The following is a 45,034-nucleotide window of genomic DNA, read 5'->3' as shown; positions in this document are numbered from 1 at the left end:
TTTTTTAGGTAGTCAACCTGAGCCTTATAATAATCCCGTTCTTGTTCTATATTTTCGAACTTTGTTTTTGGTCGTCCTATAAGGGGGTTATCAATAGAAGAAAGTTTTCCCCTTTGATCGGTAAGCTGATTGCCTTCCTCATACTTTTTTACCCAGGTTTTTAATGGGGTAGGGCTTGGCAATCCTAACTCCTTAGAGAGAGTCAGATAGCTGCCATCACCATTTATATATCTTTCAACTGCTAAACGCCTGAATTCCTCTGTATAGGATTGAAATTTTGTCCCCTTTTTAGCCATAAAAATCCCCTCCAAGTAGTAGTGTATCATTCCCGCCAAATTAGCGGGCTTTTTTACACTGTCTACTTAAAGGGGATAATATCAATTAGCAGGGCTTTTTATTGACTAACCTTCCATTAATTGGATTTTACCAATAGATATCATCCATTTGGGGAATTGGCCGGCTTTCTATTTCTTTTACTACCTGAGTGATATCTTCTGACCCGTTAACAATCACCTTTTTAATGACCATTTTGCGACATCCGCTTTCCCTTTTTTTGTCTTGTATGAATTGATAGGCTACCTTTGGAATTTCACTTTTTTTCCTTGCAAAAAAATATCCACCTGTAGAAACACCTGAACCTTCGATAATTAAGTTAACATCCATTAGGAACTCCATAATATCACCTCTCCCTTATTATAGAACATACGTTCGCTTTATAACATAAAAAAATGGCCCTCAAGACTGTTCGAAACAATCCTTGAGGGCGTCCAATAAAAAATATATAAGGGGGTCTTGAAAAAGCTTGTCTTAAAGATAGCCCATTATTCTTAATAAAGTCTTAACATCCTGCAATAGTTGAAAAAAGTTTACTTTATTAAATGTTTCCCGTAGTCGTACACGACTCCTAAGATATCAGATAAAACGACAATATTCCCCAGGGAATGATATGATTCGTTTCAACCTACTTGATTCTACAATTTATCTTCTTTTCCTACACTACACAAACGTTTAATTAAAAGATACTTAAAGCCTATCTCCTATGGGCTTCTTCCATGAAATACGGTGAAAAAATGGTCGATTTCTCCATCACATTTTTTGTCGAGGGTGTATCGCTGCCCGATATACGTTTCCTCTAGATAGTTCCCAATAAACTTCCGTAAAAAACTAAGGTTTTGGAATGGGAATTTCTAACGTGTCCACTTTTGAACCATCTTTCGCTGAATACACAAATAATTCCAATTTGGTGTCATTCGTTGTTACTAACTTTTTTGCAAAGGTGATTTCAAATTTTCCCCAGGCAGGTGCACCCTCTGTTTGGTATTTATCTTCGAGCAGCACTTTTTCTCCGTCATAAAGAGCATATTGAAACACGCCTTCAAAGACTTGAGCCTTCCCTGTTACAATGATTTTATCTCCTGATTCAGCTAAGGCCACATCTTTAAATACTTTGTTTGCATAAACCTTATCCTCTAGTGCATGTGATTTCGGATCACTTTGATTTGTCTTATCCTCTGGTGCATGTGATTTCGGGTCATTTTGATTTGTCTTATCCTCTGGTGCATGTGATTTCGGGTCATTTTGATTTGTCTTATCCTCTGGTGCATGCGATTTCGGATCATTTTGATTTGTTTTTTCATCCTGATGTTGATTACACCCAGCTAACCCAATTATGGCTGTTACTATAGCAAGCATATACGCGATTTTTTTCACTATTTGCCCCCCTTTTATTAAATTTTATTCACTTTATCAGGTGTATTATAATGTTCCCCAATTACTCGCCACAAAAAAACACACGATATTTTCTTATCTGAAATGCCGTGTGTTTCTCCAGGTGATATTAATGGTTCACACCATTAGTATTTTTCCTCCATATCCAGTTGCAGGTTACTGTAATAGATAAATAATTCATTCAAGATAAATTCAGCGGTATATCGTTTTGGATCTTGTACGTGTAAATCAAATAGTTTCTTGGTAACGGTTCCTAATGACAATCGTTTCAATTCCTTTTCGCTCAGTGGATAGGATAGATCATTTTTCATTGGTCGTTTCCCCCTAATTATTAGATTCCCCCCCAAGGTCCAAAGTCATTAAGTTATTTTCTATTTGTTCACCGCACAAAGGAAAACGCTTACATATTTAAATATATATCGAATGGAGTAAAAAAAGTTTCATATATGATTGAGGATAAATGATCTCCTTTCGCTTCATGCACAATCAATAACCTTGTAATTTTTGTGTGATACAACGGTTCTATCTCCTCCAAACTCCAAGTCCGTCCTATTTTCGGTTATATTTACAATGACTGAATTTTCATTGACCTTCTCAACGATCCCTTTGATTCCATTTTTAAAAAAGATTTGATCTCCTATTTCTGCGATCTTCTTTGCCTTGAATATCATTTTATTCCCTCCAATTTTATCATTCTAACTTCAAAGCCTGTTGTTGGTTTATTTTTTTATGACCTTCGTAATAGAGAATCTCTTCAAATACCGAATCATTTCATGATTTGTATTCGTCTTGAATGCCTTTATGCCATAGCCACTTTTTATCATTTGTAATGACTTATTAAAAGCCTTATATATAGATACCATTAAATCCTTCTTGAGGTTCCTGCTTAAAAAATTTTGAGAACCATCTGATTGGAGTTTTTTCATAAAAGAAGGAATAATGTCTATCATTCTTTTCTTCATTTTCAGTTGCTTCCCATTGTTCGTTTGGTTTAAATAGTGCTTCAAAATAGAAGGGCCTGCCTCCTCCAGTATGATCAATAGGGAGAAAATTAGAGAAATAACAATGATCCAAGTAGACATTTAAACACCTCCTTTTATGGATTTTGAAACCAATGTGAATGAAGTCAAACACATAAAAATATAAATTAATATTTTAGTTGCTCCCATTAAGCTAGGTTCTATAATTATAGTAAGAAAACTATAATATTAGAATATGTAAAATGTAGTGTTTATTGTGAAAAATACAAAATTTTAGGATAAAATACCTAGAAATAGCAGGGGGACGGTTCTCATAGCTGTTATTTCCAGCGGAAGCGTCCCTGTGGTTCTTTCTGCATAAAAAACCAGTGGAATCATCCATCTGGTCACAAGTTACTTATTTCCTTTTTTATTTCCTTCCCAATGGTATTTTTCAAAATTTCGTTACTTCCTCCTGCGATTTCATACGCTTTGGCATCTCTTAAAAATCTACCCAAAGGTGAATTAGTGGAAGTACCTTGGGCACCACAAACCTGAATGGCATCAGAGCATACTTTCGTGGCCATTTTACCAGCAAATAATTTGGCCTGACTAGATTCAGAAATGGGGTTTAAATGGTTGTCATGCATCCATGCTGCCTTATGGGTAAGCAATCTGGCGGCATTGATGTTAGTTAACATGTCTGAAAACATCCACTGAATCCCTTGAAAATCATACACAATCTGATCAAAGGCTTTTCTTTTGGTCACCCATTTAAGGCTTTCATCATAAGCAGCCTTGGCAATTCCGACACTAATCGCAGCCGCAAGGGTGCGACTGTTGTTTAATGTGATAACGGCTTGTTTTAATCCCTTACCTTCTTCACCGATCAAACAATAATCTGGCACAACAACATCTTCCAGATAAACATCTAAATGAGGCCCGTTCCTTAAACCAAAGGTTTCGCAAAGCTCCCCGACTTCTGTACGAACACCAGGAATACCTTTCTCCACGGCAAAAACAGAAACACCAACATCCGTTTCAGCCAGAATAATAAAGAATTCGGCAGCTGACCCGCTCGTGATGAAGGTCTTTTTCCCATTTAATATCCACTTATCTCCAACTTTTTTAGCTTTTGTGTCAAGACTCCTGATATCAGAACCCCTTGAAGATTCCGTTAAGGCGTAAGACGCAATCAGCCCTTCGCGGAATTGGGGCAGATACTTGTTTTTTAATTTCTCGTTTCCAAATAAGAGCATCATCGTTTCTGCTTGGAAAATCGTAATTAACGATACAGCCGTAGAAGCACAGCCATAGGCGATTTCCTCCATCAGGATACAACTCTCCAGCTTGGTTCTGCCCAGTCCATTATATTCCTTCGGCACCGTAAAAGAGGTATACCCGCGTTTCGCCATTTCACGTATTTCGTCAAGCGGATAAAGATCTTCCTTATCTCTCATATGAGCAGTCGGCGCAATAAATTCTGCAGTAAAGGCTCTGATTTCCTCTTGAAATTCAACATCAACCGCAAACAACTTAGAATCCAATTCCTCTCCTCCTTTAACGTCCCTGAAATTTCGGTTTTCTCTTTTCTAATAACGCATTGACGCCTTCCTGAAAGTCCTGGGTTTCTGTTACAATCGCCATTTGCGAAGAAATAAAATCCAATGAAGTTCTTAGATCCGTCCGCAAGCCTGAATAGACGGCACGTTTAATCATGCGGATGGCAATAGCAGGAGAATTGGCCAGCCTCTCTGCAAAACGCATTGTTTCCTCTATTAAAGATTCTGGTTCTACTACTCTATTGATTAAACCAATCCTCTCCGCTTCTTCTGCATGAATCATATCTCCGAGCCATAACATTTCTAACGCTTTCGAAACGCCGACAATCCTCGGCAAATAATACGCGCCGCCATCCCCTGGAACGACCCCCAGTTTGATGTATCCTTCACAGAAACGGGCATTTTTGGAGGCAATTCGATAATCACACATCAGCGCCATATCCAGCCCGGCCCCAATGGCGTCACCATTAATCGCTGCAATGATTGGTTTATCGATTTCCTCTAATAATAAAGGGATTCGTTGAATTAACTTCCATAAACTATTTTTTCTACCCAAAGCCTTGTCCGCATGAAATAAATCGCCTTCGCTGTTTGTCTCCATAAAAAAGCCTTTTTTGTCTTTTAATGCCTTTAAATCCCCTCCCGCGCAAAAAGCTTTGCCTCGGCCTGTTACAACGGCTACGTTAATTTGGTCATCATCCCGAATCGTTTCCAGCGCTTTAATCCAATTCTTAATCATGTCTACACTAAAAGCGTTATAGTTCTCAGGCCGGTCTAATATGATCGTTGCAATTCCATTTTCCACTTTAAATACTAGATCTTTTTCCATAAGCCCCTCCCATTATAAAAAGTACCCAAGCTTGATTAAATGCTTTTGCAAAAAACGCTGACTGTTAGCATTCCAAGCCTTCATTAAGCTTTTCGCCTCACCCTTGTCTTTATTGACAATCGCTCGATAAATATTGGTATGATTCTCATAAATACTCTCCAGGTCTTTTCTCTTCACTTCCGATACCATCAGAGAACGGTACCTGGCAATGTGTCCATTGATGACATTCAGTGTCGATAGCAAGATATCATTTTTTAAAAAAAGGGCCAGGTATTCGTGAAATTGATCCATATAGAAAAATGTCTTGGGAATATTGTTCATTTCAACAGAAACCTCTAAGTAATTGATGATGTTCCCAAGATCGGAAATGGCATCGTTGGTTAGATTGGAGATTAATTCTTCAATAATGTTTTTTTCTAAAAATTGCCTAACCGTATAGACTTCATTTAGCTGTTTCGCCGTCACACTGGCCACCCGGATCCGATTGTTCGGCAGCTTTTCCAAATAGTTATCATATAGAAGGCGAAGACATGCCTCTCTTACTGGTGTCCTGCTTATTTCTAATGCCTCCGTAATGGTCGTTTCTACGATCGGAGTTCCAGGCGCCCATTCACCAGAGGTGATTTGGTTCAGCACAAACTCATAGGCTGCGTCTTGAGCACTCCTTTTTACGGTTCGATTGATCATATCTTTTTCTCCATTAGTTTTTTTATATCAATCACGTTTTCTGACAGATACGCTAGCTTATGTCTTTCAATTTTTTCAGTCGCTGTTTTTGGCAGTTTTTCGAGGATTTCAATATATCTTGGCACCATAAACCTCGGCAGATTCTCCTCTAAGTAATCAACGAAAACTTCTAATGAAAAATTGGCACCTTCATTTAAGATGAGCGCAACTTTTATTTCTTCCTCCGCCAGCTCGTCGGCGATTCCTACAGCGGCACTTTCTTGAATATCACTATATTTTCCAATCGTCGACTCGATTTCAAATGGAGTGATGTTTTCCCCTTTATGACGGATTATTTCTTTTAAACGCCCGCAATAATGTAAAAACCCTTCATCATCAAAATAACCGAGATCACCGGTGTGAAACCAGAGATTGGCCAGCGATTCCACCGTTTTCTCCGGCTGTTTATAGTACCCATCAAAGATGACAAATGGCTTTATAGGACGGACGACAATTTCCCCTTTTTCGCCAGCTTTACACTCTTCATCGCCAGGTTTAAAGATTCTGACATCCATCGATTCCCTTGGCTTACCTGCACTATTAAACTTCCAATCCTTTTCGTTATTGCCTGTTGTAAAGCCGCCAACTTCTGTCATTCCATACAATTCCATGACTTTTATTCCTAAGCGATTCGTCACTTCTTCCCAAACCTGACGCGGAGCTCCTCCGCCCACACAGCGCACCATCGTTTTGAAAAATTGTGCCGAGGTCGATTTTTTGCATAAAATAGACAACACCGTACCCACATAGGTAAAAACAGAAAAACTGTGCTTATCTGCAAAATCCCAAAATTCCGAAACCGAAAATTTCCTGCCAACCAGAATCGAATTGCCATTGTATAACGAGCTCATTACTCCATAAAATTGGGGATTCACATGAAAAAGCGGTAAAAAGATATACATTAAATCATCGTGCTTTAAGCCTAAAAATTCTGCCATATCTTTTCCGGCTTCAACATAAGCATTCTGACTATTCACGACACCTTTTGGTAAACTGGTTGTGCCTGAGGTATAGACTATACTCATAGGATCAGAGATTTGCAGGGATTCAGGTATTCTATATTCATCCGAAAACTCTTTTGTTAACTCGATGAGTTCGCCATCACTAACTTCAATTCGGAAAAATCCCTCATCTTTAATAGAAGGATCGAGATCTTTATGAAGAAACAAGTATTCACTATCGGACTGTTTGAGAATATAGCCCAAGCCATCCTTTTTTAAGGATGTATTGATGGGCACCATGACGGCTCCCATTTTGGCAAGGGCAAACCATAAAAGAAGAAAATCGATATGGTTTGGCAGGATCATCGCAACATGAGTCCCCTTTTTGATTCCCAGCCCTTTTAAAAAATTCGCGGTCTTATTGACCATCCTATTAAAATCTGAAAAAGAGTAATTCACGTCGTCTAGTATGATAAAGGTTTTATTTTTTAGTACAGCTGCTTGCTCTTCTAATAATCTACCTACTAACATCTTTAATTCCCCTCGTAATTAGAGTAAGCCAATGGCAACAAATGCTGTGTAGGATGAACTTTGTAAATTTACCACTGGCTTTTAATCGTTATTTATTCAATGGCACCAATTTCTCTTCCCTTACGGTCATTCATCCAGATGGAAGCTATTAACAAGACGATAATTGCTATAAAACCGGTTGATATTCCCCCGCCTAGTCCATATTTAACAGATAGGAACCCGGCTATGGCAGGTGCAATACTCGCAATACCGCGGCCGACCGAATAACAGAAGCTGGAACCGCTTGCTCGAACACGCGTTGGAAATAATTCTCCGAACCAAATACCAAAGATACCAAAAAAGCCTATTCCAAAAGAGATTGCCATATACACGACCACAATTGGTCCGAGCGGCATGCCCAAATAGTTTAATAGGGCAAATAAGCCATACGCGATTAAACCGGTGTAGGCAAAAATACGGAATGCTTTTTTCCTTCCCCATTTATCACTGGCCCATCCGGCCAATATATAAGAAATAAACGATACAGCTGACCCGGCATATAAGATATTCGCTTTAGCAGCAGGCGAAAGCTGGAAGGTTTCTGTGAATAGGGTCGGCATCCATGAGCTAAATACATAGTAGGCATACTGCCCGCCAAATACGATTATGGTGCCAAGGATGGTATGCTTAATCATGTCCTTTAAAAATAACTGTGTCATAGGTGATCGCTTGCTTTGTTCCTTTATTTCTTTTGGCAGATTCCCACTTTTCTTTAATTCATTGTATTCAAGCCATGCTTTTGATTCGGGACATTTAATACGTACCCATAATGCTGCCAGTGCCGGCAATACTCCCAATAGGAAGCCCACTCTCCAGTCCACAACGACAGAGCTGACAAAAATAGCAATCGCATAAGCCGGCCAAATGGAAGCCTGAACAATTCCTCCCATTAAACCTCTTCTTTTAGGTGTCCACACTTCATTTAACAAGGAAAAACCAATCGCCCATTCTCCGCCGGTCCCTAATCCGGTAATAAATCTAAGAATAAATATCGCCGTCAGGAAAGGAAAAACAGCTACTAAAGCGGTCGAAATCGAAAATACTAAAATCGTCCATGTTAATACGCGCTTACGTCCGTATTTATCGGCTAACCAGCCAAATAGAAGTCCACCGAGAGCTGTCCCTATTAATTGAACCGTTACTAACATACCGAAATTAGCTTTATCAATTCCGAAATACGCCATGATTTGAGGACCATAAAGGGCTAATAACTGCAAGTCGAAAAATTCCAGTCCCCAGCCAAGGCAGGCTGCTAGAATGATGTTTCTCTTTTCAGCTTCTGTGTAAAGTGAATTACCAACCAAAGATGGATTTTGCGCCATAATTCCCATTAGAAAAGCCTCCCTTTCCTTTGTATGTAAGCCTTTTCAACGTTTTGTTCATTCGAACAGGCACCCCCTTTAGTATAAAAATATATAAATATATTTGTATTTTATTCCTATGTATTTTTGTTAAATTTCCAAAAAAGACCCACAGGGACGGTTCTCATGGTATTCATAAACCATTAAGAACCGTCTCCATGGGCCTGGTCTCAATTCAATTTCGTGCTAATCGATAATCGGTAGGGCTGAACTGCATGTACTTTTTGAACATACGGCTGAAATAATTGGCATCAGGGAATCCTGTTCTGGCAGCGATCTCGCTGATGGGTAGGTCCGTCATTTCTAAATACGACAAAGACTTGTCAATTCTCAAGCGATTCAAATAGTCAATCAAACTTAACCCTACTTCCTTTTTAAACAAATGACTAAAATGATACCGACTTAAGCAGCAATATTGTGCTATCTCATTCAGGGTCATATTCCTCTGATGGTTTTCTTTAATATAATCGATCGCTTGTTGAATTAAAGGAGTTACTTCCATTTGATTCGTGTTCAAGGCTTGCTCTGTAAGCCAAACTGCATATTCACAAACCTGATGAACAAATTTATCGTAACGAATGATATGATACAAGTTTTGAATAAAATTTGTATTGTTTGTCAGGATGGTTGTGGCATTGGCGCCTGATTCCATCACCCTTTTAGACAGTAATAAAACAATGGACACGACTTCTGTTTTGAAAATATCCTCATTAAAATGACAAGCCTCGGCTATTTTTTCCATGAGGTGTTTCAAACGATTAATGCTCCCTTCCACATCCCCAATTTTAACAAGGGCTAGCAGTTCTGCCTTTTCTTCACTAAACGGATTGATGAATGACGCCTCTTGAATCCGTTCCATTTCGCAATGAAAGATTAATTGATTTCCTTGAAAAAAACGTCCTGACATGGATTTCCTTGCTTCTATAAAGGATTGGTAAAGGAGGTATGGATTTTCATAATATTTTCCGATTCCGATTGATACAGAAAGGTCACTCGAATGAATAGAAAGCTGAATTTCCTTTGCCATATTAAGCATTTTACTATTAAACTCATCTTCTGAGTCCTTTTCATCCAACTCCAAAAGCAGGGCAAGAACCCCTTCCTCAATCCAATTCCAGAGAAATGGAATACGGACTGTCTCTTCCATTTTTCCCACCAGCTGTTGACCAATCATTTTTCTCCACTCTAAAGAATTCCGGCTTGCTATATCGGGATAACGATCAATTGAAATAACCATCACTAAATGGGGGTGAATAAATATTCCGAACCTTTGTTGTACTTCTTCAAATGTCCCTTCATGAACAAGCGTTCCAGAGAGCAGAAGATGGGAAAAAGCAGCGCTGTTTGAATCTTGCTTCATGTTCATTCCCCCTCGTTCATCCTATATTCTAATTGAAAGAAAAAGAAGCCGCTTCTCTCTATAGATAAAGTGGCTTCCTCCTTAAATGTTTACTATTCTATTTCTCCAATTAACTGTTCGACTAGTATAACGATTTCTCCTTCTTGGATGTGTTGGTAAATAATCTCTATATCAGGATGGAAAAATCTGTCCTCTTGTACAGTGGGAACTTTCTCCCGAATAAACTGATGAACCTTCCCTGTTACGGGTGATGGATTCAATGATTCATAGAAATCTAAAGCCTGCGTGCCCAACATCAATTCAATCGCTAAAATATATTGAAGTTTCTTAGAAATTTGATAAGCTTTCTTAGCCGCAAAATAAGCAAAACTCACCACATCCTCTTGATTGGCAGAAGTGGTGACATTATCAATGGTAGCTGGATGAGAAAGAACTCTGATTTCATTTAATAAACCGGCAGCTGTATATTGCGGAATCATATATCCATTATTTAAACCAGGATTGACCACTAAGAAGTTAGGCAGTTCACTTACATGATAATTCACCAATCGATCAATCCGGCGTTCCGCAATCTTGGCTAAGTTCGCCATCGCGATACACATGGCATCAGCATCCATTCCGACATAGGAACTGTCGAAGTTACCTCCACTGAGGGCGATTCCATCATCACCTTCAGGCCAGATGATGGGATTATCACTAACGGACTGCATTTCATTCATTAGGTTTTCCAATGCATTTTTCAATACTTTCTTTACGGCGCCATGGACCTGCGGAATACAGCGAAGACTTAGCGCATCCTGCAGCCGATAATCTTTGTACTGTTCGGCAATTTGACTTCCATGAAGAATTCTGACTAAATTCAGGGCCGTATTGCTCTGTTCCTCGTGTTTTTTTACCGCATGCAGGCGAAGATCAAAAGCTTTAATCGTTCCTTTTAACGCTTCGAACGACATGGCTCCCGAAATATCTGCCGTTTTGACAGCTTGAATCGCATTAAATAAGGCGAGCGCGGCAAACGCTGTTACGGAAGTAGTACCGTTTAGAAGTGCCAGTCCTTCTTTACAACCTAAAGTAACGGGCTTTAATCCGGCCTTCTCTAAAGCCTCGCACCCTGAAAGGAGTTCGCCCTTATACCAGGCGCTGCCCTCCCCCATTAAAACTAAAGCAATGTGTGCTTCAGGAGAAAGATAGGCCACTGAACCATCACCGGGTACAACCGGCAAAATATCATGATTCAATAATCCGACCATAAGCTCTAAAACCTCTAAACTGACTCCCGAAAACCCATGCCCTAAATGGTTGAGAATCGTGAATTGAATCGCTCTAACCACTTCTTTTTCCAGTGGCTCCCCTACTGAAACAGCATGGGATCGAACAATATTCCGCTGTAGGATTTCTGCATCGTCCTTCGAAATCACTTTTGTGACATTACTGCCAAATCCAGTTGTCACTCCATATATCGCGCGTTCTTCCTGTAAAAACTTTTCGATTAACCCGCGTGATGTTTTCACCCTGCTGCGGTATGTTTCTGAAAAGGAAACTTTTGCAGAATACCTTGCTACAGCAACCACCTCATCAATTGAAAGCTCATGATCTCCAAGAATAACTTCTTTTATATCTCTTGGGTGTAAGGATTCATTATTGGTCATCTAACACACCTCTACCTCTTTATCTAAAAATAAAACTTATGATAAATTTCTTTTTCCTGAAAGCGCAGAATCGATGGTTGGAGAGGTCCCCGTTTCAAGTTCTGGCTTATTGACATCACTCATCGACAGATACTTTGTTTCTGGAGCCCATGCGATCGAAACAATGGTTCCAATCAATAGAACCACACTCATCGCGATTAACGATGGTCCCATTCCCCATGAACTAACGCTAACGGGCAGCAGGAAGGTTCCAATGGCTGACCCAATTCGGCTGACAGCAGTGGTGACACCTACACCTGACCCGCGAACTTCTGTTGGAAAAAGTTCGGCAGGATAAATTAACGTTAGATTGGAGGCAGCAGACATCACAAATGTAAAGGTGGCAAAAATAATGATCGCAATGGTATGTGAATCCTTAGGCAATACACTTAGTAGAAATAAAGAAACGGTAAGAATGATAAACGTATAAATGGTGAAACCTCTGCGCGTAAGCTTTTCTGTACACCAAACCCCAACGATGGCTCCCGCTAAAAGGAAAAGGTTAAGCTGCATATCCACACTGAAGGTCTCTTCAAATCCCATTTTACTTAAGATTGTAGGAAGAAAGGTATAAATCGCGAAATACGGTACAACCTGACATACATAAAATAATGATCCAAATGTGGTACGTTTCCAAAGCTGTTTGCTGAAAAGGTCGACCATACGGAAGGCTTTTTCAGAATGAGACTTAATGGTTTCATCCATGATGGCATTCGGTCCAATATATTTTCTTACAATGGCACGAGCCTCTTCCACACGCCCCATTTTAATTAACCAAAGTGGCGATTCTGGAGTACCGATGCGTAATATTAATAAAATAAAAGCCGGAATAGCAGCACTCATCAGCATCCATCGCCAAGATTCCGGGCCTGATTTTTGTAAATAATAACCGACAATATTCGAAACAACATAACCGACTGTCCAGAGGACATTTAAAGAAGAAAGCAATAATCCTCGATACTTTCTAGGGGCAAACTCAGCGAGTAAAGTCGATCCAACCGCGTAGTCTCCTCCTAAGGCAATCCCTATCAATAAGCGTAAAATGAACAGCGTCCATGGATCATTCACAAAGAACTGTAAAGCAGAGGCAACCCCGATAATTAGAAAATTAGCTAAGTAGATTTTCTGTCTGCCAATCCGGTCGGATAACCCTCCCAGGAACAGACTCCCGAAAAAGAGGCCAATTAAAGCGGAGCTTCCAATTAATCCTTCCCATATAGCGCCTAGTTTCATTTGCGGCCCTATTAAGGAAAGCGCCATTCCAATAATCCCTAAAGCATAACCATCTGAAAAATTAGAACCGAAAGTAAGGGCGGTAATCCGAAGATGAAATTTATTAAGCGGGGCATCATCGATTAAATATTTTTGATTGCTCATAAAAGTCTCCTTTTCTGTTTTGTTTGATTTTTCAGACTTATTACAACAAAAAAATAACTGCCTTTCCACTCCCTTTTCTGTATCCGTTTTCACTTTAGTATACTAAATTATAATATTTTAAAAGAAAGAAGGCTCTAGAGGATAATTCGATTTATTAGCACAATATTGCTATATTTTGTGATGATCGGCCAAACAAAAAAAGAGGGAAACCAGGTAGGTTTTCCCTCTTTTTCAGCTGCACATTACTATTAATCTATTTATTTTTACATTCATTTGAAAAACGATCAAGTGAAAACATGGAAATATCATAGGATGTTTCACCTTCTGCAACGAGATCACAAATAATTTTTCCTATGACACTTGCAAATTTAAAGCCATGTCCGGAAAAACCAGCCGCGATCATGACATTTGAAAATGCCGGGTGCCGGTCAATAATAAAATGCTCATCAGGAGTAAGAGTATAAAGGCATGTTTTGCCTTTAATCAAGCCCCCATTGGCTTTTGGCAGGTACTTTTGAATAAAATTCCGAGACTCACGCTCATCTGCCAAACCATATTCCCGGTTGAAACAATCCGGGTCTACCTTTTCACCTCCATCATGTCTTCCAATCTTTACCCCGCTTCCATGTAAACTTGGAAAACCATAATAATGTTCATTTCCTACATCAAAAGAGAAAGCCGGAAAACAGTTGGAATCATAGAGTTGCTCATCACATTCAAACCATGAGACTGTCTTACGTGTCGGTCGAAGAGGAAGATCTACTCCTGTTCCCTCAAGGATTTTCCCTGTCCAGGCTCCTGAACAAACAACCACATACTCAGCCGAATATTGTTCATTTTGTGTATGTACAATGGCACCTTCAGCAAACTTTTCTATTTTCTCCACCTTTGTATAAGATATTAAGGTCATCCCATTCGCTAAGCCCAGCCTGCGATAAGCACGAATACATTCTTCACTATAGAGGACTCCAGAGTTCGTTTCTAGACAGCCCACTAATCCTGGTGGTAAAGTGATGCCTGACCAACGGCCATTGATTTCTTCACTTGATAGGGTTTCAAGTGGTAAAGAAAATTCCTTAGCACTATTGATGACTTCTTCGATAAATGAGGAACCCTCTTCACCGACACACAATACTCCCGTACGAGAAAACAATTTCATTCCTGATTCTTGTTCCAATTCACTCCATAATTCCTGAGCTCCGAGTGCAAGAGGAACATAATTCCTTCCTTCTCCATAGGCATGACGAATAATTCTAGTATCCCCATGATGGCTGCCTAAGCTATGAGGGGGATCATACGAATCTAGTAATAATGTTCTTTTCCCAAGTTTTGATAAGTAATACCCTGCAGCCATGCCCATTGACCCGGCGCCAACAATGACAACATCATAGTGGTCCTTCAATCTCATACACATCCTTCCAAATATGAAATTATAATATCAGAAATTTCTTTCAAAATGGTGAGTTTATCTTCACATTTGTAGGAAATGCATGCTGATTTTGTTTTATTTAACAAAAAACGCCCACGAAGGGCGTTTCTCCTAATGCAGTGTCCTCTATAGACTGTCCTCTCTCGCTTTTAAAATGGCTATATTTCCTTTTTCTATTTCATTTAAAGAGCCATCGTAGGAAGGGTCTTGATGATACCATGATTTAGTTGAAAAAAATTCTTGCAAATCCTGTGATTTAAAGACATAACCATGACGTGCGTAAATCTCATTTCTGGCTAAACGCAGCTGCTGTTTTGTAAGATTAGCAATATCTTCTTCACCCATTGCCTGTTTATCACTTAAAGACAAAATATAATCGGGAGAGGAAAGATTTGCACCTTTTTCTTCTGTTGACTGCTGTTTCTGACTAGAATGATCTTTATCTTCTACAGCCTTATCTTTTGATTGATCAATCGTTTTTGAGGCTGCTAGATTAGATTTAGTTACAGGTTTATTGAAACCTGTAACTATTATGGAAGTAACACTTATGATCAGCAGTAAACCTGTTATCAATCCTACTCCAACTAATAGTCTCTTTTTTTTCAAACGATTGTTCTTTATTTCCATGCGGGTTCTTAGAGTTGAGGGTATGTTATCGTTATCTGTTGCAACCCTTGTGCCGCAGTTTATACAGAATTTATTAGATTCATATAATTTTCCACCACAATTTGTGCACAAATCCATTTAAACAATCCCCTTTATTCTAAAGTTTCAATCATACATTATTATAGAACAAAAAAAGGGAATAATTATTTCAAACAGATTATTCTGATGTAACATCAGCATTTCAACTTAAGAAACGTATATCTGCATGGTATGTATTTTAATCATGAAAGAACATGGTTGCATTAAATCGATCTTTTCGGTAAGGATCATAAAATCCATCCGTAATGGTCCAACCCGAAAAGTCTTCTTTTTTATATAATTTATGTTCTGACCGATGTGAACGCATTGGGAGTTCACCAATCAAAAGAGCATTTTTTGCTACGCGTTTTAATTCGCTAATAGCTTGCTGGGCGTATTCCTCGGAATCAAAATACAGAAATACACCATAACAAATGACTTTATCAAAGCTTTTATCCTTAAAAATAATATCATTGGCTTCTCCCACTATGACAGAATTCCCTAGGATTTCAATATGCTTTTTAACAAGGGTAGGAGAGTAGTCAATTCCTACATAATCACAATTTAAATATTGAGCTAAAGCACCCGCGCCACAGCCAACTTCAAGAACCTTATCGGTTGGTTTGATATCTAATGCCTTTACGATCTGGGCTGCTACCTCTGGCATATTAACCTGTGTAGCTTCATATCCGTTATAGGCAAGCAAATCTTCTTGTGAGCCAGATACTTTACCTTTTCTGGTCCAGATTTCTCTCCATGTTTCTTTTGGTTGTTCCAATTTTGAGTTTTGTGTTTCTACCTTTGGAGTTTGATTCATGATCTTATCCTCCTTATATTGAGTGTGCCTTCCTTTTGGTTATATTCAAATTTTGAACATAATTATAGTATAAATAAATATATGTGTGGAAAGAAGAACTTAGTTCAAAAATTAACAAAAATGGAAGGAATAAAAAAACACAAAAAACCTTTTGGATGGATACATAGAGAAGGTTTTTCCCATATTTTTCATCAGACTAAAAGAAGTAACTTAATTCTGCTGTAACAGTAAATTTACAATTAAACCTTATAATCAAGGAAAATATATTTATGGGGTGATTCGATGCTTACACTTTGGCATAAATGTAGAAAAAACTATTTTCGAACGCTTGCAAACAATTGTTTGTGCGAGAATTTAAGAAATAGGTTTTTAATGAAAGCATCTTATCATAGGCATAAATTAATTAAAGAGTACTAAGCATGTAATTCATACTTTGATTCTATGACACACATATTCAGTTCAAAAATAGATAAAAAAAGCCGGGCATTGGTCGATTAGACAGGTTCATAACGACAGTTTTGTTAAAAAAATCCGGGCTTTGGTCGATAAGACGGGTTCATAACGACCGATCCGTTAAGAAAATCCGGGCTTAAGTCGATAAGACGGGTTCATAACGACCGATCCGTTAAGAAAATACAAGCTTCGGTCAATAAGACGGGTTCATAACGACCAATCCGTTAAGAAAATACAGGCTTCGGTCAATAAGACGGGTTCATAACGACCGATCCGTTAAAAAAATTAGGGGCTTCGGTCGTTTAGAGCACGTGTAAAGGCTAGGGTACGCTAATTTAAACGCGTTCAAGCTTTTTAAATGGTTTAGGAGGTAATTCAACACGGATGGTATCACCTGGTTTCACTTCTCCACTCTGCAAAATTACTCCCATTATTCCTGCTTTTCTTATAAGGTTTCCATCTGAATCCTTATCCAAAACAGCCTTTAAAAGACCAGGTTTAAAATGATCAATCTGAGCACAAGGATTCCGTAAGCCTGTTACTTTAATAATTGCGGACTCTCCTATAGATAATATCGTGTCAGTTGGTAATTTAAGAAGATTTATTCCGAGAGTAGTAATGTTTTCACCCATTTGTCCAGGTTTAATAGTAAAATGGTCTGCTAACTCTTCAAATAATTCATTTTGAATTAAATGCACTTGTCTTAGGTTCCGTTGATTTGGATTTTGTGCCACTCTAGAGCGATGTTTAACCGTTGAGCCAAAGTGTGCATCGCCTTCAACCCCTAATCCCTTCACTAATCTTATAATCTCTTGATTTTCTTTACTAAAAGTATGTTTCTTACATAAACTAACCGCTATGACTGTTCCTAAAATTGAACTCTCTTCATTTTCATCATACATTCAATTCTCATAGCCCCCTTTATTAATCTCACTGTTGTTCATATTCAATAAAGATTTAATTATTCCCACTTCAACCTGATCCTTTAGTACAAAAAGAAAAAGCCGCCAAAATGACAGCCCTAATCTTCAACTCTTGCACTTGTTTGACAACGGTTGCGGCAGCACGCCCCCTTGTTCTTAGTTGTACTAAGAATCTTATATAATTATTGATTCATTACATTTCCGCGGCATATAATTTTATAAACGCCTCTGTAGCTCTAGAAGGGAAGAGCGCCGGAAAACAATTGTAGCCACCGGGTCGCAAGGCAAAGGTTTCAGAAGCACCGAAAAGCAAATTAGCTGAAGCAGGTGAAATTCCGTAGGGAAGCGTGTTGCCCTTAGCCTATGCTTACGAAAGGAGTGCGGGTTCGAATCCCGTCAGAGGCATTACTCTAAATATATTAATAATATGAGATTCCTTGCTGTATTTAAATAAAAATCAATCGTGTTTCCTTCTGAATCAACGGACATGATTATTACATCACTGACTCTTTACTTATATTGAAGTTTTTTGACTAGAACCAACATTTTTGTTGCATCATGACCAGAACTAGCGGAAAGGTCAGGGATTTAGAGAATACTCTAACACCAAAATCCTTGCTTTTTTATCCTCACCTCGCCCATCCAGCAATAGTCGTTATATTCTCCGGTTTTGTTCTGCAGCAGCCGCCAATCAATCGGGCACCACATTCATACCAGTGATGCGTACTGTCGCCATAGGTTTCTTCGGATGAAGCCCCATGCCAAGTTTTAGTGACTGCATCGTACTGCTCGCCTAAATTTGGATATACGATGATGGGTTTGTCTGTGTGACTATGCACTTTTTTTATCAGCGAAGAAATGTACTGGGGCCGCGTGCAGTTTATGCCGACGGCAGCCACTTGATCATGTTTATCCAGCCATTCAGCACATTCAGCAATCGGGGTTCCATTACTAATATGCAGCCCGTCTTTTGCACTGAAGCTAATCCATGCATAGGTTCTGGGAAACTCTTCTAACAACCTGACGATTGCTCTGGCCTCCATCAGACATGGAATGGTTTCGCAGGCCAGGATATCGGCACCGGCATCAATCAGGGCTTTCATACGGGGCCTATGGAAATTCATTAGTTCTTCTTCGGTCAACGTATAATCTCCTCGATATTCAGATCCGTCAGCAAGAAATGCGCCATATGGCCCTACTGAACCGGCTACTAAAGGCTTCGGCCGGTTTGACCGGTTCTCGAATTTTCCCCAGAATTCATCGCGTGCTTCTAAGGCTATCTGGACGGATTTCTTGATGAGAAGTAGCGCTTCAGCCTCGCTTAAACCGCGTCGGGCAAATCCTTCGACGGTTGCCTGGTAACTGGCCGTAATAGCACAGTCAGCTCCCGCTGTAAAATAATCCGTATGTACCTGTTTGATAAGCTCCGGATTTTCCATAAGTATGGCTGCCGACCAAAGGCTGTCGTTCAAATCACAGCTATGACGCTCAAGCTCAGTTGCCATAGCACCGTCTAATATAACTAGCGGGAATTTCTGTAATATGTTTTCAATAGGATTCATTGTAGTACCTCCGCTACAGTCAATTTTCTGTGATCCCGTAGAAATGATGAAAGGACAAGACTTTCAATTTCTTAAATCATCAGTGTTCATTGAGTTCATCAATATAAACCAAAGTTGGAAAAATGTCTTGGCCGTTACTTAAGTTAAACAGATTATAGGTAGAGTCGAAACGATGAATTTGGTTAAAAAGGACAGATTCTCCTGCGGAGAAGTCTGTCCAAAGTCAGGTGAAATTCATTCAGCAATGGATTGGATTATTAGCTTAACAGTCTGACAACCGAAGATTTTGTACATTTTTTTATTTCATTTACAGTTTTTTATACCAATCCCGATAGTATCATTAGTATATTCTAACACCAGACCCTCTCTACTTAATATTCTCTATATACTGATCGAGTTCATCATGAGAATCTACTAGATTCTTCTTTCCACGATTTTTAATATAGTAGTAAAAATAGCATAAAGCAATGAAGGGTACTCCGCTATACAGAGCAATTCGTTGGCTTGGATCGAATGCAAGTCCTACACAAGAAGCGAAACATAGAACAAAAGCAGTGATGGGCACAAAGGGATAAAGAGGTGTACGAAATTTCAAATCTGAAATATTTCCCCCCTCTTTAATAAAATGCTTACGAAACATATACTGCGATAACACAATTCCCATCCACACAATAACCACGGCAAATCCTGAAATAGCTACAAGCACTAAATAAACCGTATCTGGTGCAACTACACTAGAGAATAACGACAAACAGGCTACTGCCATACTTACAATTAACGCATTAAGCGGCACTCCTTTTGAGGTTACCTTTCCTAAGAGGGGGCTTATTGTTTTTTCATTGGAAAGAGACCATATCATACGAGTAGATGCATAGAGACCGGAATTTGCTACGGATAATAAAGCCGTAAGTATAACGAAGTTCATGATATCAGCTGCATAAGGAATTCCAATATTATCAAAGACCATAACGAATGGACTTTCAATGACTCCTGCTTCTTTCCAAGAGATTAATCCAGATAATACAAATATAGCTCCGATAAAGAAGAAAACGGTTCTCCAAATGACATTTCTAACGGATCGGGGAATGTCTTTTTCCGGATTTTCGCTCTCTCCCGCTGTAATTCCAATGAGCTCTGTTCCTGAAAAGGCAAAGTTTACAGAAATCATAGCCATTAAAACTGGAAGCAGCCCATTAGGAAAAAGACCTCCTTCACTAGTAAAATGTGAGAGCATCGGGGCAGATGCATGGCCTTTCATGGGTATGAAACCAAACATCGCGGCTCCCCCCAATATGATAAATAATATAATGGTAATTACCTTAATTCCGGCAAACCAAAATTCTGCTTCTGCAAAAAATTTTACTGAAAAGGCATTTAGTAGAAAAAGGATAATCGCAAAGATGGCACTCCATATCCAAACGGAAGTATCAGGGAACCATCTCTTCATTAATAGACCAGATGCGGTAAATTCCGATCCTACTGTTACCACCCAGGTAAGCCAGTACATTACACCAATGGTAAATCCGGTAGCAGGACCGACATACTTTGTAGCATACGTTTGAAATGAACCGGTTACCGGCATGGCTACAGTTAATTCACCAAGGCACAGCATAACAAGATACATAATCAAGGCCCCAACCAAATAAGCGAGAATCGTCCCTCCTGGTCCAGCTTGATTAATGGTATAGCCCGTGCTTAGAAAAAGGCCCGTTCCAATTACCCCTCCTAGCGAAATCATGAACAAATGTCTGCTTTTCATTGTACGCTTTAACTGATTTTGATCAGAATTATTTGCCTGCAGCATCCAGTTTCCTCCTTTGGTATAGGTAACCATCGTCCAACCTATTAGGTCAATTCCTATTAAACTAGCATTATACCACCGGATTGTCTATTAACTTTTAACGGCAACCTTAAAACAAACAACTTTTGGCTCGGTCATTTCTTGAAGTGAAAATTTAATTCCTTCACGACCTATACCAGAACCTTTTACCCCCCCAAAAGGCATCGCATCTATTCGATAATCGGAGCTGTCATTTACGATAACCCCGCCTACATCCAGCTTACGTACAGCCGCCAAAGCATCATTTAAATTTTGAGTGAAAATACCTGCTTGTAAGCCGAAAGCCACATTGTTAGATTGAAAAATAGCTGTATCAAGATCAGGAACACTATAAAGGGTAACAACTGGTCCAAAGACTTCTTCCGTTGCCAGCTTGCAATCAGCTGGTACATTCTCTAAAACAGTTGGGTAATAAAAAGATCCCTTTCGTTTGCCGCCACAAAGCAATTTTGCACCGCTTTCAACGGCTTCATTAACCCAACTCTCCACTCGCTTTGCTTCCTTTTCTGATATCATTGGCCCCATATCAGTTTCCTCTGAAAATTTATTACCCACTCGATACTTTAGAGTACGAGTAAGGAATCTTCCGACAAAGTCCTGATAAATCCCTTCTTGAACATATACTCTTTGCACTCCGAGGCAATTTTGACCAGCTGCCCAAAAGGCTCCGGAAACAGTTGATTCAACGGCTTCTTCTAAATCAGCGTCTTCTAGAACGATAACCGGTGAGTTCGATCCTAATTCCATACTGAACTTTTTCATCCCCGCCTTTTGCATAATCGCTTGGCCAGTGGAAAATCCCCCTGTAAAAGATATCATTCGTACCGCTGGATGGGTAATCAGGCTTTCTCCCATGTCACTTGGATAACCGGTAATGACGGATAAAACTTTAGGAGGCAAACCTGCTTTTTCAAATGCTTCTGCCAATAAAAGAGCGCTTAATGGTGTAGCTGGTGCTGGTTTAACGATGATTGCATTTCCAGCAGCAATAGCCGGCCCCACTTTATGTGCAACTAGGTTTAATGGATCGTTAAAAGGCGTGATCGCCACAATGATTCCAATAGGAAAACGATAATAATATCCCATGCGATCTTCACTTCCCGGCATTTGGTCAAATAAAATCGTTTCCCCATTCATTCTCCTTGCCTCTTCAGCACTAATACGAAGAGTCTCAATACAGCGTAATACTTCTTTTCTTGCCTCCTTAATGGTTTTACTTCCCTCACATGCAATCGTGGTTGCAAATTTTTCTTTATGCTCATAAATCCAGTCAGCAGCACGATTTAGAATCGTGATTCTTTCGTGTGTCGTCATGTCAGCAGCAATTTTTGCTCCCTTTTTTGCCTCCTCTATGGTTTGAAGTACATCTTCCTCATTAGCGGCAGGGACAGTTGCGATTAAACGATTATCTTGGGGGTCGAAGACTTTAATGCTTTTGGAGCGGGATACCCACTTTCCAGCTAGAAACATCTTATTTGCTTTTGTCTGTGTCTCTATAAATGTCATGACATAACCACCTCATATGACTAATTTTTCACTTTGTAATTTAATAGTGCAAAAGATTACAATTGACCGCGGCTAATATTAATTAAATCAATAAGAATAGAGAATCCAGTTTCCTTTCGGCCAGCTCCGGCACCAATAAGCGTGATCGGACCGGCTAAATCGCAATCATATGTAATCGCATTTTGTGCACCTGAGACTCCAGCTAAAGGATCTGTAATCGGTATCGCTTCGGGACCTACCTTTGCGATGACTTTATCACCATCTTTTATGCATTTAGCAATAAGTTTCCACTTTTTCCCCTTAGATTTTGCCCATTGGATATCTTGTTGTGTAAGATGACTAATTCCTTCACATTCTACTTCTTCTCGTTTCATCGGAACATTCATGACAATATTAGCAAGAATGGTAGCTTTATATTGGGCATCATACCCCTCGATATCACTGGTAGGATCTGCCTCTGCATAGCCAAGAGCCTGTGCCTCAGCCAATGCTGCCTCATAACTCAAGCCTTCTTCCATTTTAGTTAAAATATAATTGGTCGTTCCATTTAATATCCCGCGTATTTCGGAAATATTATTTCCTGCCAATGTAACGAGGGGCATTCTCAATGCAGGTGTTCCGCTCATAACGGTTCCTTCAAAGCCCCATCGAACATGATTCTTTCTGGCTAACTCAACCAGCTCTTGGTAAGCTAAAGAAACTGGACCTTTATTGCTCATTACTACATTCTTTCTGCTTTCAAATGCTGCTTTACAATGATCGATGGCGGGTTGGCCGGTTTTTACATCTGTGAAAGTAATTTCTACAATGGTGTCCGCATTACTTTCACGGATTGTCTGAAAACTATCCCATCCTCTTACCAAACCAGGGCTTTCCGGGTAACAATCAAGTTTCCCTGTTTCCTTTACAGCTTGTAATGCTTTAGCAATATCCAAGCCTTCTGGATGATAAAGAGATCCCTTAAGAAAATCAGAAATGGCAACAATTTTTGCATCCAAGCCAAGTCCACTGCGTAACAATTCACCTTTTTCTTCTAAAATTTCGGCAAATCCTTGACCAACTACACCAAAACCAAGCAACGCAATTTTATGTGTCATACTCAATACCTCTTCCATTGTTATATTTTCACTTGCTGCTATTAACAGGCAATTGCGATTCTAAATGGGAAAAAGCTTGTTCTAAATCCGAAATAAGATCTTCTGTATCTTCAATCCCTACAGAGATACGAACCAAACCTTCCGGAATACCAAGAGCTTTCCGTTCTTCTAACGTACATTCGACATGGCTGGTCGTTCTTGCCGGTCCGTATATCGTTTCAACAGCTCCAAGATTTCCAGCTTTGTTTGCATATTGTAATTTTGGCAATAAAATTTTGATTGCCTCCATTTCATCTTTCAATACAAAACTTACTATTCCGCCGAAACCCTTCATCTGCTTCTTTGCAATTTGGTGATGTGGGTGTGTTTCTAATCCAGGGTAATAAACTGCTTCCACGAACTTTTGCTTTTGCAGATACTTTGCAATAGCCATTGCACTCTTTTCTTGCTGCCTGACACGAAGTTTTAACGTTTTCATCCCTCTTAAAATAAGATAAGCTGACCACGGATCCATAGTTGCTCCATTAATTTCGCGATAGTGATAAACTCTTTTCATCAGTTCTTTGGAGCCGCACACTACACCCCCTAACGCATCGGCATGTCCGCTTAAAAATTTAGTGGCACTATGGATGACGATATCCACTCCTAATTGAATTGGATTTTGATTAATAGGAGTAGCAAAAGTATTGTCTATTATCACCAATGCCCCCACCGATTTTCCGGCTCTCACCATTCTCTTAATATCCGTAATTTTCATGGTAGGGTTGGTTGGAGACTCCAAATATAAAACCTTACATCCTTTGGCCACTTCAGCTTCAATTTCTTCATGATTTCCAGTGTTGCATAACGTTACATCTACATCGATATGCGGTAAGAATTCAGTAAAGATTTTATTAGTTCCCCCATAGGTGTCTTTTACGGATACTACTCGGTCTCCAGGCCTTAAAAATGTATATAAGGTGCTGCTAATAGCGGCCATTCCTGATGAGAAACCAATCGCTTCCTCCGCTCCCTCAAGAATTCGTACTTTTTCTTCAAAAGCTTGCACAGTTGGATTTGTCATTCGATTGTAAATATGTCCAGGTTTATTTCCGAGAGCAACCTCTTGCCACTCATCCACGTCATCGTAATTGTAGGCTACACTAAGCACCACAGGAACTTGGGTTGCATTATAAGCTAGAAATTCTTTTTCTCCTGCCCATACAGCTTTTGTACCGTCTTTTATACCTTTAAAGTTTCTTTCATCCATATTTCTGCCACCTCTCATTTTTATAACTTTGAAAATGTCCTTTTGTATCCCCACTAAATTTCATTAAAAAAATCCCCCTTTACACTTCTTATTTTTAATGGGGTTCGTTTTTTGGACACCTTCTTACTAAACCACTTTTAAATTATACAATATATTGTATAATACACTGAATAGTCTGACAAATATCTCTATGAAGATTATATAATGGACCTTTTCCATTTTCAATGTTAAATTTTAAAATTTACCTGTCTAGTTTAATAATTAAGATTTATTTGTATTGGCCGGTCTAGAAAAACACCGTCCGCTTCTTCCCTATTCTTTTAATTTTCCAAAAATAAGAATCTAATATGAATTGATTCATAACATATTAGAATTGGATACAATAGATTTAAAAAGGATAATGAGTTACTTTGGGACGATATTGAAGAGATATTGAAGAATTTGGGTGCTCATGCTAATATAAAAAGCAAGAATTTCCACTTTTTTAACTTAGGGGGGAATAACTATCAAAAAGAGGTACCGATCATTAAAAGATCATGTATACGATTACATAGCCACAGAAATTCAGAATGGAACATTACTTCCCAATCAAAAGATAAATGAAATAGCACTAAGTGAGAAATTAGAAGTAAGCAGAACACCTGTGAGGGAAGCCTTAATCCAACTAGCTTCTGAAAATTTACTAGAGTTCTTTCCTCGAAGAGGATTTATCGTTAAAGAAATTGATACCAAGAAAAAGCTCGATGTTTTTAGTGTTGTTGGTGTACTAGATGCCTTTGCAGCCACTTTAGCTCTGGACAATTTGACCGAAGATGACATGGAACTAATGGAAGAGTTGGTTAGGAAAATCGACCTTTCCATTTCTCAGAAAAATTATACAGATTATCAAAAATACCAAAACCAATTCCATAAAGTATACATTGATAAGTGTTACAACTCTACATTAATTGATCTCCTTGATTCTTTACAGAATAGTTTTGTTAGGCAGATTTATTTAAGTAAAGACGAAGAAAAACTCTTTACAGTATTACAACAAATGAATGTACAGCATAAACAAATTATTGATTACTTTAAGAATAAAGATAAAGATAGCTTAGAGCACCTGATTAAGAATGATCATTGGAAAATAACTCATATCGGTTTGATATAGAATATATGGGGCCGGTTAAAATGATTTACTAGAAGAATAATTTGAGTCAAATGATTTTCCTAGGTACATTTCGATTCCCCGCAAGACATGAAATGGCGCTCTTGTCAGCGCCCCCAGCCTTCCTCCACGATATGAAACACCTACCTCATGGCCTTATGCTCCATTTCGACAAAAATTTCCCCCCAAGAAAAAACAGCGAATAGCATATACCATCGCTGTCAAAAAGTTTCATATATTGGAATTAAATAACTTTTTTGTTCACTCTTCTTATATACGTAAGTTTTCTGAATTTAATATACCTGACAATAGAATGAGAAAACAACAGGGACGGTACTCCTGGCTTTTTACTGCCAGGAGTACCGTCCCATGGTTTTAGTTATTATTTTCATCCGTATCGTCGTAGTAAGTTCCTGCTCCCTGTTCTGCATTGAAGGTCCAGTCAACTTTAAGGCTGTCGCCTTGGAATTGGTTTTGATCCTGGCCATTATCGACAAACTCAAACAATACGAAGATTTTCTTCTTTTGTCCTGTTGGAATGCCATCAGGCTTAGGTCCTGTAGGGTTATCAATTTGTGTTAAATCCGGCCCCTGCTCCACACCCAACGTGCGATTTTCACCGCATTAACCGTTCCATCTTATTCATTTAGGCTAAAGCAATTTAACTCACAGGGTCGAGTAAGATGATGGGATTTCCGCAATGAAGGAGAAACAATCCATCGGTGAGTGTAAAAAAATGTAAAGAGGGCACAAAAGCCCTCTTTAAGCTGTTTTAAAATTAAATCGCTTTCGTAGTTTTGAGAGCAGATTAATTAGTTGTGTAAGTATGTTCATACTTTACTCAATTAGGGAAGGGGTGGATTTTAAAACATTTAATTTATATTTCTTGCTGTATGAATAATTTCATTCTTGTTAGCTTCAAGCCATGGCTTTTTTACTTTGAGTAATGAAATACATGCAAAAATAGCAACGACTAAGAAAATAAATCCGATTAAGTAAGAAGATGAATAACCAAATTTTTCAACTAAAACCCCAGAGACCGTTCCAAGAATAGATGACAAAAACATAAAAAACGCATATAAACCTGAATAGATAGTAGCATAGTGCTTTGTCCCAAAAAATTTGGAAGTAAAGATTGGCAATGCTACAAAGTTAAAGTTCAAACCAGCACCACCAAATAGGATATAAAGATATACAAGCCCTAAAGATTTGCCAAGAAGTACCAACGAAACGAGTGTGATGGCACCTAACGTAAAACCAGCCATACAACCTTTCGATAGTCCAAACTTATCAAACAAATAACCAATAGTCATTTTCCCAAGCATTGAACAGATACCAAATGCAAAAAGAATCTGACTGAGCTGAACGTTGCTAACACCGATATCAGTCAAATAGGATGGAGTTTGAACGACGTCAATCATTTGCGGAATTGATGTTCCAATTACAAATACAATAACAAGCCAAAACGCAGAAGTTTTGAATGATTGACCCAAAGAAATTCCATCGCTTGAATTTGGTTGAACCTCTAAAGATTTTTCAGCTGGTACTTCAGGGTCACCTTCGTTTAACCCATAAGCTTTTAAATTCTTATCTTCAGGGCGAGTATAAATAAGGGTTCCGCAAATTACGGCAAGGATAATAACGGCTACACCCCAAACAACAAAAGCTGATTTGTAACCTGAGCTCGAAATGACTAAGTTCAAACTTGGTGCGAAAATGGCTGCTCCAAGTCCAACACCAGCCATAGCGATCCCCATTGCTGTTCCTCGTTTTGCCTTAAACCAGTTTGTGATAATTATTGGAACAGGTAATACAGAAACTGAAATTATAATAAAACCAATTAGGAAAGTAATAAACGTCAATATGCTCAAGGAATCAATTTTGCTCATTGCGATAATCAATATACCTTGTATTATACCAGCGGTCAGAACAGCAATCTTTAAGTTTGCTTTGCTAAGTAATTTGGCTAATAAAATATTACCAACAATGGTACCGATGAAATAGAGTGATATTAAAGAAGAAACACCGGCTATGGAATAACCTTTAGCTTTGACCATTGGTGACAAAAAAACTGCTAGGGATGAGACAACTCCAGTTCCAAGCGCTGTTAAGACAGTACATGCAAAAACAACGATCCAACCATAAAAAAATTTCTTTTTCATCAAAACACCCCTCAATAGTATTATTTATAAATCCACTCCTAACTCCTTAATTGCTATTTGTTGCTCAAAGTCCCTGTGGACATTTCCTCTAAATTCATCATCCAGAAAAACTTTTAAAACCATGCGACTAATCATTTCCGCGCCGTTTTTTAGACTTTCATGCGCTTTTGGCATTGTCGTTGCTTTTGCGAAATCGGTGGTATGAAGGGCACACTGTTCATCCGTAATCGAAATCATCGGATGTAATGTTGGGCAACAATAGCTCACATTGCCGATGTCTGATGAACCTAATGGATCCGAAATGTCATTCACACGTAAACCAAGAGATTCCATAATATTCTTCATTTCTTTCTCAGCCGCCGCATTACTCACCATGTCTGCAAAGTCTTCGTACGACCGTTTCCATTCGAATTCGCAATCGAAAGCGATAGCGGCTCCCTTTGCGCAATTTAAGATTGCTTTTTGCGCTGATTCTATGGAGGCAAAAGAGTTAGCACGAAATTCTACTATCACTTCAGCTGTATCAGGAATTACATTAGGTGTTTTACCACCATCTGTAAAAATTTGATTGATATTTACGTCTTTTGTAAGGGTTTGTCTTCTTGCATCAATCAAATCAACAAATTTTCTTGCAGCAGTTAGAGCATTTCTCCCATCCCATGGGCATACAGACGCATGAGCAGTCTGTCCGAAAAATTTGAATTGAAAGTTTTTTAGCGCAAGGAACTTTGCATTAGGTTCATTTATTCCGCCCATGTAACTATGCAACATGATGGCAAAATCCATTTTATCAAATACACCGTTTTTGGCCATTCCGATTTTTGCCCCAAATGTTTCCTCTGCTGGAGTTCCGATTACGTAAAGATTTCCTTTAAAATAACTTTTCAACTCGTGAAGGGCAAGCCCCGCTAAAACAGACATAGAACCATGTAAGTTATGACCACAGGCATGTCCTAAGCCCGGAAGTGCATCGTACTCTACTAATATAGCAACAGAAGGTCCTTCACCATTTTTTAATTCAGCACAAAAGGCAGTTTCGTAACCAGAGAAAGGATATTGAACGTCGAAGCCAGCTCTTTCTAAAATATTTACGATTCTCTTGCTGCTTTCGAATTCTTCCCCTGACACCTCTGGATTTGCAGCTAAATCGTCACTTAAAGCAACCATTTCACTGTAATGTTTTTGGATGGAAGTTATGAGAAAATCTGACAGAAAAGCATCCATAAACAACACCTACTTTCATTTTCTTAAAACATTAACTTGCCTTTCAGGCTGCATTGTCCGCAAACTTCGGAATCAAGAAATCTAATCCAATCTAACCGCCCTCCTTTAGTCATTAAAGGATAAATTTTCATACATTCATACATCTATACAAAAAATTCATTTAAGGAGTATTTAAGGTAAATATTCCTTAAATGAATTTTAAACGATGAAATCGTTTTCTTCAACTATTTATATGAATTTTCTAAAAACAAAAAAACACCCAAATATGGATGTTTATTTTAAACGATATAATTTACTAGGTCTTCCACGTAAAGAGGAAGATTCTTCTCCAATATACTCAATTAGATCAACTTCACACAAATCTGTTACAATACGTCTTGCATTTCGTTCTGTCATATGAAGGTGTGCTGCCAAATCCTTTGTACTAAAAACGTTCCAATTCATTTTCCTGATTAGAGCATCAATTTTGTGAAAAGTTTTAACGCTGATATTACCCTTTTTCAGTTTCTGTAAAAAATCTTTATCCTCCGTACGAAAGGAATAGGTTATCTCTTCTTTTTTCCCAATGGACTCGATAATCATTCCGTTGTCGACAATAAGTATCTTCCGTTCAGGCATTTCCTTTGATTGCCTAATTGACACCTGCGCGTTTATTTCTGCAGAAAAGACTGTCTCTCCATATCCGATTCCTACAACAACCGTCGATTCCGATTCTAGCGACAACTGCTCTAATGTATGTTCTAACATAGGAATTTCTCGTTCAATCGCGCCGCGGGAACTAAATATCACATATTTACCATATCCTTTTTCTATCAAAGAGCCATTTAATTGTTCACAGAATTTAAGGAGTATCTCCTTTAAACGCAGCTCCAAAAACTGTAAATCATAGGAACTCTTTGCATTCTGCATAATGCTTTCAAAATGCTCAATCTCAATAATTTCCACACCAATTTGAGTGTCCTTAAAGTAATAGCCCTTTATTTTCTCAGTTAAAATCCTCAGAGTTTGGCGAATTTCCCTTCGGCTAGTTGACATCCATTCGACTGGTAAACCGGCTTCTTTTAAGTGCTTATAAACTGTTGGAAAACAGGTGATGACTCCATCAATTTTTTTTGATTCCCATAAATCTAGGTGAAAATGTAACAATTCCTCCATATTAATATCATCTGGTTCAAACTTTTTCACGTAAATCTCATTAAATGTCATAGACAACTGTTCTACTGCTTCTTCAACTAAGTTGGAATAAGAGAATGTATCGATACTCAATCTTTTGATCAATTTTTCCTGTGAATTGACCATATTTAAAAGACTTTTGTATAAACTAGATTCCGTATGTGGGATATACAAAAGATTTTCTTTAGAACCTAAAACATTTCTCGCGATCTCATATGGCAATTCGCCAGAAAAAAGCCAAGCATGAATCTTTTTATCATAATCCTTTACAATTTTTTTTGTTTCCTCAGGTTCTTCATAAGGGAATGCTACAAATTCCATTCCCTGCTCAAATTCTTTAGCTATTCCAAGAATTCGTTCTAATGACCAATTTGGTCCAACCACTCCGATTCGATACATCATTAGAACACCTACTTCCTATTTGGTTACTTTAAATTCATTTTCCATAAAAGAAAGATAATTTATCTTTGAACTAGATTACTCTGTTTCTCAATAATAGAATTATATTAATAATTGTAACTGCAAATACCCTTTGATGTCTTCATGGTAATAATATAATTATTACTGGTTGAGAATTAACCTTAAGTATACTTCTTCATAATCTTCACTATTATTTTAATATATATATCCAATTTAATTATGAACAGTTATCCCACAAAATGACCCTTTAAAGGAATAAAAACGAACTATTTTTTCCATTCTAAAAGCATTCGATATTTAGCTTAAGTGTTAATTTTTATTGTTGATTTACAATCTATGAAATACCTCGATTAGGAACGACTTTCTTAAAGAAGAAGTTAGTTAATGTAATCAATTATTTTTTGATATCCAAATGGTAAAACGCTTGCCACTAATAAACCAATTACAATTGAAGAAGTAGAAAAAATAATGCATTTCCGAAGTGATATATCATTCCTCTTAAAGGCGATAATGAATACCTTCATCATAAAAAAGACAGTAATAAATATTATGATAGCTGAAAACACACTCGCTAAAATTACCTCCATTGTGGACCTCCTTTAATAAAGTCATTTAAATTAACCTGTAGTCTGCAAAACAAACTTTTATCCATATTATAACAAAAACAGCTTAATGCTTCTTCTACTAAACTGCCAGTCCACCCTGCCTCGTAAATAAAAAAAAGCTGCCATATTTGACAGCATAACCTCTATGATTTCTCGTCAGCAGGTGTTCTTTTATGTTTTTCATTTATGATTTTCTTATTAAGTATCCTTACTTTGCCAACCATTAGTAACCTCATATCTTCTACAATATACCTGGCTAACTCTTCATCTGAAATGTCGTCTCCATCAATGTCAAGACGGAATTCCTGCCCTTGAATTCCACCGCCGTTCGTAAACTCGATTTCAAAATCGAATAGAACTCTTTTATCCATACAAATCCTCCTTAACCTTAGTTTTAGAGTGTTATATTTATATTCCTGTTTAACAATACAAATACCCATGCACGCTTTGTGCAACATGAAAGGTTTAAGCTGGTTGTTGCAAAGCGTCAATTTGCACAGGAAACTGCATACCATTTCCGCCTTCTCCTTATCTATTTCGTATAGTATGAGAGTGTTCATAAATAAGCCAAAGGGACGGTTCTCCTGGCTTAAAAAAGCCAGAGAACCGTCCCCTTGGTCAACTATACAATACGCCCTCACAAACATTACGGTCTTCTCGTACAAGCTCATGTTTCGGGAACTCTTGTTTCATAATGTTCTCGAATGAGTCATAGACGATATCATTTTTTAACAACAGACTGCCGGATACCGCAATTTTCATTTGAGAATGTAATGAATTCGGATTGGTTAATGCACGCTTTACAAGCTGAGCTAATTGTTCTCCCGCTTCTCGTAAAATGGATATAGCTGGTTCACCATTCTTTTGTGCAACATCATAAACGAGTTCTGATAGTTTAGCAATTTCTTGTTTAGAGGCTGCATAAACAAAGCTTTTAATATCAGACATGTTCTGGCCTTTTATCGAGTTCAGAATGGCCCGTGTTAAAATATCATGGCTATTTTTCCCTTCCAACTGAGACATCGCAAATTGCAGGGCCTTTATACTGATCCAATATCCGCTTCCTTCATCCCCCAATAAGTACCCCCAGCCGCCAGTACGCCATTCTTCACCATAATATCGGCCTAAAGCAATCGAACCCGTTCCCGCGATGATTAAAATGCCATCTTTCCCTTGAAGAAGGGCCGTATGGGCAAGCTGTGCATCATCAATCACAGCAAGCTTGCCATTAAAGGTTTGCACAAGATCAACTTCTATTCGCTGGCAAATCTCCTTTGAGTGGGCACCTGAGGCTCCTAAGAGAATCCGTTCTGGCTGCATTCCGCCCATCTGTTCGATACATAATTGGATCGACTTGGTAACCTGCTCGATGCTGGCTTGATATTGAACGGAGAAATTAGCTGGCCCCGTTTGAACTGAAAAGAGGGTCTTCCCCGTTATGGGATCAAATGAAGTGGCCTTTGTTTTCGTTCCTCCCCCATCGATTCCGATCACATATGTCATGTTCCATTCCCCACCGTCATCTATGATTTTTCATAAGAAAATTCTTTTTCCTATATTTCGTTAAAAAACCAATGGCTTCTCTTGTCTCATCTATATGTGTCAGTGTTTTCTCGTATTGTTGAGAGGCAACACACATAAAAAGAATATCCATCACATGCAATTGGGCCATACGGGAAGAGGTCGCTCCGCTTCGGAATGCGGCTTCTTTTGTTTTTGAAGTGTAAAGCCGAATGTCTGCTTGTTCAGAAACCAAAGAAGGGCCGTATTTGGTTAGACTTATCGTTTGTGCTCCTTTTCGGCTCGCCAGTTCCAGAATTTTTGCCACCTCAAAGGTATTGCCGGAAAAAGAAATTCCCACCACAACGTCATCTTTATGGGCAATAGCCGCCATAGAGGCTGCCATATGGAAATCTGTGAAGGCTGTGGCCGATTTATCGATTCTCATAAATTTTTGCTGAGCATCTTGCGCAATAATGCTGGAGGCACCTACACCAAAAAAATGAATGGTACGCGCATTTTGCAAAACGGTAACAGCCTTCGATAATTCATCCGGACTTAGCAGCTCAGCCGTTTCATTGATCGCTTGAATGCTGTTGCTCGTCATTTTCTCAATAATCGAAAAAGGGGATTCCTCCAACTCAATATCCCGGAATCCTTGAACGGCAGCCTTTTGTAAATCACCGGCAATTCGTAACTTTAAATCTTGAAAGCCTTTTAAATCCAATGATTTACATAATCGAATGACAGCCGCTCCACTGGTGTGACTTCTTTTTCCAATTTCATGTGTGGTTAGCGAAAGGGCCTCTTGGGGATTTTCTAAAATGTAGGTGGCTATTTTTTTCTCGGAGGGCGGCAGGCTCGGAAGCACTTCGGAAAGCCTTACTAGTCCGCCTGTCATAAAAGACATAGGAATCAACTCTTTCTTTTCATCTTTTTTAATGCCCATATTCAAATAAAAATCGGTTCCATTTTTTTCACAGGTCTCAGGAACCTCAAACCGATTTAGTAAGATCGAGTTGCTGTTAAAGCTTCATAAATGCCAGTAACCACACTGCCGTATTTTCCAGTTTTGAACCCATCCCCGGCAAAAGTGTTCGGATCTTTTATGGGGTCTATAACAGATGAATGCTTTTTATTGGTCAGTAAAGCAATCCCTAAATTTTGTTCGAAATCAAGTATCGTAACGGTACCCGTCCAACCTGTATGTCCAACTGCGGTCTCACTTGCATGCGGACCAAACATCCACGCCATGCTGCTATTTCCGTTTCTTCGCCACCCGAGTCCATACGTTGGATTTGTTGCAGATGGACGGACGAAAGTATGAATGGTTTGCTGCTCAAATACTCGCACGTCCCCATAGCCTCCCCCATTTAACATCACTTGCAATAACACAGCTAAGTCGTCTGTATTAGAGAAAAGTCCTGCATGTCCAGAAATACCATCCATGGAATAGAATGCTTTTTCATCATGCACTTCCCCCTGTAGTGTGTCTGTCCGGATATTTGGAAAATTGATCACGCCGTCACGCGTATTGCCCATTAATTCTGTTGCCGCAAAATCCGTTTGTTTAAACCCTTTTTGAAGTGGATTAAACAGGGTATGTATAAGGCCTAGTGGTTTGTAAATGTTATTTTCAACATAATCGTCAAGCAATTGTCCGGTCACTTTTTCAACAATATAACCCAATAGCATATAATCCACATCACTATATATGTTCTTTGTGCCTGGTTCATATTTTAGTGGTGTTTTAGATAACATTTTCAGCGTCTTAACGCGATCCTGCGAATAAAGCGTACCAGCTGCAGCGGGATGATGATATTGAGGATCCGCTGGAAAACCCGCACTGTGATGCAGAATGTCGATCAGACGCAGCCTATCCTTCCCTTTGATCTTGTCTTCCGACTCATCCTTAAATTCAGGTATATAGTGCTGCACCCTGTCATCTAAATCGATTTTTCCTTCGCTGACAAGCTTTTGCAGCGCATAATTGGCTGCATACATTTTGGTGTTTGAAGCCAAATCGAACATGGTATCGGCCTTCATCTTCTCAGGATGGCTTAATGGCGTCAGGCCGTCATATTTTTTCACATACCCATAAGCTGTGTTCTTTACCAATTTTCCATCTTTGATAATCAGTAAAACAGCGCCTGGAAAACCATTGTCTATATCTTCTTGAATCCGTTCATCAACCTGTTTCAGTTTCTCTGAAGAAAATCCAGCTTCTTCAGGATGTTTCACCCTGCTCAACACTGGAAAGGCATCGTTATCTTTAGCTGGCTTCATCCCTAAAGGCCTCCCCCAAACAACTTGCTGTCATTGATTTGCATGTACACGGCAACCGGTCTGCCCCTTGCCGTTCTGATATTAACGAGTTTCTTTAAAACGCTGCCGCATGAGCTCGAAGAAGCCGCGCGTATCGACGGTGCCGGCGATTTTAGGATCCTCCGAAGTATCATTTTTCCCTTAATGCGTCCTGTCTTAGGTACCGTGATGATCGTAAACTTTATCGGCGCCTGGAATGATTTTTTCTTCCCGCTCATCTTCATCACCGATGTGCCAAGAAAACCATTCCGATTGGCATGTTATCCTTATTCGGAGAACATTCTGCAGACTGGAGCACCTTGTTCGCCGGACTAACCCTGTCGTCCCTGCCGATGATCCTCCTATTCTTCTTCGCTTCAAGGCAGTTCATGGAAGGACTCACAGCAGGCGCAGTTAAGTAGCAATACCACAACAACACGGGGACGGTTTTAATGGCTCAAAAAGCCAGGAGAACCGTCCCCGTGGTCTTCTTTTTAACAGCATACCCCGCATGAACACCTATTCTTACCAAAAAACAAGGAATAGGCAGAAGGAAATTCCTGATTAACCCTTTGGACTTCCTTAGCAAATTTCTCCTCATTTATAGGAACTTGGGATAATACATTTGCTTTTTCCTGTGTGTCAATGCTGGCTCCGGGAGGTACAAAGCTATTGGGCTTAAGCTTTACCCCGCCCGTAACAACGGAATCTTTGGAAATAAAGCTGCCCTCACCTATCCAAGCGTTATAAACAATTGCATGAAATCCAATAAAAACATGATCATCCACTCGACATGGCCCATGAATCATGGACCCGTGGGCACAAGATACCCCATCGCCAATATAAATCGAAAACTTCATATCGTTAACTTCCATGTATTTATCTTTCAATCCATGAAGGATTACCCCATCCTGCAAATTGGTATTCCTTCCAATATAAAAAGGCGTTCCTTCATCAGCACGAATACTTACGAATGGAGCAATAAAAGTATTTTTCCGAATGGTAACGTCCCCAACGATAAAAGTAAAGGGACTTAAGAAAGCCGTTTTGCTGATTGTTGGATACTTTAAAGAAGGGTTCACAGATGTTGGAGGATTGGGACCTACAAAGTAACTATAAATATTTAGGGGGGTGTAATGATTACTTGGAGGATTCCACATGTTTTCTCCTTTCAAGTGAAAATTGCTTATTTAATAAAAATACGTAAGTTTTCTGAATTTAATACCTGATTAATAAGCCACAGGGACGGTTCTCACAGTTTCTGATGAGGGTTAGTTAAAACCCCATGGTCTTCCTAAAACGGAATTATTGCCATCCTTTTTTCCAAATTTTTATTAAAACCATAAATGTAAACGTTAGACATGCAATCCCTAGAAAAATACCACCCAAAATATCACTTGAGTAATGGGCACCTAAATAAACTCGACTAGCCCCTACTAAACTAAGGATAATAACAAACAACAAGCATACAAACCAAGCCATGGCCTTATTGCCGTTTTTCATTAACACATACCAAATAACACCTAAAACTAAACCATAAAACATAGAAGCATAAAGTATATGTCCACTCGGGAACGATTTCCCATGATTTTTAATTAAGCTAAATTCAGGACGTGGTCTCTCAATAACATCCTTAAAAAGGTTTCTAAGAAACCTCGTTCCTATAAACGCTGTGAATAAAACAAAGGACGTCAAAAAATAACGGTTTAATACCAGAACCAGAGCCAAAATTATAGTCAACATCAAACAAAAACGATAACCACCTAAATGAGAAATAACTTTTGCGATTGATATTAATCGTTCGTCATGAAATCCTCTAATAAATCCATCCATCTTTCCATCAAAGAATGACAAAAAGCCGAGTCCCTTTTTCACCCACCAGGCAAGTAAAAAAAATAAACAAAGACATAAAAAACAAATACAACTCAGCTTCTTTAAAGTTGGAACGAACAATACCTTCAGCACTCCCTAGATTAATATATTAAATTCTAACAAACTGTTCGTATAAGCTGCATGTAATCCAAAAACAACAATTAGAATTAATATATGTCCTGTCCAAAACAAAAAGGACCCACTCAGGCCCTTTAATTGTCTTTTCCCAATTTATTTTTAATTTTTCAAGGTAAGTGTCAACGGTTCTCTTGGTCTCTGGTAAAGTTAGTTTCATCACAAGTACCGTCCCAGTTACTTGTCCAATGATTCATCAGTTAAAGAGGCAGCTTAAATTTCATCCATTAAACAGCTGATTTTCCCCATAAAGTCCGTATAGTCAATTGCTTTGGTCAATTCCTTTACATTTTCCCATTCAGATAATATGTTTATGAAGCTCTCAAAAACATGGCTGAATAGTTGCCGTTCTGTTTTATTAATCGTAATCATCGTGATAATTTGAACCTTTTCTTCCCCCCATTTTACAGGCTTATCATTGATAATAATACATATTCCAGTTCTCTTTGCATCCATTTTCATTGAATGAGGGACAGCTATATTATTGTTAAAGGCGGTTGACGACATTTTTTCCCGTTCTAAAACTGATTCACAGTAATCCTTTTTAACATATTGCTTTTCATAAAGTTTTTGAGACATGTATTTTATATATTCTTCGGCATTATTTAAATAAATATTTTTCATGAACAATTCTTCGTTGAAAAACATTTCGAGATAATTTTTTACTTCCAAAATATTTTTTCGTTCACTTAGTTTTAAAAGAAGATTTTGAATATGTTCATAATCCTCTTTCGTTATATAGGGGTGGACGAAAACAGTTGGAATTTGTAATGACTTAATTGGAAGTGTCGTAATGATGAATTCAATTTTATCAGTATTAAGTAAATTATCTATTTCTGAAGTTACTTGAATAATTTCGATAGCATCCCTGAATTTCGCTTCAATTTTTTTAACCAAATTCATTTGCATATTATAGTAATTCGGGCAAACAACAGCACATAAAATTTTTGTTTCCAACTCTTTTTTGCGTTCAAAAAATGCCCCAATATGAAAAGCAATATAAGCAATTTCATCTTCTTTAATTACTACATTTTCCAATTTTTGTAGTTCATTTGAGATAAAAACGGAAATTTCATATATTAATGGGTATGTGTCCTTTAAATTATAGGTTAAAGGATTTCTGGACCATTGTTTATTTTTGGCTCTAAATACTAAATTTCGAATATGAAGTGTGAACTTAACAATAAATTCATCATCCGTTAGGTCAATAAAATAAGATTCATGTACTTTATCCAAGAGATTCCGTACAAGTTCAATATAGTGTTTATCCACAAAGCTTGTTAAAGAATCGGTTGTTAAGGATTGATAATTTAAAAGAGTTGTTTTACTTGAAAGCAAAAGTAATAAATAATATCTTTCGGCTTCATTAAATGTAATTCCATATTCATTTTGAATCATATCGGCAATATCTTTTGCAGCATTCATTTCTAAATTACTTTTTAACCTTTTTATTTCTAACGTTTGCTCAATGGATTTATTATTTTTAATTCGATCCATCGTAATAACTAAATGCAAAATGATACTGTTGATTGTATATTCATTTATAAGTAGGTTATATTTTTCTAAAATATTAATGACATTTTTCTTAAATTGGGTTATATTGTAATTTTTAAATAGCTCCTGCACTTTAACCGTACTTAAAAATTGCGGTGAGGCCTCTTGTGTAAGAATATGACTCATTAATTTCCGCTTTTCTGTTTCTTCCCCTACCAAGATTATCATGTCATTTTTCCGTTTCACTTTTAAATGGAAAGGAACAATTAGACCGTTGGCAATAACAATATCATTCTCTACTGTGGATGTACTAACAAAATTTTTTTCACTTAAATCAAAAACATCTAATCCTTCTGTATTTATGATTAACTCTTTTAATATCATATTAATCCGTCTAGAAGGTGAATCTTGAGGTTGAGAAGACGGTGCATGTTCATTGCTTTCCCTCGGTATTAATTTATATCCATTTTGGGCAGCGGAAATAATTGGTTTATCTTTGTTGATTGTGCTCACATAATTACGGATGGTTCGGGTTGAAACCTTAAAATGATTGGCTAAAGCACTCGCTGTAATCCAATCATTTTGGGTTTCCAGATAACTAAGAAAAGCTTTTAATTTTGAGTTTTCCATATTCATTCACCTCACTTTTTTCCATTTATATTATTAGTATAATCCAGGCTAAAAATAATCCAGTATTTAAAAATTTCCTAGGGGTAGGAAGTTTTTTTGTTTATCGTTAGAATCCCTGTAAAAAGTCCTTGTTTAAAATGAAAGCGAATTCATTTTTCCTAGGGGTAGGAAATTTTCCTGTTGGTATCGCTTTCTTTACCGTGACATACTAAACGTGTAAACAAAAGGAGGAGAAAATATTATGACAAAAAAAGTTTTATTAGTTTGTGGAGCAGGAGCATCATCTGGTTTTATGGCAGCTGCAGCAAGAAAAGCAGTTAAAAAATTGGGTGCAGATATAGAATTTAAAGCCAAAAGTGAGTCGGAAATTGGCGAACATTTAAATAGCGTTGATTTATTATTAGTTGCACCACATTTGAAATACATGATCGACGATGTTAAAGAGGCATGTGAAGGAGCCGGTGTTAAATACGGTATCATTCCACAAAGAGTGTATGGGGCATTGGACGGCCAAGGTTTAGTTAAGATTGCTATGGAATTTTTAGAAGGCGGTGAACAATAATGGAAAATCAAGTAAGTAAAGAAGAACTCGCATTAATTTCTATGAACGTCATCCTGCATGCCGGCAATGCACGTGATTTTGTTTATCAAGCTGTGGACAAAGCTTCCAATAGAGATTTCGATCAAGCTGATAAATTAATGAATCAAGCAAATGAGGAAATTGTCACAGCACACAAAGCTCAAACAGAAACATTGCAAAAAGAAGCTGAAGGGTATGATTTTCCGTATTCACCGTTATTCGGTCATGCTCAAGATACATTAATGACTGTTAAGTCGGAAATGAATGTGATGCGGGAGATTATAAAATTATACAAAAAACTATAAGGAGTGAATAACATGGATAAATTGATGTCGTGGATGACAGATAGTTTTGCTCCGAAGGTAAATAAGATGGCGAAAAACCCTTGGGTTGCATCAGTCCAAAGCGCAATCTTAGCTGCAATGCCGATGGTTTTCATCGGTTCCTTTGCTACCATATTGTCTATTGTTAAAGATTATTGGAAGGGCTTTCCTGACCTTTCATTACTCAGTACCTTCTCATTCGGACTATTTTCATTATTTTTAGCATATTTGATTCCAGAAGCAGTCATGAACAATAAAGGCCATAAGGAAGTTTCCAAACAGGCAGGTCTTGCCGGGTTGGCGTTTTTCTTAATATTGGTATTCCCAACAATAACGGCAGAAGGGCAAATAAGGTTTGATCTCAATTCTTTCGGTACAGCTGGCATGATTTCCGCTTTGGTTGCTGGATTGTTTGTTGGCTTTGTTATGAACCTTTTCTCTAAATGGAAACTCATTGGCGAGGATTCTGCCATTCCGGACTTTGTTGCTGTTTGGTTTAACACGTTAATTCCCATTACGTTAATACTATTAGTTGGCTGGATTTTTACATTTGAATTGCATATCAACCTATATAATGTAGTCAATTCCATCTTTTCACCGTTAATTCATCTTGGACAAGGTTTCTGGGGATTTGTTTTGATTAACTTCCTTGGTTTCGCTTTCTTATATACTTTTGGTATTTCAAGTTGGGTTTTGTACCCAGTTATGAGCGCTATTTCTTTACCTGCTATTGCCGAAAACCAGGCAAACTTCGAGGCAGGCAAAGCCGTAACCAATATCTTTACTGCCGAGGCAGCGAATCTATTTCTTATCGGCGGAGGTGGTGCAACATTAGCACTCGTCATCATGTTGGCTTTTATGGCAAAATCACAAAGATTAAGAATGATAGGAAAGGCATCTTTTATTCCTGCCATTTTTAATATAAACGAACCAGTCGTGTTTGGTGCGCCAATTGCGTTTAACCCGATTTTGATGGTACCAATGTGGATTAACGGTTTAGTAGGGCCTATTTTAACCTGGATTGTCATGAAAATCGGTTTCGTGCCCATCCCTCATAGTCCATTCCAACTTTGGTACTTGCCTGTGCTGTTCCAAAGCTGGATTGTCACTGAATCAATTCGTGGAGTAATTTTCTTCGTAATATTGTTTGCGATTACGTGGATTATATATTATCCATTTTTCAAGGTTTACGATAAACAAGCCGTTAAACAAGACGCCGAATTAGCGGAAGAAGGAGAATGATAATATGAGGCAAAATAAATATTTAAGTTTTCCAAAAGATTTCTTGTGGGGCGGTGCCATTGCGGCAAGCCAAGCTGATGGGGCGTTTAGTGAAGATGGTAAACTGCCAAATTCATCTGATGTACAGCCCTATCTAAAAGGATTGTCAAATGAAGAAATTCAAAGACTGGAAATGCAAGGTATGACGTTGGAAGAAGTCAAAAAGAATCTTGTTGATACAACCCATTACTATCCTAAACGCCATGGGATTGACTTCTACCATACTTTTGAAAGCGATTTAGAATTACTGGCAGAAATGGGCTTTAAAACCTTCAGAACTTCCATTGATTGGTCAAGAGTATTCCCTAACGGGGATGAAATGGAACCGAATGAAGCAGCTTTAAAGCACTATGACAAGCTGATTAATAAGATGAAGTCACTCGGAATCGAACCAATCATCACCATGCTGCATTATGAAACACCTATCAACATCACATTGCAGTATGGCGGTTGGAAAAATAAAGCAGTAATTGATATATTTGATCGTTATGGCAGGGTGTTATTGGATCGATTCGGTGATCGCGTAAAGTATTGGATTGTCATTAACCAAATTAATATGATTCAGATTGAACCATTCTTGTCCCTGGCTTTTTGTAAAGATCAATATGAAAATATTGAAGAAGCAGAATACCAAGCCGTTCACAATCAACTGGTTGCCTGCGCTAAAATTCAAATGTACGCGAAAACATTAAACTATGACTTGGAAATCGGGACAATGGTTGCTGATATGACTGTATATCCATATTCATGTAAGCCAGATGACGTTGTCTTGGCCATGCAGCATAATCGTATGCAATACTTCTTTACAGATGTTCAATTTCGAGGCGAGTATCCGAGATATGCTTTAAATTACTTCAAGGAAAACAATATTAATCTTGAAATTACAGAGGAAGAAAAGAAGCTGTTAAGTGAAAATACTATGGATTACCTAGCAATCTCCTATTATTTCTCACAAATGGTTGATTCAACAAAGAATGTAAATAAAGCGGATTCGATTACGGTAAATCCATATTTAGACGCTAACCCATGGGGCTGGTGTGTGGATCCACAAGGTTTATATAATACACTTTCCCAAAATTGGGACCGTTATCAAAAACCAATTATTATCGCTGAAAATGGGTTTGGCATGTATGACGAACTAGAAGACGGCCAGGTTCATGATGATTACCGCATTTCCTATTTAAGTGATCATATCGAACAAGTGGGGCGCGCAATCCAAGATGGCGCTGATGTCATTGCCTATTGTGCTTGGGGTCCAATTGATATTGTAAGCTGTTCTTCACAACAAATGTCAAAACGTTATGGTTTTATATATGTAGATTTAGACGACGAAGGTAAAGGATCAGGCGATAGAATTAAAAAAGATAGTTTTTATTGGTATAAGCAAGTTATTGCAACTAATGGTTTAGAAGTTTAATAACCATAGTTAAAGAAATGGAGCGCGACGGGGTTATGATAGAAAAGACCTTTAAAGTTAAAGATGCAACGGGAATTCATGCACGTCCATCAACCATTTTAGTACAGACTGCAAGCAAATTTGATAGTGAAGTAAAACTTAAATATAATGGAAAATCAGTCAATCTTAAGTCCATCATGGGTGTCCTTTCATTGGGTATTACTTACGGTGAAGAATTTGATATTGTGGCAGATGGTCTGGATGAAGTAGAAGCATTGGATCAACTTCAACAGACCTTAACTAGAGAAGGTCTTGCTGATTTAACAAATACTATTCAGTTATCTTTATAGATGTTTCTGAGGAGAGGAATCTATTTTCTCTCTTCTATTTGCTCATGCTCAAGTTACATTAATGAAGGTAAAGAGTGAGTATGAGGTAATGAAATGAATCCTTACTTAACTAATATTTAGAGGAGGAATCAACATGAAAAAAAATCCAAACAAATTTCCTGAAAACTTTCTCTGGGGTGGAGCTATTGCTGCAAACCAGGCAGAGGGTGCTTACTTAGAAGGTGGAAAAGGATTATGTGCAGCTGACATCAATCTGTTTAATGATAAAGTTGATATTAAGAAAAGAAGTAATCATGAGTTGACATCGGAAGATATTAGGTTAGCGTTAGAAGATAAAGTGGGGCAATATCCAAAACGCACAGCGATCGATTTCTATCATAGATATCCAGAAGATTTGAAAATGCTTGCAGAAACAGGGATGAACTCGTTCCGTACCTCTATTAACTGGGCCCGGATTTTTCCAAACGGCGATGAATCAGAGCCGAATGAAGAAGGGTTAAAATTCTATGACAATCTAATAGATGAAATTATTAAGAATGGTATGGAACCACTAATTACCGTTTCTCATTATGAAATGCCGTTACATCTGGCAACCAAGTACAATGGATGGTATAACCGAAAAACAATTGATTTCTTTGTCCGCTACTGTGAAGTCCTATTCAAACGTTATAAAGACAAAGTGAAATACTGGATTCTTGTAAACCAAATTAACTTAATTTCATTTGAATCTTTTAATCACCTTGGTATCCCTGCAGATCGAGTGGAAAACTTGTTGGAAGCTAAATACCAAGGTGCTCACAATGAGCTGGTTGCTTGTGCGAGAGCAACAAAAATAGCAAAAGAAATTAATCCGGCGATGCAAATCGGTATGATGCTTTTTGATGCAATTGCTCATCCTGCAACATGTAATCCGGAAGATGTTCTTGCAACTGTAAAACGTAACCAAATGGAATACTACTTCTCAGATATTCTAATGCGTGGTAAATATCCAAACTATGCCTATCGCTTCTTTGAAGAAAATAATATTACTATTCAGTTTGGTGAAAATGATGAAGAGGATTTCAAAAATACAGCAGATTTCTTTAGCTTTTCTTATTACTACACACGAATTGCAGATGCAGAAAGTGTAAAGGAACCAGTATTTTCTAAATTAAACCCAGAGCTGGAAGCAAGTGATTGGGGTTGGTCCATTGACCCGTTAGGCTTAAGAACAGCATTAAACGTATATTATGATCGTTACCAAAAACCGATTATGATTACTGAAAATGGTATTGGTGCATATGACAAGATCGATGATAATGGAGAAATCCATGATCACTATCGAATTGATTACCTTAAACGACATATTGAACAAGTAAAAGAGGCAATAAAGGATGGTGTAGAAGTGCTTGGGTATTACCTATGGGGACCAATTGATATTGTCAGTTGTTCATCATCTGAAATGTCTAAACGGTATGGCTTCATCTATGTAGATAAGGATGATTATGGAAATGGAACGCTTGAACGAAAGAAAAAAGACAGTTTTTACTGGTATCAAAAAGTAATCGTGACAAATGGAGAAGATTTAGGTTAACAAATAGAACAAAAGCATCTGTTTATATAAACAGGTGCTTTTGTTCTGATTCAGCCATAACTAGCTTATCTGCCAATCTGCGGCCTTTTATATTTCAAACCGTAAAAATAATGATAAAGTCCATATAATTGTGTAAAAACAAAGAGTCATTTTATTCACTCTTGGCAACACTGTTTTCAGCGACGATAAACAATGAAAAGAGGA

At 38.2% G+C, this 45,034-nt stretch carries 42 protein-coding genes and 1 pseudogene; 8 read left to right on the top strand and 35 right to left on the bottom strand.

Going from position 1 to position 45,034, the window contains the following annotated elements; genetic code table 11:
• The 23 genes from PH210_RS28600 to PH210_RS28490 all read right to left on the bottom strand — a co-directional run.
• Positions 1-296: transposase (locus PH210_RS28600; RefSeq protein ID WP_289989966.1), on the bottom strand; the 296-nt coding region annotated here is incomplete at its 3' end.
• A 127-nt stretch (positions 297-423) separates the two neighbouring features.
• Positions 424-675: a hypothetical protein gene (locus tag PH210_RS28595; protein WP_289989964.1), complete on the bottom strand. Its 252-nt coding sequence runs from the start codon at positions 673-675 to the stop codon at positions 424-426.
• Between the two features lie 489 nt (positions 676-1,164).
• A complete protein-coding gene (locus tag PH210_RS28590; protein ID WP_289989962.1) occupies positions 1,165-1,710 on the bottom strand; it encodes a Gmad2 immunoglobulin-like domain-containing protein in 546 nt (181 codons plus the stop codon).
• Positions 1,711-1,853: 143 nt separating this feature from the next.
• On the bottom strand, positions 1,854-2,039 hold the full coding sequence (locus PH210_RS28585) for a hypothetical protein (protein WP_289989959.1): 186 nt from the start codon (positions 2,037-2,039) through the stop codon (positions 1,854-1,856).
• Between the two features lie 165 nt (positions 2,040-2,204).
• Positions 2,205-2,399, bottom strand: coding sequence for a YkvS family protein (locus PH210_RS28580; RefSeq protein WP_289989957.1), 195 nt, complete (start codon positions 2,397-2,399; stop codon positions 2,205-2,207).
• A gap of 48 nt (positions 2,400-2,447) precedes the next feature.
• Entirely contained in the window at positions 2,448-2,810 is a 363-nt protein-coding gene (locus tag PH210_RS28575; protein WP_289989956.1) for a hypothetical protein, read from the bottom strand.
• 284 nt (positions 2,811-3,094) lie between these two features.
• The gene (locus tag PH210_RS28570) at positions 3,095-4,234 is read right to left on the bottom strand and encodes an acyl-CoA dehydrogenase family protein (protein ID WP_289989953.1); all 1,140 of its coding nucleotides are present in this window, start codon (positions 4,232-4,234) and stop codon (positions 3,095-3,097) included.
• A 13-nt stretch (positions 4,235-4,247) separates the two neighbouring features.
• The gene (locus tag PH210_RS28565) at positions 4,248-5,078 is read right to left on the bottom strand and encodes an enoyl-CoA hydratase/isomerase family protein (RefSeq protein WP_289989952.1); all 831 of its coding nucleotides are present in this window, start codon (positions 5,076-5,078) and stop codon (positions 4,248-4,250) included.
• Positions 5,079-5,090: 12 nt separating this feature from the next.
• Positions 5,091-5,765, bottom strand: a complete 675-nt coding sequence (locus tag PH210_RS28560; protein ID WP_289989950.1) for a GntR family transcriptional regulator — start codon at positions 5,763-5,765, stop codon at positions 5,091-5,093.
• Positions 5,762-7,276, bottom strand: a complete 1,515-nt coding sequence (locus PH210_RS28555; protein ID WP_289989948.1) for an AMP-binding protein — start codon at positions 7,274-7,276, stop codon at positions 5,762-5,764. Before PH210_RS28555 ends, PH210_RS28560 begins: the two co-directional genes overlap by 4 nt.
• Before the next feature lie 92 nt (positions 7,277-7,368).
• Complete coding sequence (locus PH210_RS28550) at positions 7,369-8,646, bottom strand: MFS transporter (protein WP_289989946.1); 1,278 nt, start codon at positions 8,644-8,646, stop codon at positions 7,369-7,371.
• A 205-nt stretch (positions 8,647-8,851) separates the two neighbouring features.
• Positions 8,852-10,036, bottom strand: a complete 1,185-nt coding sequence (locus PH210_RS28545; RefSeq protein ID WP_289989943.1) for an AraC family transcriptional regulator — start codon at positions 10,034-10,036, stop codon at positions 8,852-8,854.
• A gap of 92 nt (positions 10,037-10,128) precedes the next feature.
• Positions 10,129-11,685 carry a histidine ammonia-lyase gene (hutH, locus tag PH210_RS28540; RefSeq protein WP_289989942.1) on the bottom strand — a complete coding sequence of 519 codons (1,557 nt, stop codon included), beginning with the start codon at positions 11,683-11,685 and terminating at the stop codon, positions 10,129-10,131.
• Between the two features lie 36 nt (positions 11,686-11,721).
• Positions 11,722-13,101, bottom strand: a complete 1,380-nt coding sequence (locus PH210_RS28535) for an MFS transporter (protein ID WP_289989940.1) — start codon at positions 13,099-13,101, stop codon at positions 11,722-11,724.
• A gap of 253 nt (positions 13,102-13,354) precedes the next feature.
• Entirely contained in the window at positions 13,355-14,509 is a 1,155-nt protein-coding gene (gene solA / locus PH210_RS28530) for an N-methyl-L-tryptophan oxidase (protein WP_289989938.1), read from the bottom strand.
• 147 nt (positions 14,510-14,656) lie between these two features.
• Positions 14,657-15,274, bottom strand: coding sequence for a YARHG domain-containing protein (locus PH210_RS28525; protein ID WP_289989935.1), 618 nt, complete (start codon positions 15,272-15,274; stop codon positions 14,657-14,659).
• A 139-nt stretch (positions 15,275-15,413) separates the two neighbouring features.
• On the bottom strand, positions 15,414-16,031 hold the full coding sequence (locus tag PH210_RS28520) for a class I SAM-dependent methyltransferase (protein ID WP_289989934.1): 618 nt from the start codon (positions 16,029-16,031) through the stop codon (positions 15,414-15,416).
• A gap of 788 nt (positions 16,032-16,819) precedes the next feature.
• Positions 16,820-17,386, bottom strand: coding sequence for an MOSC domain-containing protein (locus PH210_RS28515; RefSeq protein ID WP_289989932.1), 567 nt, complete (start codon positions 17,384-17,386; stop codon positions 16,820-16,822).
• Between the two features lie 650 nt (positions 17,387-18,036).
• On the bottom strand, positions 18,037-18,969 hold the full coding sequence (gene mmuM / locus PH210_RS28510) for a homocysteine S-methyltransferase (protein WP_289989928.1): 933 nt from the start codon (positions 18,967-18,969) through the stop codon (positions 18,037-18,039).
• 367 nt (positions 18,970-19,336) lie between these two features.
• Complete coding sequence (locus PH210_RS28505; protein WP_289989926.1) at positions 19,337-20,773, bottom strand: amino acid permease; 1,437 nt, start codon at positions 20,771-20,773, stop codon at positions 19,337-19,339.
• An 87-nt stretch (positions 20,774-20,860) separates the two neighbouring features.
• The gene (locus PH210_RS28500; RefSeq protein WP_289989925.1) at positions 20,861-22,315 is read right to left on the bottom strand and encodes an aldehyde dehydrogenase family protein; all 1,455 of its coding nucleotides are present in this window, start codon (positions 22,313-22,315) and stop codon (positions 20,861-20,863) included.
• 56 nt (positions 22,316-22,371) lie between these two features.
• The gene (locus PH210_RS28495; RefSeq protein ID WP_289989924.1) at positions 22,372-23,412 is read right to left on the bottom strand and encodes a homoserine dehydrogenase; all 1,041 of its coding nucleotides are present in this window, start codon (positions 23,410-23,412) and stop codon (positions 22,372-22,374) included.
• A gap of 28 nt (positions 23,413-23,440) precedes the next feature.
• Positions 23,441-24,661 carry a cystathionine gamma-synthase family protein gene (locus tag PH210_RS28490; RefSeq protein ID WP_289989923.1) on the bottom strand — a complete coding sequence of 407 codons (1,221 nt, stop codon included), beginning with the start codon at positions 24,659-24,661 and terminating at the stop codon, positions 23,441-23,443.
• A 499-nt stretch (positions 24,662-25,160) separates the two neighbouring features.
• On the opposite strand from PH210_RS28490, the gene PH210_RS28485 reads away from it, so the two are divergent.
• The gene (locus PH210_RS28485; protein WP_354670033.1) at positions 25,161-25,811 is read left to right on the top strand and encodes a GntR family transcriptional regulator; all 651 of its coding nucleotides are present in this window, start codon (positions 25,161-25,163) and stop codon (positions 25,809-25,811) included.
• A gap of 372 nt (positions 25,812-26,183) precedes the next feature.
• Here PH210_RS28485 and PH210_RS28480 read toward each other — a convergent pair whose 3' ends face one another.
• From PH210_RS28480 to pbp4b, 9 genes are all read right to left on the bottom strand, one after another.
• Positions 26,184-26,408: a TasA family protein gene (locus tag PH210_RS28480; RefSeq protein WP_483312153.1), complete on the bottom strand. Its 225-nt coding sequence runs from the start codon at positions 26,406-26,408 to the stop codon at positions 26,184-26,186.
• Between the two features lie 272 nt (positions 26,409-26,680).
• Positions 26,681-27,970, bottom strand: a complete 1,290-nt coding sequence (locus tag PH210_RS28475; RefSeq protein WP_289989922.1) for an MFS transporter — start codon at positions 27,968-27,970, stop codon at positions 26,681-26,683.
• Positions 27,971-27,994: 24 nt separating this feature from the next.
• Positions 27,995-29,194, bottom strand: coding sequence for an amidohydrolase (locus PH210_RS28470; RefSeq protein ID WP_289989921.1), 1,200 nt, complete (start codon positions 29,192-29,194; stop codon positions 27,995-27,997).
• Between the two features lie 273 nt (positions 29,195-29,467).
• Entirely contained in the window at positions 29,468-30,766 is a 1,299-nt protein-coding gene (locus PH210_RS28465; protein ID WP_289989920.1) for a helix-turn-helix domain-containing protein, read from the bottom strand.
• A gap of 398 nt (positions 30,767-31,164) precedes the next feature.
• Entirely contained in the window at positions 31,165-31,374 is a 210-nt protein-coding gene (locus PH210_RS28460) for a hypothetical protein (protein ID WP_289989919.1), read from the bottom strand.
• A gap of 161 nt (positions 31,375-31,535) precedes the next feature.
• Complete coding sequence (locus PH210_RS28455) at positions 31,536-31,763, bottom strand: cyclase (RefSeq protein ID WP_289989918.1); 228 nt, start codon at positions 31,761-31,763, stop codon at positions 31,536-31,538.
• Positions 31,764-32,010: 247 nt separating this feature from the next.
• A complete protein-coding gene (locus tag PH210_RS28450; protein ID WP_289989917.1) occupies positions 32,011-32,895 on the bottom strand; it encodes an N-acetylglucosamine kinase in 885 nt (294 codons plus the stop codon).
• A 16-nt stretch (positions 32,896-32,911) separates the two neighbouring features.
• Positions 32,912-33,802 (bottom strand): MurR/RpiR family transcriptional regulator, encoded by an 891-nt coding sequence (locus PH210_RS28445; RefSeq protein ID WP_289989916.1) that lies wholly within the window; start codon positions 33,800-33,802, stop codon positions 32,912-32,914.
• A 95-nt stretch (positions 33,803-33,897) separates the two neighbouring features.
• Positions 33,898-35,178: a penicillin binding protein PBP4B gene (gene pbp4b / locus PH210_RS28440; protein ID WP_289989915.1), complete on the bottom strand. Its 1,281-nt coding sequence runs from the start codon at positions 35,176-35,178 to the stop codon at positions 33,898-33,900.
• An 18-nt stretch (positions 35,179-35,196) separates the two neighbouring features.
• Between pbp4b and PH210_RS28435 the strand changes: the two are divergent.
• Positions 35,197-35,618: pseudogene (locus PH210_RS28435) on the top strand (carbohydrate ABC transporter permease); the annotation flags it as partial.
• Positions 35,619-35,690: 72 nt separating this feature from the next.
• Here the strand turns inward: PH210_RS28435 and PH210_RS28430 are convergent.
• The 3 genes from PH210_RS28430 to PH210_RS28420 form a co-directional block, all read right to left on the bottom strand.
• A complete protein-coding gene (locus tag PH210_RS28430) occupies positions 35,691-36,356 on the bottom strand; it encodes an LbetaH domain-containing protein (RefSeq protein ID WP_289989914.1) in 666 nt (221 codons plus the stop codon).
• Between the two features lie 145 nt (positions 36,357-36,501).
• Positions 36,502-37,050, bottom strand: a complete 549-nt coding sequence (locus PH210_RS28425; RefSeq protein WP_289989913.1) for a phosphatase PAP2 family protein — start codon at positions 37,048-37,050, stop codon at positions 36,502-36,504.
• A gap of 366 nt (positions 37,051-37,416) precedes the next feature.
• Entirely contained in the window at positions 37,417-39,327 is a 1,911-nt protein-coding gene (locus PH210_RS28420) for a BglG family transcription antiterminator (RefSeq protein WP_289989912.1), read from the bottom strand.
• 241 nt (positions 39,328-39,568) lie between these two features.
• Here PH210_RS28420 and PH210_RS28415 point away from each other — a divergent pair, with 241 nt between their 5' ends.
• The 6 genes from PH210_RS28415 (at position 39,569) to PH210_RS28390 (ending at position 44,830) form a co-directional block, all read left to right on the top strand.
• Positions 39,569-39,889 (top strand): PTS sugar transporter subunit IIB, encoded by a 321-nt coding sequence (locus PH210_RS28415; protein WP_289989911.1) that lies wholly within the window; start codon positions 39,569-39,571, stop codon positions 39,887-39,889.
• Complete coding sequence (locus PH210_RS28410) at positions 39,889-40,212, top strand: PTS sugar transporter subunit IIA (RefSeq protein WP_289989910.1); 324 nt, start codon at positions 39,889-39,891, stop codon at positions 40,210-40,212. The genes PH210_RS28415 and PH210_RS28410 overlap by 1 nt, the downstream gene beginning before the upstream one ends.
• Before the next feature lie 12 nt (positions 40,213-40,224).
• A complete protein-coding gene (locus tag PH210_RS28405; RefSeq protein ID WP_289989909.1) occupies positions 40,225-41,472 on the top strand; it encodes a PTS sugar transporter subunit IIC in 1,248 nt (415 codons plus the stop codon).
• 4 nt (positions 41,473-41,476) lie between these two features.
• On the top strand, positions 41,477-42,928 hold the full coding sequence (locus PH210_RS28400; RefSeq protein WP_289989907.1) for a glycoside hydrolase family 1 protein: 1,452 nt from the start codon (positions 41,477-41,479) through the stop codon (positions 42,926-42,928).
• A gap of 35 nt (positions 42,929-42,963) precedes the next feature.
• A complete protein-coding gene (locus PH210_RS28395) occupies positions 42,964-43,257 on the top strand; it encodes a phosphocarrier protein HPr (RefSeq protein WP_289989903.1) in 294 nt (97 codons plus the stop codon).
• Between the two features lie 133 nt (positions 43,258-43,390).
• Positions 43,391-44,830 (top strand): glycoside hydrolase family 1 protein, encoded by a 1,440-nt coding sequence (locus PH210_RS28390; RefSeq protein ID WP_289989902.1) that lies wholly within the window; start codon positions 43,391-43,393, stop codon positions 44,828-44,830.
• Positions 44,831-45,034 lie beyond the last annotated feature (204 nt).

The organism is Paenibacillus sp. BSR1-1, assembly GCF_030403775.1.
In the GTDB taxonomy this organism is placed as follows: Bacteria; Bacillota; Bacilli; order Bacillales; family Cytobacillaceae; genus Neobacillus.
The sequence above is the reverse complement of the archived record's forward strand: the minus strand, read 5'-3'. Positions and strand labels throughout refer to the sequence as shown.

Excerpts from the sequence above, each read along its gene's own strand:
- PH210_RS28595 (WP_289989964.1), bottom strand. The coding sequence starts at position 675 with ATGGAGTTCCTAATGGATGTTAACTTAATTATCGAAGGTTCAGGTGTT.
- PH210_RS28585 (WP_289989959.1), bottom strand. The coding sequence starts at position 2,039 with ATGAAAAATGATCTATCCTATCCACTGAGCGAAAAGGAATTGAAACGA.
- PH210_RS28580 (WP_289989957.1), bottom strand. The coding sequence starts at position 2,399 with ATGATATTCAAGGCAAAGAAGATCGCAGAAATAGGAGATCAAATCTTT.
- PH210_RS28575 (WP_289989956.1), bottom strand. The coding sequence starts at position 2,810 with ATGTCTACTTGGATCATTGTTATTTCTCTAATTTTCTCCCTATTGATC.
- PH210_RS28565 (WP_289989952.1), bottom strand. The coding sequence starts at position 5,078 with ATGGAAAAAGATCTAGTATTTAAAGTGGAAAATGGAATTGCAACGATC.
- PH210_RS28560 (WP_289989950.1), bottom strand. The coding sequence starts at position 5,765 with ATGATCAATCGAACCGTAAAAAGGAGTGCTCAAGACGCAGCCTATGAG.
- PH210_RS28555 (WP_289989948.1), bottom strand. The coding sequence starts at position 7,276 with ATGTTAGTAGGTAGATTATTAGAAGAGCAAGCAGCTGTACTAAAAAAT.
- PH210_RS28550 (WP_289989946.1), bottom strand. The coding sequence starts at position 8,646 with ATGGGAATTATGGCGCAAAATCCATCTTTGGTTGGTAATTCACTTTAC.
- PH210_RS28545 (WP_289989943.1), bottom strand. The coding sequence starts at position 10,036 with ATGAAGCAAGATTCAAACAGCGCTGCTTTTTCCCATCTTCTGCTCTCT.
- hutH (WP_289989942.1), bottom strand. The coding sequence starts at position 11,685 with ATGACCAATAATGAATCCTTACACCCAAGAGATATAAAAGAAGTTATT.
- PH210_RS28535 (WP_289989940.1), bottom strand. The coding sequence starts at position 13,101 with ATGAGCAATCAAAAATATTTAATCGATGATGCCCCGCTTAATAAATTT.
- solA (WP_289989938.1), bottom strand. The coding sequence starts at position 14,509 with ATGAGATTGAAGGACCACTATGATGTTGTCATTGTTGGCGCCGGGTCA.
- PH210_RS28525 (WP_289989935.1), bottom strand. The coding sequence starts at position 15,274 with ATGGATTTGTGCACAAATTGTGGTGGAAAATTATATGAATCTAATAAA.
- PH210_RS28520 (WP_289989934.1), bottom strand. The coding sequence starts at position 16,031 with ATGAATCAAACTCCAAAGGTAGAAACACAAAACTCAAAATTGGAACAA.
- PH210_RS28515 (WP_289989932.1), bottom strand. The coding sequence starts at position 17,386 with ATGTATGATGAAAATGAAGAGAGTTCAATTTTAGGAACAGTCATAGCG.
- mmuM (WP_289989928.1), bottom strand. The coding sequence starts at position 18,969 with ATGAATCCTATTGAAAACATATTACAGAAATTCCCGCTAGTTATATTA.
- PH210_RS28505 (WP_289989926.1), bottom strand. The coding sequence starts at position 20,773 with ATGCTGCAGGCAAATAATTCTGATCAAAATCAGTTAAAGCGTACAATG.
- PH210_RS28500 (WP_289989925.1), bottom strand. The coding sequence starts at position 22,315 with ATGACATTTATAGAGACACAGACAAAAGCAAATAAGATGTTTCTAGCT.
- PH210_RS28495 (WP_289989924.1), bottom strand. The coding sequence starts at position 23,412 with ATGACACATAAAATTGCGTTGCTTGGTTTTGGTGTAGTTGGTCAAGGA.
- PH210_RS28490 (WP_289989923.1), bottom strand. The coding sequence starts at position 24,661 with ATGGATGAAAGAAACTTTAAAGGTATAAAAGACGGTACAAAAGCTGTA.
- PH210_RS28475 (WP_289989922.1), bottom strand. The coding sequence starts at position 27,970 with ATGAAAAAGAAATTTTTTTATGGTTGGATCGTTGTTTTTGCATGTACT.
- PH210_RS28470 (WP_289989921.1), bottom strand. The coding sequence starts at position 29,194 with ATGGATGCTTTTCTGTCAGATTTTCTCATAACTTCCATCCAAAAACAT.
- PH210_RS28465 (WP_289989920.1), bottom strand. The coding sequence starts at position 30,766 with ATGTATCGAATCGGAGTGGTTGGACCAAATTGGTCATTAGAACGAATT.
- PH210_RS28460 (WP_289989919.1), bottom strand. The coding sequence starts at position 31,374 with ATGGAGGTAATTTTAGCGAGTGTGTTTTCAGCTATCATAATATTTATT.
- PH210_RS28455 (WP_289989918.1), bottom strand. The coding sequence starts at position 31,763 with ATGGATAAAAGAGTTCTATTCGATTTTGAAATCGAGTTTACGAACGGC.
- PH210_RS28450 (WP_289989917.1), bottom strand. The coding sequence starts at position 32,895 with ATGACATATGTGATCGGAATCGATGGGGGAGGAACGAAAACAAAGGCC.
- PH210_RS28445 (WP_289989916.1), bottom strand. The coding sequence starts at position 33,802 with ATGTCTTTTATGACAGGCGGACTAGTAAGGCTTTCCGAAGTGCTTCCG.
- pbp4b (WP_289989915.1), bottom strand. The coding sequence starts at position 35,178 with ATGAAGCCAGCTAAAGATAACGATGCCTTTCCAGTGTTGAGCAGGGTG.
- PH210_RS28430 (WP_289989914.1), bottom strand. The coding sequence starts at position 36,356 with ATGTGGAATCCTCCAAGTAATCATTACACCCCCCTAAATATTTATAGT.
- PH210_RS28420 (WP_289989912.1), bottom strand. The coding sequence starts at position 39,327 with ATGGAAAACTCAAAATTAAAAGCTTTTCTTAGTTATCTGGAAACCCAA.
- PH210_RS28415 (WP_289989911.1), top strand. The coding sequence starts at position 39,569 with ATGACAAAAAAAGTTTTATTAGTTTGTGGAGCAGGAGCATCATCTGGT.
- PH210_RS28410 (WP_289989910.1), top strand. The coding sequence starts at position 39,889 with ATGGAAAATCAAGTAAGTAAAGAAGAACTCGCATTAATTTCTATGAAC.
- PH210_RS28405 (WP_289989909.1), top strand. The coding sequence starts at position 40,225 with ATGGATAAATTGATGTCGTGGATGACAGATAGTTTTGCTCCGAAGGTA.
- PH210_RS28400 (WP_289989907.1), top strand. The coding sequence starts at position 41,477 with ATGAGGCAAAATAAATATTTAAGTTTTCCAAAAGATTTCTTGTGGGGC.
- PH210_RS28395 (WP_289989903.1), top strand. The coding sequence starts at position 42,964 with ATGATAGAAAAGACCTTTAAAGTTAAAGATGCAACGGGAATTCATGCA.
- PH210_RS28390 (WP_289989902.1), top strand. The coding sequence starts at position 43,391 with ATGAAAAAAAATCCAAACAAATTTCCTGAAAACTTTCTCTGGGGTGGA.